Source organism: Flavobacterium marginilacus (assembly GCF_026870155.1).
Lineage (GTDB): Bacteria > Bacteroidota > Bacteroidia > Flavobacteriales > Flavobacteriaceae > Flavobacterium > Flavobacterium marginilacus.
In genome coordinates this window covers 2,825,901-2,883,571 of the sequence record NZ_CP113975.1, presented here as the reverse complement: position 1 = coordinate 2,883,571, position 57,671 = coordinate 2,825,901, and the positions used below count along the sequence as shown (strand labels likewise).

The 57,671-nt window shown below is 33.8% G+C and carries 50 protein-coding genes and 1 pseudogene (1 of these 51 only partly in view); 22 read left to right on the top strand and 29 right to left on the bottom strand.

Annotated features, from left to right (window positions below):
* Positions 1–1,225, bottom strand: partial view of an alpha-glucan family phosphorylase gene (gene glgP, locus OZP07_RS12390; protein WP_194641279.1) — the 5' portion only. The gene continues 440 nt to the left of window position 1, outside the view; only the first 1,225 of its 1,665 coding nucleotides appear in the window; it begins with the start codon at positions 1,223–1,225; its stop codon lies beyond the left edge, outside the window.
* Between the two features lie 526 nt (positions 1,226–1,751).
* Positions 1,752–2,850, bottom strand: a protein-coding gene (gene prfB, locus OZP07_RS12385) for a peptide chain release factor 2 (RefSeq protein ID WP_281635311.1) whose coding sequence is annotated in 2 segments (ribosomal slippage) — positions 1,752–2,786 and positions 2,788–2,850 — 1,098 coding nt in all. Because the reading frame shifts where the segments join, the coding sequence is not laid out codon by codon here.
* 182 nt (positions 2,851–3,032) lie between these two features.
* Between prfB and OZP07_RS12380 the strand changes: the two genes are divergently transcribed.
* Positions 3,033–4,058, top strand: a complete 1,026-nt coding sequence (locus OZP07_RS12380) for a threonine aldolase family protein (protein WP_281635310.1) — start codon at positions 3,033–3,035, stop codon at positions 4,056–4,058.
* A gap of 109 nt (positions 4,059–4,167) precedes the next feature.
* Here the strand turns inward: OZP07_RS12380 and OZP07_RS12375 are convergent, their stop codons facing one another.
* Positions 4,168–4,488 carry a YbaB/EbfC family nucleoid-associated protein gene (locus OZP07_RS12375; RefSeq protein ID WP_194641276.1) on the bottom strand — a complete coding sequence of 107 codons (321 nt, stop codon included), beginning with the start codon at positions 4,486–4,488 and terminating at the stop codon, positions 4,168–4,170.
* A gap of 138 nt (positions 4,489–4,626) precedes the next feature.
* Here OZP07_RS12375 and OZP07_RS12370 point away from each other — a divergent pair, with 138 nt between their 5' ends.
* The 3 genes from OZP07_RS12370 (at position 4,627) to OZP07_RS12360 (ending at position 9,576) form a co-directional block, all read left to right on the top strand.
* Complete coding sequence (locus OZP07_RS12370; RefSeq protein WP_281635309.1) at positions 4,627–6,687, top strand: S9 family peptidase; 2,061 nt, start codon at positions 4,627–4,629, stop codon at positions 6,685–6,687.
* 72 nt (positions 6,688–6,759) lie between these two features.
* Positions 6,760–7,800, top strand: coding sequence for a cysteate synthase (gene capA / locus OZP07_RS12365; RefSeq protein ID WP_194641274.1), 1,041 nt, complete (start codon positions 6,760–6,762; stop codon positions 7,798–7,800).
* Positions 7,801–7,917: 117 nt separating this feature from the next.
* Positions 7,918–9,576: an IS1182 family transposase gene (locus tag OZP07_RS12360; protein WP_349293670.1), complete on the top strand. Its 1,659-nt coding sequence runs from the start codon at positions 7,918–7,920 to the stop codon at positions 9,574–9,576.
* 64 nt (positions 9,577–9,640) lie between these two features.
* Here the strand turns inward: OZP07_RS12360 and argH are convergent, their stop codons facing one another.
* From argH to OZP07_RS12290, 14 genes are all read right to left on the bottom strand, one after another.
* A complete protein-coding gene (gene argH, locus OZP07_RS12355; protein WP_281635308.1) occupies positions 9,641–10,921 on the bottom strand; it encodes an argininosuccinate lyase in 1,281 nt (426 codons plus the stop codon).
* Positions 10,922–11,131: 210 nt separating this feature from the next.
* Positions 11,132–12,202, bottom strand: a complete 1,071-nt coding sequence (locus OZP07_RS12350; protein WP_281635307.1) for a M20 family metallo-hydrolase — start codon at positions 12,200–12,202, stop codon at positions 11,132–11,134.
* A gap of 67 nt (positions 12,203–12,269) precedes the next feature.
* Complete coding sequence (argB, locus tag OZP07_RS12345) at positions 12,270–13,073, bottom strand: acetylglutamate kinase (RefSeq protein ID WP_281635306.1); 804 nt, start codon at positions 13,071–13,073, stop codon at positions 12,270–12,272.
* A 37-nt stretch (positions 13,074–13,110) separates the two neighbouring features.
* A complete protein-coding gene (locus OZP07_RS12340; protein ID WP_194641993.1) occupies positions 13,111–14,064 on the bottom strand; it encodes an N-acetylornithine carbamoyltransferase in 954 nt (317 codons plus the stop codon).
* 75 nt (positions 14,065–14,139) lie between these two features.
* The gene (locus OZP07_RS12335) at positions 14,140–14,853 is read right to left on the bottom strand and encodes a DUF3307 domain-containing protein (RefSeq protein WP_281635305.1); all 714 of its coding nucleotides are present in this window, start codon (positions 14,851–14,853) and stop codon (positions 14,140–14,142) included.
* Complete coding sequence (locus tag OZP07_RS12330) at positions 14,850–15,494, bottom strand: hypothetical protein (RefSeq protein ID WP_194641995.1); 645 nt, start codon at positions 15,492–15,494, stop codon at positions 14,850–14,852. The genes OZP07_RS12335 and OZP07_RS12330 overlap by 4 nt, the downstream gene beginning before the upstream one ends.
* 84 nt (positions 15,495–15,578) lie before the next feature.
* Positions 15,579–16,349, bottom strand: coding sequence for a glutamate 5-kinase (proB, locus tag OZP07_RS12325; RefSeq protein ID WP_281635304.1), 771 nt, complete (start codon positions 16,347–16,349; stop codon positions 15,579–15,581).
* A 63-nt stretch (positions 16,350–16,412) separates the two neighbouring features.
* Complete coding sequence (locus OZP07_RS12320; protein WP_281635303.1) at positions 16,413–17,216, bottom strand: GNAT family N-acetyltransferase; 804 nt, start codon at positions 17,214–17,216, stop codon at positions 16,413–16,415.
* Positions 17,217–17,282: 66 nt separating this feature from the next.
* Positions 17,283–18,479 (bottom strand): glutamate-5-semialdehyde dehydrogenase, encoded by a 1,197-nt coding sequence (locus tag OZP07_RS12315; RefSeq protein WP_281635302.1) that lies wholly within the window; start codon positions 18,477–18,479, stop codon positions 17,283–17,285.
* A gap of 34 nt (positions 18,480–18,513) precedes the next feature.
* Positions 18,514–19,527: a PDDEXK nuclease domain-containing protein gene (locus OZP07_RS12310; RefSeq protein ID WP_281635301.1), complete on the bottom strand. Its 1,014-nt coding sequence runs from the start codon at positions 19,525–19,527 to the stop codon at positions 18,514–18,516.
* Positions 19,528–19,708: 181 nt separating this feature from the next.
* Positions 19,709–20,857: an aspartate aminotransferase family protein gene (locus OZP07_RS12305; RefSeq protein WP_281635300.1), complete on the bottom strand. Its 1,149-nt coding sequence runs from the start codon at positions 20,855–20,857 to the stop codon at positions 19,709–19,711.
* Between the two features lie 88 nt (positions 20,858–20,945).
* Positions 20,946–21,923 (bottom strand): N-acetyl-gamma-glutamyl-phosphate reductase, encoded by a 978-nt coding sequence (gene argC / locus OZP07_RS12300; RefSeq protein WP_281635299.1) that lies wholly within the window; start codon positions 21,921–21,923, stop codon positions 20,946–20,948.
* A 78-nt stretch (positions 21,924–22,001) separates the two neighbouring features.
* Positions 22,002–23,201: an argininosuccinate synthase gene (locus OZP07_RS12295; protein ID WP_194642001.1), complete on the bottom strand. Its 1,200-nt coding sequence runs from the start codon at positions 23,199–23,201 to the stop codon at positions 22,002–22,004.
* A 51-nt stretch (positions 23,202–23,252) separates the two neighbouring features.
* On the bottom strand, positions 23,253–23,882 hold the full coding sequence (locus tag OZP07_RS12290; protein ID WP_194642002.1) for a GNAT family N-acetyltransferase: 630 nt from the start codon (positions 23,880–23,882) through the stop codon (positions 23,253–23,255).
* Positions 23,883–24,085: 203 nt separating this feature from the next.
* On the opposite strand from OZP07_RS12290, the gene OZP07_RS12285 reads away from it, so the two are divergent.
* The 5 genes from OZP07_RS12285 to OZP07_RS12265 all read left to right on the top strand — a co-directional run bounded on the left by OZP07_RS12285 (position 24,086) and on the right by OZP07_RS12265 (position 28,666).
* A complete protein-coding gene (locus tag OZP07_RS12285) occupies positions 24,086–24,244 on the top strand; it encodes a hypothetical protein (protein WP_194642003.1) in 159 nt (52 codons plus the stop codon).
* Positions 24,245–24,521: 277 nt separating this feature from the next.
* Positions 24,522–24,998, top strand: a complete 477-nt coding sequence (locus OZP07_RS12280; protein ID WP_281635298.1) for a nuclear transport factor 2 family protein — start codon at positions 24,522–24,524, stop codon at positions 24,996–24,998.
* 175 nt (positions 24,999–25,173) lie between these two features.
* A complete protein-coding gene (locus OZP07_RS12275) occupies positions 25,174–26,154 on the top strand; it encodes an IS30 family transposase (RefSeq protein WP_281635297.1) in 981 nt (326 codons plus the stop codon).
* 611 nt (positions 26,155–26,765) lie between these two features.
* On the top strand, positions 26,766–27,434 hold the full coding sequence (locus tag OZP07_RS12270) for a carbonic anhydrase (RefSeq protein WP_281635296.1): 669 nt from the start codon (positions 26,766–26,768) through the stop codon (positions 27,432–27,434).
* 53 nt (positions 27,435–27,487) lie between these two features.
* Positions 27,488–28,666 (top strand): porin, encoded by a 1,179-nt coding sequence (locus OZP07_RS12265; protein ID WP_281635295.1) that lies wholly within the window; start codon positions 27,488–27,490, stop codon positions 28,664–28,666.
* Between the two features lie 49 nt (positions 28,667–28,715).
* Here OZP07_RS12265 and OZP07_RS12260 read toward each other — a convergent pair whose 3' ends face one another.
* The 7 genes from OZP07_RS12260 to tsaD form a co-directional block, all read right to left on the bottom strand.
* Positions 28,716–29,282: a hypothetical protein gene (locus OZP07_RS12260; RefSeq protein ID WP_281635294.1), complete on the bottom strand. Its 567-nt coding sequence runs from the start codon at positions 29,280–29,282 to the stop codon at positions 28,716–28,718.
* Positions 29,283–29,284: 2 nt separating this feature from the next.
* Positions 29,285–30,466, bottom strand: a complete 1,182-nt coding sequence (locus OZP07_RS12255; protein WP_281635293.1) for a THUMP-like domain-containing protein — start codon at positions 30,464–30,466, stop codon at positions 29,285–29,287.
* A 1-nt stretch (position 30,467) separates the two neighbouring features.
* Positions 30,468–31,559, bottom strand: coding sequence for an AI-2E family transporter (locus OZP07_RS12250; protein ID WP_281635292.1), 1,092 nt, complete (start codon positions 31,557–31,559; stop codon positions 30,468–30,470).
* 158 nt (positions 31,560–31,717) lie between these two features.
* A complete protein-coding gene (locus OZP07_RS12245; RefSeq protein ID WP_281635291.1) occupies positions 31,718–32,668 on the bottom strand; it encodes a zinc metalloprotease in 951 nt (316 codons plus the stop codon).
* Positions 32,669–33,277: 609 nt separating this feature from the next.
* On the bottom strand, positions 33,278–33,916 hold the full coding sequence (locus tag OZP07_RS12240; protein ID WP_281635290.1) for a DUF4159 domain-containing protein: 639 nt from the start codon (positions 33,914–33,916) through the stop codon (positions 33,278–33,280).
* A gap of 3 nt (positions 33,917–33,919) precedes the next feature.
* Complete coding sequence (locus OZP07_RS12235; RefSeq protein WP_281635289.1) at positions 33,920–34,627, bottom strand: 16S rRNA (uracil(1498)-N(3))-methyltransferase; 708 nt, start codon at positions 34,625–34,627, stop codon at positions 33,920–33,922.
* 2 nt (positions 34,628–34,629) lie between these two features.
* Positions 34,630–35,652, bottom strand: coding sequence for a tRNA (adenosine(37)-N6)-threonylcarbamoyltransferase complex transferase subunit TsaD (gene tsaD / locus OZP07_RS12230; protein ID WP_194642014.1), 1,023 nt, complete (start codon positions 35,650–35,652; stop codon positions 34,630–34,632).
* Positions 35,653–35,855: 203 nt separating this feature from the next.
* Here tsaD and OZP07_RS12225 point away from each other — a divergent pair, with 203 nt between their 5' ends.
* The 5 genes from OZP07_RS12225 (at position 35,856) to OZP07_RS12205 (ending at position 44,007) form a co-directional block, all read left to right on the top strand.
* Positions 35,856–40,295, top strand: a complete 4,440-nt coding sequence (locus tag OZP07_RS12225) for a translocation/assembly module TamB domain-containing protein (RefSeq protein WP_281635288.1) — start codon at positions 35,856–35,858, stop codon at positions 40,293–40,295.
* Positions 40,296–40,613: 318 nt separating this feature from the next.
* A complete protein-coding gene (gene pfkA, locus OZP07_RS12220; RefSeq protein ID WP_281635287.1) occupies positions 40,614–41,600 on the top strand; it encodes a 6-phosphofructokinase in 987 nt (328 codons plus the stop codon).
* A 46-nt stretch (positions 41,601–41,646) separates the two neighbouring features.
* The gene (gene gap / locus OZP07_RS12215; protein ID WP_194642017.1) at positions 41,647–42,651 is read left to right on the top strand and encodes a type I glyceraldehyde-3-phosphate dehydrogenase; all 1,005 of its coding nucleotides are present in this window, start codon (positions 41,647–41,649) and stop codon (positions 42,649–42,651) included.
* 126 nt (positions 42,652–42,777) lie between these two features.
* Positions 42,778–43,629, top strand: coding sequence for an N-acetylglucosamine kinase (locus OZP07_RS12210; protein ID WP_281635286.1), 852 nt, complete (start codon positions 42,778–42,780; stop codon positions 43,627–43,629).
* Positions 43,630–43,632: 3 nt separating this feature from the next.
* Entirely contained in the window at positions 43,633–44,007 is a 375-nt protein-coding gene (locus OZP07_RS12205; protein ID WP_194642019.1) for a methylglyoxal synthase, read from the top strand.
* Here OZP07_RS12205 and OZP07_RS12200 read toward each other — a convergent pair.
* Both OZP07_RS12200 and OZP07_RS12195 read right to left on the bottom strand, forming a co-directional pair.
* Entirely contained in the window at positions 43,988–44,368 is a 381-nt protein-coding gene (locus tag OZP07_RS12200; RefSeq protein ID WP_194642020.1) for a RidA family protein, read from the bottom strand. The two genes, OZP07_RS12205 and OZP07_RS12200, sit on opposite strands and share 20 nt — an antisense overlap.
* Before the next feature lie 189 nt (positions 44,369–44,557).
* Complete coding sequence (locus tag OZP07_RS12195) at positions 44,558–47,233, bottom strand: putative LPS assembly protein LptD (protein WP_281635285.1); 2,676 nt, start codon at positions 47,231–47,233, stop codon at positions 44,558–44,560.
* Positions 47,234–47,378: 145 nt separating this feature from the next.
* Here OZP07_RS12195 and OZP07_RS12190 point away from each other — a divergent pair.
* The 8 genes and pseudogenes from OZP07_RS12190 to bshA form a co-directional block, all read left to right on the top strand.
* Positions 47,379–48,203, top strand: a pseudogene (locus OZP07_RS12190) (N-acetylmuramoyl-L-alanine amidase family protein); the annotation flags it as partial.
* 247 nt (positions 48,204–48,450) lie between these two features.
* Positions 48,451–49,593 (top strand): N-acetylmuramoyl-L-alanine amidase family protein, encoded by a 1,143-nt coding sequence (locus OZP07_RS12185; protein WP_349293635.1) that lies wholly within the window; start codon positions 48,451–48,453, stop codon positions 49,591–49,593.
* 53 nt (positions 49,594–49,646) lie between these two features.
* Positions 49,647–50,606 (top strand): MlaD family protein, encoded by a 960-nt coding sequence (locus tag OZP07_RS12180; RefSeq protein WP_281635284.1) that lies wholly within the window; start codon positions 49,647–49,649, stop codon positions 50,604–50,606.
* A 4-nt stretch (positions 50,607–50,610) separates the two neighbouring features.
* On the top strand, positions 50,611–51,942 hold the full coding sequence (locus OZP07_RS12175; protein ID WP_281635283.1) for a 4Fe-4S dicluster domain-containing protein: 1,332 nt from the start codon (positions 50,611–50,613) through the stop codon (positions 51,940–51,942).
* A gap of 96 nt (positions 51,943–52,038) precedes the next feature.
* Complete coding sequence (locus OZP07_RS12170) at positions 52,039–52,830, top strand: (Fe-S)-binding protein (protein ID WP_281635282.1); 792 nt, start codon at positions 52,039–52,041, stop codon at positions 52,828–52,830.
* 152 nt (positions 52,831–52,982) lie between these two features.
* Positions 52,983–53,468 (top strand): ABC transporter ATPase, encoded by a 486-nt coding sequence (locus OZP07_RS12165; RefSeq protein WP_281635281.1) that lies wholly within the window; start codon positions 52,983–52,985, stop codon positions 53,466–53,468.
* 12 nt (positions 53,469–53,480) lie between these two features.
* Positions 53,481–54,095, top strand: coding sequence for a phosphatase PAP2 family protein (locus tag OZP07_RS12160; RefSeq protein WP_281635280.1), 615 nt, complete (start codon positions 53,481–53,483; stop codon positions 54,093–54,095).
* Positions 54,096–54,639: 544 nt separating this feature from the next.
* On the top strand, positions 54,640–55,773 hold the full coding sequence (gene bshA, locus OZP07_RS12155; RefSeq protein ID WP_194642027.1) for an N-acetyl-alpha-D-glucosaminyl L-malate synthase BshA: 1,134 nt from the start codon (positions 54,640–54,642) through the stop codon (positions 55,771–55,773).
* 246 nt (positions 55,774–56,019) lie between these two features.
* On the opposite strand, the gene OZP07_RS12150 is transcribed toward bshA, so the two are convergent.
* The 3 genes from OZP07_RS12150 to OZP07_RS12140 all read right to left on the bottom strand — a co-directional run bounded on the left by OZP07_RS12150 (position 56,020) and on the right by OZP07_RS12140 (position 57,665).
* Positions 56,020–56,472 carry a DUF3592 domain-containing protein gene (locus OZP07_RS12150; protein WP_281635279.1) on the bottom strand — a complete coding sequence of 151 codons (453 nt, stop codon included), beginning with the start codon at positions 56,470–56,472 and terminating at the stop codon, positions 56,020–56,022.
* Between the two features lie 22 nt (positions 56,473–56,494).
* The gene (locus OZP07_RS12145) at positions 56,495–56,959 is read right to left on the bottom strand and encodes a hypothetical protein (protein WP_281635278.1); all 465 of its coding nucleotides are present in this window, start codon (positions 56,957–56,959) and stop codon (positions 56,495–56,497) included.
* A gap of 82 nt (positions 56,960–57,041) precedes the next feature.
* A complete protein-coding gene (locus OZP07_RS12140; protein WP_281635277.1) occupies positions 57,042–57,665 on the bottom strand; it encodes an SMI1/KNR4 family protein in 624 nt (207 codons plus the stop codon).
* Positions 57,666–57,671: the final 6 nt, after the last annotated feature.

The window sequence follows — 57,671 nt, the reverse complement described above, 5'->3', positions numbered from 1 at the left end:
TATGAGTAAGATTGTCAAAATTGTGAATCGCACCATAGTCAGTTGGATACGGTTTTCCTGCAAAAATGATTTGAATTGGTTTTTTAGGATCGTTCATTAAGCTTCTGAATTTTTCAAAATCTCTGGTGATTAGATCGGGTCTTTTGTATTCTGCAAAACGCCGAGCCCATACAATCGTTAAAATGTCCGGGTCAAATATTTTTCCCGTTTGATCGGCTACAACTTCAAAAAGCTTGGTTTTCAGTCTCTTTTTTCGGCTGATTAATTCCTCTCTGTCTTTAGTTGCGTGCGCATCATCAAGCCATGGATCTACCCAGTATTTTTTGTTTTGAGCATTGGTAATATGCGTTATGGGGCAAATACCGCTGAAATCTTTCCACATATCTCTGGATACTTCTCCGTGCAGTTTGGAAACGCCATTGGCTTTGTGGCTTAAACGAAGTGCCACCAGCGAATGATTGAAAGTATTGTCTTGGATCCCGGTAATTTCCCGAACGGTTTCCAGTGGAATCCCGGCAAAAAAACTAAGGTTTTCCAAAAAGTGAATATCGTGTTTTTCATTTCCGGCTTCTTCGGGAGTATGTGTTGTAAAAACCATTTTTTCTCTGATTTTTTCAACGCTTTTGTATTTGTTGTACAAATGAAAAACCGAAGAAACGGCGTGAGCTTCGTTTAAATGATAAATGTCCGGTTCATAGTCCAGGGCGTCCAGCAGTTTGGCTCCGCCCAATCCTAAAACCATTGTTTGAGCAGCTTTGGCACTTGGATCTGAATCGTATAATCTAAAGGTAGTTGATTTTGCCAGATAATCGTTTTCTGGTACATCTGTGGAGAGGAAAAACATCGGTACAGTTCCAAAGGTTTCCGGATCTAGGAAATAGGCTTTAATCCAGACATCGTGATTGTTTATCTTTATGGTAAATTTGATATTGGTGTCTTCGAGGAAGCTGTAATTTTTCTCTCTAAAGAGCACTCCCATCGAAAGATCTTCTTTCAAATACTGGTCATAATATCCTTTTTTCCATAAAATACCGATTCCAATTAAATTTTGTTTCAAATCATAGGCACTTCGCATATGCGATCCTGCGAGGAAACCCAGTCCGCCGGAATAGATTTTGAGAGATTGGTCGATGGCAAATTCCATAGAGAAATAAACCGCCGATTTTTTATATTTTTTATCAAATGTATAGGGATGTCTGTATTTTTCAGGTAAATTATTGCTCATAATAGTATAAGAGTTTTGAGTTTGATGCCAAACAAATTTAAATAATTTGTTTATCAAATTGATGAATTAAAGGCTATATATGAAGTCAGTAATGTGTTATTTATCAGTTTTTTGAACGATATCGTTTTAGAAATAATTTATTTAAAATGGGAAGTTGGTTTTATTGCATAGACGTCATTTGACGGCAATTTTTTTTACACTATTCTTAATCGTATTTTGTGGTGTGGAAAAAGTAAATGCGGGATGTGAATTATGAAATTTTCCTGTCTAATGATGTAATGACGGCAGTTTTGTCTGAATCTAATTTTAAAGAGTTAAAAAATGGCTAAGATTTGTTTAAAAACAGTTTTATTCTTTTTCTATGTTTTTATATTTTTTTTACTTTAAATGTGTTACTTATTTTTTTGAGTTGCTTGATAAATAGTTTGTTTTAGTGGTATTTGCGTACTATTTGTCAAGTAAAAGAAAATGCCTTTCAGATTTGAAAGGCATTTTTTCTATAATTTGTTAATTGATTAACTGAAAACTATTCTTCTTCACGCTGTCCCATCATCATTAGGTAGGCTTTTAGGAATCCGTCAATGTTTCCGTTCATAACGCTGTCAACGTCACTGGTTTCTTGTCCCGTTCTTACGTCTTTCACCAGTTTATAAGGCTGCATCACGTAGTTGCGTATTTGCGACCCCCACTCGATTTTCATTTTGCCTGCTTCAATGTCAGAGCGCTGTTCCTGCTGTTTTTTTAGTTCAATTTCATACAATTGCGAACGAAGCATCTGCATAGCCCGGTTTCTGTTATCGTGCTGTGAACGTGTTTCCGAACACTGAATCTGAATACCTGTGGGTTTGTGGGTCAGCTGTACTTTGGTTTCAACTTTGTTCACGTTCTGTCCTCCGGCACCACTGGAACGGGCGGTTGTGATCTCTATGTCAGCTGGGTTGATTTCAATCTCGATGGTGTCGTCAACAAGCGGATATACATAAACGGAAACAAATGATGTATGCCTTTTGGCATTACTGTCAAAAGGAGAAATACGTACCAAACGGTGCACGCCGTTTTCACCTTTTAAATATCCAAAAGAATAATCGCCCTCAATTTCTAGTGTCACAGTTTTTATTCCTGCCACATCACCTTCCTGATAATTCAGTTCCCTGATTTTGTAACCTTCTTTTTCAGCCCACATCATGTACATCCGCATGAGCATCGAAGCCCAGTCACAGCTTTCGGTACCGCCAGCACCGGCTGTAATTTGAAGAACAGCACTTAAACTGTCACCTTCTTCCGAAAGCATGTTTTTGAATTCTATCGCTTCAATATGATTTTCAGCAATTGCGTACTGATGGTCCAATTCGTCAACAGAAAGCTCACCATCTTTGTAAAAATCATAGGCAAGCTGCAGCTCGTCTGTCATATCAACAGCTTTGTTGTAATCTTCGATCCATTTCTTTTTACTTCTAAGATTTTTTACAAGAGCTTCGGCTTCTTTGGCGTTGTTCCAAAAGTCGGGAGCGAAGGTTTTCTCTTCTTCGTTAGCAATTTCGATAAGTTTGGCATCGACGTCAAAGATACCTCCTCAACGCACCAAGGCGTTCTACAATACCTTTTATTTGTTCGGTAGTTGTCATAAATTTATAGTAATTTTGTATCGCAAAATTATTGGGTCAGCAGTTTTTTAGTCCTGGCAGCAGTGAAAATCCTTTTCTGTTTTTTCTTAAAAACAGAAAAGATTATAACGGATAGCAGGATTAGCTCCTAATAATAATTTTACTAGTTTTGAGTTACAAAAATAGGATATAGTTTTTAGATTATGGAAATAAATTTGATAAGCGATACGATTACCAAGCCTTCTTTGGAGATGCTGCAGTATATGTTCAATGCCCAAGTGGGTGATGATGTGTATAAGCAGGACCCTACGGTTATTGCTCTTGAAGCGAGATTGGCAGGAATGTTTGGTATGGAAGCTGGGCTTTTTTTTCCGTCGGGAACTATGGCAAACCAAACAGCAATTAAACTGCATACGCAGCCTGGCGAACAGTTAATTGCTGACAGATATGCTCATGTTTACAATTATGAAGGAGGCGGCGTTTCATTCAACAGCGGAGTTTCCTGCTGTCTGCTGGACGGAAACAGGGGAATGATCACAGCTGAACAAGTGGCAGGTGCAATTAATGATCCGGAGTTTTACCACAGTCCGCTGACAAGTTTAGTATGTGTGGAAAATACCACTAATAAAGGAGGCGGAGCCTGCTATGATCTTGAAGAATTAAAAAAAATAAAAGCTGTTTGTGATGCCAATGCTTTAAAATTTCATTTGGACGGTGCTAGAATCTGGAATGCCGTTGTTGCCAAAAAGCAGCATCCAAGGGAATTTGGAGCATTATTTGATACGGTTTCAGTTTGTTTGTCTAAAGGACTGGGAGCACCAATTGGATCTGTGCTTTTAGGAGATAAAGAAACCATTCACAGAGCATTGCGGGTTCGTAAAATATTGGGAGGCGGTATGCGTCAAGTAGGTTATTTGGCGGCAGCCGGAAATTTTGCTTTGGATCATAATATCGCCAAATTGCTCGATGATCATAGAAGAGCTAAAGAAATAGCTGCAGTATTGTCAAGACTTTCATGGATAGACAGTATCGAACCAGTGGAAACCAATATTTTGATTTTTTCGGTGCGTGAAGGGCTTAGCGAAAGACTGCTTATCGAAAAACTGAAAGAGAAAAATATTTTAATTAGCTCACTCGGACATGGAAAACTCCGAATCGTGACGCATCTGGACTATAAAGAAGTGATGCATACTTATGTTTTGGAAACTCTGCAGAAGATTGTTATTTAGTACTTAGCTGTTTAGTATTTAGTCCTTAGATGAAAAAAGCGAATGAAACTTAATGTTAAGTTTTATTCGCTTTTTTGATTATGGTGTGAAATTCTGGCTAAGGACTAAACTATTTAAAAAGATTGTCCATTCCTGGAATCATCGGCATATCCATTTTTGCGACAGCGTCCAATTCAGCTTGATTTGTTTTAGAAGCTTTCTCGATGGCTTTGTTTAGTACCAAAATCAAGTAATCTTCCAGTTGTTCTTTGTCTTCCAAAAGGGAATCATCAATGGTGATTGATTTGATTTTTGAATTGGCGGTCAAAGTCACTTTTAATAAATTATCGCTGCTTTGTTCGTCAATAAGCACGGTGTCTAAACGTTTTTTAGTATCTTCGATTTTTTGCTGGGTTTCTCTAAGTTTTCCCATCATTCCCATTAAATCCATTTTGTTGTCTTTTAAATTATTGAAAAACAAAATTACTGAATTTGATTTTTAATTAAGTTAAATAAGATAAAAAACGAATCCGTTTTAAAATTGCTTTGTGTTACTTTTGCATCAGATTGTTAAAACCAACCGAAAACAATGTCAGAAAACAGTTTACCTCCCGTAGCTAAGATAATCCCTAAGAAATTAAAGAAATTCAACCAAGTCAGAATCGATAATTATTTTTGGTTAAACGACCGGGAAAACCCTGAAGTTATTGACTATCTGAATCAGGAAAATGCTTATTATCAGGAAAAAACGGCCCATACCAAAGATTTTCAAACTGCACTTTTTGAAGAAATGAAAAGCAGAATTAAGGAAGACGACCAATCGGTTCCTTATCTCTACAATGGGTATTATTATATCACCCGTTACGAAAAAGGGCAGAATTACCCAATTTATTCCCGAAAAAAAGAAAGTCTTACCGCAAAAGAAGAAATACTGTTCAACTGTAATGAAATGGCTAAGGATAAGTCCTATTTTCAGCTGGGAGCATTAAGTATCAGTCCGGATAATAAATTGGCACTTTTCAGCTGTGATATTGTCGGGAGAAGAATTTATACCATTCAGATAAAAAATCTGGAAACGGGTGAAATTTTAGAAGATAAAATAGAAAATGTTACCGGAAGCGCTGTCTGGGCCAATGATAATAAGACTATTTTTTATTCTGATCAAGACGATGTCACCCTTCGTTCGGATAAGATTTTTAAACATAAATTAGGAACTAAGCAGGCAGATGATGTCTTGGTGTATTTTGAGGAAGATGAAACTTTCAATGTTGAAATTGCAAAATCCAAATCGAAGAAATATCTAGCTATTGAATCTAACAGTACTTTAACTACAGAATACCAAATTCTTGAAGCAGATAATCCTGACGGTGAATTTAGGATTTTTCAGAAACGTGTCCGTGGATTGGAATACAGTATTAGTCATTATGAAGACAGTTTCTATATTATGACCAATAAGGATAAAGCTGAGAACTTCAAACTGATGAAAACTCCGGTGAATAAAACTTCAAAAGCCAATTGGGTTGAAGTTATTGCACACCGAAACGATGTTTTGCTGGAAGATATTGAGATTTTCAAAGATTTCTTAGTTGTAGAAGAACGTGAAAACGGCCTGAATAAAATCCGGATTATGCCCTGGAGCGGAGAAGGGGAGTATTATCTGCCTTTTGAAAGTGAAACGTATACCGCTTACACAAGTTCCAATGTTGATTTTGATACCGAAATATTGCGTTACGGATACCAGTCTATGACAACACCGTCGTCAATTATTGATTTTAATATGAAGACAAAAGCCAAAGAAATTAAGAAAGAGCAGGAAGTCTTAGGCGGTAAATTTGATAAAAACAACTATGTTGAAGAACGTGTTTGGGCGACCGCAGAAGATGGGTTGAAAATTCCAATTTCGATGGTGTATAAAAAAGGCCTGAAAAAAGACGGTACTAATCCGCTGCTTCAGTATGCTTACGGTTCTTACGGGCATTCTATGGATGCCGCTTTTTCATCAACCCGGCTGACACTGCTGGACAGAGGATTTATTTTTGCAATCGCCCACATACGCGGAGGTGAAGATTTAGGAAGACAATGGTATGAGGATGGGAAATTATTGAAAAAGAAAAACACTTTTACCGATTTTATAGATTGTTCTAAATTTTTAATAGCAGAAAAATATACTTCACCGCAGCATTTATATGCCGAAGGAGGTTCTGCAGGTGGTCTGCTGATGGGAGTTGTAGTGAATACAGCACCCGAATTGTATAATGGTGTTATCGCTCAAGTCGCTTTTGTGGACGTAATTACCACAATGCTCGATGATAGTATTCCGCTTACGACAGGAGAATATGACGAATGGGGGAATCCAAATGTTCGGAAATATTATGATTATATGCTGTCCTATTCTCCTTATGACAATGTGATGCCGCAAAAATATCCAAACATGTATGTGTCAACTGGATTACATGATTCTCAGGTACAGTACTGGGAACCAGCTAAGTGGGTGGCTAAATTACGTGCTTTAAAAACAGATAATAATCTCTTGTTTTTGGATACAAATATGGATGCAGGACACGGCGGAGCCTCTGGCCGCTTTGAAGCAATTAAGGAATTGGCAAAAGAGTATAGTTTTTTATTAGATTTAGAGAAAATTAAAATCTAATTAGATTTTTTTTGTTAGATTTGCATAATATCGGGGTCTATTAAAAAATGCTCTCAGATAAACTATTTTTTTATGAAAGAAGAAATAAATGCTTATAATAATGTTTTAGAGTTAATAGGGAATACGCCGCTTATTAAACTAAACAATATAACCGAGAATTTAGAAGGTAATTTTTATGCAAAAGTAGAATCCTTTAATCCGGGTCATTCTTCGAAAGATAGAATTGCTTTGTATATTATAGAAGAAGCAGAAAAACAAGGAATTTTGTCGCCAGGCGATACCATTATCGAAACCACATCAGGTAATACTGGTTTTAGTTTAGCAATGGTAAGTATTATAAAAGGATACAACTGTATTCTGGCAGTAAGTTCAAAATCTTCAAAAGACAAGATCGATATGTTAAGGAGCCTGGGTGCGAAGGTTTATGTTTGCCCTGCCCACGTATCTGCAGATGACGATCGGTCTTATTACAATGTAGCAAAACGACTGCACGAAGAAACCAAAGGATCGGTTTACATTAATCAATATTTCAATCAATTAAATATTGATGCGCATTATAAGTCAACAGGGCCAGAAATTTGGAAACAGACTAATGGTAAAATTACTCACCTTGTTGCTTGCAGCGGAACTGGAGGAACAATTTCAGGAACCGCAAAATATCTAAAGGAACAGAATCCAAACATTAGAATACTTGGAGTTGATGCATTTGGTTCGGTTTTGAAAAAATACCACGAAACCAAAGAATTTGACAGTGACGAAATTTACCCATATAGAATAGAAGGTTTAGGTAAAAATCTGATTCCTTCAGCGACTGATTTTGATATCATTGATAAATTTATCAAAGTATCTGATGAAGAAAGTGCTCATTCCGCAAGAGAAGTAACCCGAAAAGAAGGTTTATTTGTAGGTTATACTTCAGGAGCGGTAATGCAGGCAATCAAACAGTATGCAGAGGAAGGGGAATTTGGAGCCGACAGTAATGTAGTGGCAATTTTTCCTGATCACGGTTCGCGTTATATGAGTAAAGTGTTTAGTGATGATTGGATGAACGATCAGGGATTTTTTGACAGTGTTAACGAAGAAGAAGAGCAAAAAATAGAATTTATTAAATAATATTTTTTTAGATATCAAAAAGAGGCTGTCCGAAAAGTAAGGACAGCCTTTTTTTTTGCTGTTTTTAATCTAAAATAGTATCTTAGAGTTGCACAAAAAACGAGCTATGGTAAAGTAATATTTAAATCGCAATCGATCAATACTCCGGAACTTTTTCCGATAAATATTTTTGATAAAATTTCAGAAAACCACCCTGTCCGCTTAGTTGACAAGGTTGTCAATTCATTAGATATAAGCCATATACTTAAAAAATATAAAGGAGGCGGCACCTCGGCCTATCATCCCAGAATGATGCTTAAAGTTTTGTTTTACAGTTATTTGAGCAACACTTATTCCTGCCGGAAAATAGCAAAAGCACTCACCGAGAACATACATTTTATGTTTATTTCAGGCAACTCAACCCCTGATTTCAGGACCCTCAACGATTTTAGAGGAAAGGTTCTAAAAGAAAACATCAAAGATTTATTTGCAGAGGTGGTCAAAATGCTTGTGGAAATGGGCTATGTCAGTCTGGATATCCAATACATCGATGGAACAAAAATGGAAGCCAAATCCAACAAATACACCTTTGTCTGGCGGGGTTCTATAGAGAAATACAAAGAAAAACTCGAAGTAAAAATCAACAGCATCTTATCCGATATCGAAAACAGTATTTTATCAGATAATCAAGAAGTTAACAAGGAAGAATTACCAAAAAAAATAAACTCGGAAGAGCTGAAAGAAAAATTATCAGAACTCAATAAAAAACTCAAAGAGCCCAACAAGAAGATAACCAAAGAGCTTCAAAAGCTTCAGGAAGAACACCTGCCAAAGCTTGAAAAATACGAAAAAGATTTAGTTATTTTAGGCAATAGAAACTCCTACAGTAAGACAGATCCTGACGCTACCTTTATGAGAATGAAGGAAGACCATATGAAAAACGGACAGTTAAAACCTGCATACAATCCTCAGATTTCTACTGAAAATCAATTTATTACCAACGTAACCATTCATCAAACACCTAACGACACTACGACTTTAAAATCCCATCTGGAGGAATTTGAAAAAATGTATCAAAAACAAAGCAAAACAGTGGTAGCCGATGCTGGTTATGGAAGCGAAGAAAACTACCAAATGCTTGAAAATAAAGACATAACGACCTATGTAAAGTATAATTATTTTCACAAAGAACAGAAGAAAAAAATGAAGAACAATCCGTTTCTTGTCCAGAATTTGTTCTACAATATACAGCAGGATTTTTATGTGTGTCCAATGGGACAAAGAATGGAAAACATTGGCAGTGGAAAACGGACATCGGCCAACGGATACGAATCACAAGTATCTTATTATCAAGTAAAAAGATGTGATGGATGCCCACTTAGAAGTTTGTGCCATAAAGCCAAAGGAAACAGAACAATAGAAGTAAACCACCGCCTAAACCAATTAAGGGCTCAAGCCAAAGAGCTGCTCATGAGCGAAAAAGGACTCGAACATCGAAGTAAACGCCCAATAGAAGTTGAAGCTGTCTTTGGACAGCTAAAAAGCAATAATAAATTTAATAGATTTACTTTCAAAGGATTAGATAAAGTAGAAATGGAATTTCTATTGATGGCTATCGGACACAATTTTCGAAAAATGGTAGCAAACAACAATAAAAAACACAAGACTCATATAGAATTTTCTGTGCGAGTTCGAAATAGAGTTATAGAAGTCGAAATTTACCTTTTTAAAACCGTAACAGAATATTTTTTCATAAATCAACAAACTCAAAATCGATTCCTGAAATTTGCTGCATAAAAAAAGCTGCCCTTTTCGGACAGCCTCTTTTTCATTCATTTATTTAATGATCCTTATCTGTTTGTTAATAAGAATCTTTCATTTTGTTTTTAATTTCTGCCAGACAAAGGTTATTGATACTGCCTTCGTGCGTATGTTTGGTTTCTTTTGGTGATTGATAAGTACCGGCTTCCAATTGTTCAGCAACGGCTTTGTACGCATCTCTGAAAGGTATTCCTGCAACAACCATTTCGTTTAAAGTATCTACCGTAAACAGATAATCATATTTTTTATCAGCAAGAATATTATCTTTTACCTTGATATCTTTAATAGAGAAAATAGCAATATCCAGACAGGCTTTCAGGTTTTGAATTGCTGGGAATAAACCTTCTTTTAATAATTGAAAATCCCTGTGATAACCGCTAGGCAGATTATTTGTGATCAAAGTAATTTCATACGGTAGGGCTTGAATTTTGTTGCATTTGCCACGGATCAATTCAAAAACATCAGGGTTTTTTTTGTGTGGCATAATGCTTGAACCTGTCGTTAAATGTGAAGGCAAACCGATAAAATCAAAGTTCTGACTCATGTACAAGCACACATCCATTGAGAATTTTGCCAGAGTTGCTGCAACGCTGCTCATTGCAAAAGCAACTGTTTTCTCTGATTTACCACGGCTCATTTGTGCGGCAACCGAATTGTATTTCAGCGTTTCGAAACCTAATTCTTTGGTTGTGAAAGTTCTGTTGATAGGGAAGGAGCTTCCGTAACCTGCAGCAGAACCCAACGGATTTTGATCTACAACTTTCAGCGCTGCATTAAGCATTGTAATATCGTCAATCAGGGTTTCGGCATAGGCAGAAAACCACATTCCGAAAGAAGACGGCATCGCAATCTGAAGGTGTGTGTAGCCTGGCAGTAATACATTTTGGTATTTCTCTGCTGATTCCATCATTAAATCGAAAAGCGTTTTTACCTGCTCTTTCAATTCTTTAACAGCATCTTTGAGGTATAAATTCACATCGACCAAAACTTGATCGTTACGGGAACGTGCGGTGTGGATTTTTTTTCCGGCATCGCCAAGTTTTATCGTTAGTAAATATTCAATTTTGGAATGTACATCTTCAAAGCTGTCTTCGATTTCGAAATTGCCTTTTGCTATATCAGCAATAATATCTTCTAAAGCCAGCACTAAAGAAGCAGTTTCTTCAGAAGTTAATAAACCAATCTGACCTAGCATTTTTGCATGAGCAATAGAGCCTAAAGCATCATATTTGGCTAAAACCAAATCTAATTCCCTGTCATTTCCTACCGTAAAATGTTCGATTTGTTTGTCGGTTGGTATTCCTTTTTCCCAAAGTTTCATATCGTTTTTTTATTTCGTAGGGACAAGCTGCGACTTGTCCGTACTGTTTTTAATTTTTTCAGTGACAAATAAACGACTTGTCCGTACTTTTTTAATTCAAATTTTCTTGATTTACTGAATGTCCTAGCCCCGATGGAAGCAGTATTCTTTCCTGCCGGGGTTCGGCAGGAAAGATATAGCGGACAGCGGGATTAGCTCCTGAAAACTATTTTAATTTTTGAAAAAGTTTCCAAGTATTTTGATGTACAATTGGATTCCTTCTTCGATTTCGTTTACATATATAAATTCGTCTGCCGAATGTGACCGCAAGCTTTCTCCCGGTCCTAGTTTTAATGACTTGCAATACAAAACTGATTGATCCGAAAGGGTAGGAGAGCCATAAGTGGTTCTTCCCAAAGCGATACCTGCCTGTACCAATCCGTGCGAAACAGGGATTGATGATGCATTTAAATGCATTGAGCGGGGTGTAACTTCGGCCTTAACATTGGCTCTTACGGTTTCTAGAATTTCGGTATTGTTGTAGCAGTCATTGACACGGATATCGACTACCAAATGGCATTCGGCCGGAACTACATTGTGCTGTTTTCCAGCATTTACTTGAGTTACAGTCATTTTTACGGGACCTAAAACCTCCGATATTTTTTCGAATTGAAAGGTTTTGAACCAATCAATCACGGGCATTGCATTATAAATTGGATTATCTGGATTATTGTGGGCTGCGTGGCTGGCGGTTCCTTTTACGACAACATCCAATACCAGTAAACCTTTTTCTGCTACCGCCAATTGCATTAAGGTTGGTTCTCCTACGATGGCGCATTCCAGCTCTGGCAAATGCTTCAAAACACTGTTCAAACCCTTTTTTCCGCTGCTTTCTTCCTCTGCCGAAGCCACAATAACAATGTTGTAAGGCAGGTTTTCTTTAGCATAAAAATGAGTAAATGTCGCAATTAACGAAACCAAACATCCGCCGGCATCGTTGCTGCCCAAACCATATAATTTGCCGTCTTTTACTATCGCTTCAAATGGGTCGTTAGTATAGCCTTGATTGGGTTTTACAGTATCGTGATGCGAATTGAGTAAAAGTGTAGGCTTTGATTTATCAAAATGCAGGTTGTAAGCCCAGATATTATTGTTTTCCCGTTCAAAAGGAATGTTGTTTTGTTTAAACCAATTTTCGATCAAAAGCGCAGTCTGATCTTCTTCGCTTGAAAAAGAAGGAGTTTCAATCAGCGATTTTAAAAGAGAAATGGCTTCTTGTATGAGGGTTTCTATGTTTTTCATTTATTTTATTTTCAACGCAAATTTCACGAATTAATTTGTGCAAATTAATGTAATTTGTGTTTAATTTTTACAATTCGATTGTTGTAAAAATTGCGTTTGTGTTTTGTAACATTCTGTGATGACCAATCCGTATTTTTTGAACGCCTTTCGATAAGCTGTTAAAACAATTATCCAATTTAGGAATCATACCGGAATGAATGGCGCCTTCTTCTTTTAATTTTGAATAAAGAGCTGAATTTATTTGCTGGATTACTGAATTTTCATCCTCTACATCGGTTAAAACTCCTGCTTTTTCGAAACAATAGGTTAAAGTAACATCAAAAACTTCGGAGGCAGCGATAGCTAATTCACTAGCAATAGTATCAGCATTGGTATTCAATAATTGCCCTTGTCCGTCATGTGTGATGGCGCAGAATACAGGAGTTATGCCGCTGTTTAATAATGTTTTCAATAAAGGAGTATTTACTTTTTGCACATCGCCTACAAAACCATAATCAATTGTTGGATGGTTGCGTTTTGTTGACAGAATTAAATTGCCGTCAGCACCCGAAAATCCAATGGCATTAGTATTATAGGTCTGCAGCTGAGCAACCACATTTTTATTGATTTCGCCTGCATAAATCATTATTACTACATCGAGCATTGGTGCATCGGTAATACGGCGTCCGTCGATCATTTGGGGAACCAGGCCAATGCTCTGAGCCATTTTGGTAGCTGATTTTCCGCCTCCGTGAACGAGTATTTTATTGCCTTCTATTTTTGAAAAATCAGTAAGGAACTGTTTTAATTCTGCTGGATTGTCGATGATGTTACCGCCAATTTTTATGATCGAAAGTGCTTCGGGCTTTGGGCTTTGGGCTTTGATATTCATTTAATTAGTTTAAAGTCTATACTCTTTATTCTATTATCTATTTGTCTAATTTTTTCAGGATTTTCTGCAGTACTAATTGAGCTGAATACGTTCTGTTATTCGCCTGCTGAATTACAATCGAATTTTCACTGTCGATTACTTCATCAGTAACTATTACATTACGTCTTACCGGCAGACAGTGCATAAATTTAGCATTGTTGGTCAGTTTCATTTTATCAGCAGTGATGGTCCAGTTTGGATCTGTATTGGTGATTTTTCCGTATTCTTTATAATTGCTCCAGTTTTTAGCATAGATAAAATCGGCATTTGCAAAAGCTTTGTCCTGGTCGTGTTCAATTTTAGAATCTTTGGTGATTTCAGGATTTAGTTCGTAGCCTTCCGGATGTGTGATTACAAAATCCATTTCGGTCTGTAACTGCATCATTTCCACGAAAGAATTGGGAACTGCCTGCGGTAAAGCTCTCGGGTGCGGTGCCCATGAGAGAACGACTTTTGGTCTGTGTTTGGTTTTGTTTTCCTCCATTGTGATTGCATCTGCAAGTGACTGCAATGGATGTCCTGTGGCGCTTTCCATATTTAGAATTGGCACAGTGGCGTGTTTTACGAAGCCGTTCATTACGGTTTCAGCGTTGTCTTTTTCTTTGTCAACCAATCCCGCAAATGCTCTGATGGCAATAATATCTGCATATTGAGAAACTACTTCCGCTGCTTCTTTGATGTGTTCAGAAGCGCCTTGGTTCATAACTGTTCCGTCTTCGTATTCCAGTGTCCAGCCTTCGCTGCCAAAGTTCATGACCATAACGTTCATCCCTAAATTTATGGCTGCTTTTTGAGTACTCAAACGGGTTCTTAGACTCGAATTGAAAAATAACATTACAAGGGTTTTGTTTTTTCCTAGTTTTTTATTCTTAAGCGGATTTTTTTTGATTTTTAACGCTTCTTTCACCCATTTTTGGAGTGAATCTATTTCTTTTATTGAGGTGTAGTTCATTTTTTTATAGTTTAATCGGTTAATAGTTGATTTGTTTAACCGAATTATCAATTAAATAATTTCAACTTTTTATAATTATAATTTTAATAAATATTGGGTTAATAATCCCACACACAAAGCAATTCCGAAACTCAATAATGTTCCAATTAATATATATTCTGTCAGTTTCCGCTCTTTGGATTCTTTTAAATCTCCAAACCTGAAAACCGATTTTGTTGCTAATAAAAAGCCAACGGCTTCAAAATGATTTGTGCAGATAAAAAGAAATACTAATAACCGTTCTAGTATTCCAATGTACTTGCCTGCGTTTTTGAGTGACTGCTCTTTTTCATTGGGAATTACATCCGACCAAGGCTTTATAAGCACACTCATTATTATCGAAACGGGCTGTGTCAAAAATACAGCAGCCGTTGTCAGTATTAGAAAAGAATTAGAAAATAATAATTCTAAAAGTTCATTTTCTTTATTTATCCAAAACAATCCCAAAATTAGAATTACTGCCAGATGCGCTATTTGGTCAGCAATGAACCAAGTAATCTTGGAGCTTTCTTTTTGAAATTTTAATTTGGCGTAATCTATGATTAAATGACTGAATGTTATCATTGTCACCAATTTCCAATCCGTTAGGTCAAATAAAATCAATAATGACAGCAGACCGTGAATCATTGTATGGGCATATAACTGCCACGCCAATGCTTTTTTTTCTTCTTTTGCTTCTACCCAGCTGTTAGGCTGCAGTAAAAAATCACCCAGAATGTGTGCCAATATTAATTTTACTATAATTATCATTGCACCAATGTTTTTAGCTTGTGGCGGTACATTTTGTCTAATTCCAAAATTTCATCAACATGAGCACGTTTGAATCTGCCACTTACTGAATTTTGTCCAATACCCAGAATCGTCCCTATTTCTGCCTGTTTTTTTTCAGGATCTTCAAAAATCGTAGTAAATAATACTGCCGAATTTACTGTCCATGCGTCCATTTGTATAACTGCCAATTTCAGGTATAAATTCATTTCATAATCAAAATCAGGAAATGAAGACTGAATTGCCAATGTTGTTTTCTCTTTCTTCAGTTTTTCAAACTTTTCGCCCGAATTGATGAACGCCGTACCATTACTTTCCGAAATTCTGCCAGCTGTATATTCTTTTGTCCCTAAACCAATTGATAATCGAACATCAATTGGAGCTGTTTTTTTTTGTTTTTCATTTATAAAAACACTCTTTATCAATGCTTTTATTTTTAAGCATACAAAAAGTGCTTCTTTTGGATCTTCAATTTCAATTTGAAAATAATCACCTCTAAAAATCTCCCATTTTTCGGGTGCTGCGCCATACGAACGCAATAATTTTTTTAATGGCGAAATCCATATTTCTTGATTTATCAATTTTCTTGAATTGATAATATCTGCTGTAATAACTGCTATCATAATTCAAATATCGTATTAATTAGCGATATTTCAAAATATCGTCTAAATACGTGATATTCTAAAATATCGTTTAAAAAAGTGATATTATATAATCTTTGTAAACGCAATTTTATTGTCTAATGCCTTCAGCATGAAATTGTCTTCAAGCCCGTTTACAATCCAGGTTTCGATATTCCCTGCTTTGGCAATCGCAGCAGAATCAATTTTAGACTGCATTCCGCCTGTTCCGTGAGACGATTTTTTGTCCCCGATTTCTTTTTGCAAAAGCGATAAATCAGTAACTAATTCTATCGTTTCCGGCACTTCATCATTAATTGACGATTTGGTGTAAATACCGTTGGTATTTGTGGCAATAATCAGAATGTCAACATTCAATAGAACTGCTGTTAAAGCGGCTAATTTATCATTATCACCAAATTTAATCTCATCTGAAGCAACAGTGTCATTTTCGTTGATGATGGGGATATAATGATTTTTCACCAATACATTGATGGTGTTTACGATATTGTCTTTAGTCTGTTTTTTTTCAAAATCAGAATAGGAAAGGAGGCATTGTGAAGTGAATAAACCTAAATCACGGAAATTCTCGTTATAAATCCGCATTAAATGAGGCTGTCCAATCGATGCCAAAGCCTGTTTTACGAAAACATCTTTATCGTGATTATCCAGTTTTACAAATTGTTTGGCAGCAGCAATCGCTCCCGAACTCACAATAATGAATTCATATTCATCCTGCAAAGCGGCTATCTGTATCCCAATATCCTCAATCTTTCCTCTCGAAATATGATTGGTTTCTTTGGTTAACGTGTTACTGCCTAACTTTAATAATATTCTTTTTTTACCTGATTTATTCATTTTTTTGTTTTTAAAGCTAACAAAAGCTGATAATCAAAATTATATAATCTTTTAAAATTGAATTTAACCTATATTGCCTCCAATTCTATTGTATATGTTTGAGAAATTCAAATCTCTTTTTTTACCTAATCTCATTCTTTTTGCGGTCTTAAATTCTTTATATCCGTATTTATAAAGAAAATCAACTGCATGAATATTATCCTTAGGAAAACATGCATTATCATGATTTGTAAATCTCATTTTCATAAGTTCAATTCCTGCTTCTTTAGTTTTAGAAAGGATTAAACCTTCTCCAAAAGCAGGCAGGTAAAATCCTTCTACAACTGAATTATTATGATAAACAAACCCTTCTTGCAGATGTTTTTCTAAATGAAATATTCTGTCTTCACCACTGGTAAATTTGTCAATAGCCTCAATTTCGGTTTTATGATCAGGATGAAATGGCACGATATTACTTGAGATTCTCCAAGATTTCTCTGCTTTTATATTTTTAAAAAAAAGGTATTCTGTTTCCGTTTCAAACCCTGATTTTATGTAAACCGGTGCTCCAAGATCGGTTGCAATTAGATAAATAGTATTACATTTTTTTGCTTTTGAATCCTTTATCAAAGATTGAGTAATTAATTGCCCAATTCCTTGATTTCGATATTCGGGATGAACAATAATATGTCCTAACCATGCTATATCATTATGGATTATAGTGGTTCCAATTCCAACTATTTTGGTGTCAATATTAATTCGAATAGAAGAACAAAAATCTGTATTTGTTGTATAAAACTCATGAGCAGGCAAAATTGTGCCCCAACCAGAAGGCTGTAATTCATCTAGTAAACCAACATCACTATTATTTAAGGTTTCTATTGTCATTATTAATTATAAAAATATTTTATGAGTTCTAACAATCTAAAATCGTTAATGATAATCTGCAATTTTCTATCTTATCTGTCCATCACCATAAACATACCATTTATTGGTAACCAAATGCTGTAAACCAATTGGTCCGCGTTGGTGCAGTTTGTCGGTACTGATTGCTAATTCTCCTCCTAAACCAAACTGACCGCCATCGGTGAATCGGGTAGAGGCGTTTTGATATACTGCCGCTGTATCCACATTTTCCATGAATTCTTGGGCAGCTGCATCATTTTGAGTTATAATCGTTGCCGAATGTCCCCCGCAGTATTTATTTATTTTTTCAATTGCTTCTTCATCAGAATTAACGACTCCGACAACAATTTTATAATTCAAAAATTCCTCGTACCAGATTTCTTCGTTTTCAATTGCAGGAACCTGAGCAGCATTTGCGAAAGCGTCATCACCCAAAATCTCAACATTATATTTCTTTAATTCTGCTGCCAATTCTGCTGCAAAAATCTGCCAATTCGGTAATTTGGTGTCGATCAAAACCTTGTCCAAAGCGTTACAGACACCAATATTGGTCGTTTTTCCGTTGATGATAATGTCAAGCGCTTTTTTCAAATCGGCTTCTTTATTTATGTAAAGAAAGTTATTTCCGCGGCCACTTACAATTACAGGACAAGTCGCATGTTTTTTGGTAAATTCGATTAATTGTTCTCCGCCTCGAGGTACAATCAAATCGACTTTTTGCGTTGGATTTTCTAAAAAAGACTGAGTTTCAGCACGGTTGTAATTTAGGTATTCAACCCAATTTGTGTCAATTTTATTTTCTTCCAAGGCTTGGTGCCAAAGGGAAACAATTTTCAAATTGGACAGTAAAGATTCTTTACCTCCTTTCAATAAGATTTTATTTCCGGATTTAAATGCAATTCCTCCCGCTTCTACAGTTACGTCAGGACGGGATTCGTAAATAATCATAATTGTTCCAAAAGCTGCAGTTTTGTTGGTTACCTTCATGCCGTTTTCATGCGTGAAAGTAAAACGAATCTGCCCCACAGGATCTTCTTGGCTTGCCAATTGCTGCATGGACAAAATCATTCCGTCAATTTTGGCATCATCAACCAGCAAACGTTTTTCCATAGCCAAATCCTCTCCAGAATAATTATTTAAATCCTGCTGATTAATGCTTTTTAAAGCTTCTCTTTCCTGTTCCAGAAGTTCCGCCATCCGGCTTAAAACAGCATTTCTCTTTTCTATGGATAATAATGTGTTCATATTTTTAGTCAAATGTTATTGCAGTTTTATAAAATTATAAATTATTCAATTCTAATTCTATTTGTGCTACAGTTGGTAATTTGCTTTGGTAATTTTTGGGTAAAGCTTGGGTAAGCTGATATTCGCTAATCCCGATAGGTTTTTGAATATCACGTAATGAATACTCTGCTTCAATTTTATCTTTGTGCTTACATAAAATCAATCCTATCGAAGGTTTGTCATCAGTATGCTTTAATTGACTATCAATAGCAGATAAATAAAAATTTAATTTTCCTGCATATTCAGGTTTAAATTTACCTGATTTTAATTCTAAAACGATATAACAGCGTAATTCCAAATGATAAAAAAGTAAATCGATAGCGTAATTGTTTTCTCCAACTTGAATAGCGTATTGTCTGCCTACAAAAGCAAACCCTTTGCCTAGTTCAAGCAAAAAACTCGTTATATGCTGCATCATTGCACCCTCAATTTCTCTTTCTAATGCATCATTTTCTAAGCCTAAAAAATCAAAAATATATGGATTTTTTAAAGTTTCAATTGCTAACTGCGATTCTGTTTTAGGTAATGTATTATTGAAATTGGTTATTGCTTTACCTTTTGATAAATAATAGTTATTCTTTATTTGAATTTCAAGCTGCTCTCTGCTCCAGCCATTTTGTACTGTTGCTGTTGCATAAAAAACAGCTTCTTCAATATTTTTTATTTTCGAAATAATTAACCTATTGTGTCCCCAAGGAATTTGTGCCACAGCTTGTGGCACAATTGAATTATTTGTTTGGTAAAACAAATACCATTGGCGTATTGCGTATAAATTTCGTCTCGAAAATCCATTAATAGAGGGGAAACTTAATTTTAAATCAATTGATAATTGTTCTAAAACTGAATCTCCCCAGTTTGCTTCTTTTTGTTTATTGACAATGTCTTTGGCTAAATCCCAATACAATTCCATCAGCTGAGAATTAACTTTGACTGCAACAGTCAATTGGGCAAAATTTATTTTTTGCTTTATTGAATTGAGCCAGAGTTTGTATGTATGGTCTAAAGTCATTTTAAATTTGTTATTAGCTATTTCTTGTTCTAAAATCACAGAACTGCATTTCTTTTTTCATAGGAAATAAAAGGTTCTTTGGTTGCTTAGTTTAAAGAATAAAATAGTATTTCATATAAGTTATATTAGTTTTTTTTGGTTTGTTGATTAGAAAAACTTAAATGACTTATATGTTTTAAAATTAAGCTTCAACAGCTTTTAATTCAGCTAAGCTTTCTTTCAAAGCGACTACGAATGCATTAATTGCTTCTTTTTTGATTGTCAAAGGCGGAAGAATTCTCAACAGATTTTTATTATTGGCACTTCCTGTGAAAATCAATTTTTCGACAATCAGTTTTTTGCGTAACGGACTAACTTCAAAATCAAATTCTACTCCCAACATTAATCCTTTTCCTTTTACCTTAATGATTTCAGGAACTTGTTTAATCGCTTCAAGGAAATACGCGTAAACTTCATTTACGTTGTCAATCAATTTTTGTTTTTCGATTACATCCAAAACAGCAATTCCAGCAGCACAGGCAAGGTGACTTCCTCCAAAAGTAGTTCCTAGCAATCCGTGGCTCGCTTTGAATATTGGTGAAATTAATATGCCTCCAATTGGGAATCCGTTCCCCATTCCTTTGGCAAGTGTAATAATGTCCGGTTTGATATTGTGGTGTTGGAAAGCGAAAAACTTACCGCTTCTTCCATAACCTGATTGCACTTCATCCAAAATCAAAACCGCTTCGTATTGTTTGCAAAGTTTTTCTAATCCTTGGAAAAATTCGGTAGTTCCTTCGTCCAATCCTCCTACACCTTGAATTCCTTCAATGATAACAGCAGTAACATCACCTTTTTTCAATTCGGCTTCAACAGCTTCAAGGTTGTTTAATGACAAGAAAGTAACGACTTGCTGCGCATTGATTGGAGCAACAATTTTCTTGTTGTCAGTAACAGCAACCGCTGCAGAAGTTCTTCCGTGGAAAGAGTTATCAAAAGCAATCACTCTTGATTTTCCGTTGTGGAAAGAAGCTAGTTTTAATGCATTTTCATTGGCTTCGGCTCCAGAACTGCACAAGAATAAGCTGTATTCTTCGCATCCTGAAAGTTTGCCAAGTTTTTCGGCCAATTCCACTTGTAATGGGTTTTGAATAGCATTTGAATAAAATCCCAGATTATCCAATTGATTTTTCAATTTGGCTACATAATCCGGTTGTGTGTGTCCAATAGAGATTACTCCGTGGCCACTGTATAAGTCTAAATATTCTACTCCGTTTTCATCAGTAATTGTGCAATCTAGCGCTTTTACAGGAGTAATGTTGTATAATGGGTAAACGTCGAATAAGTTCATTTTCTTTTTAGTTTTTGGTTGATTGTTGTTGGTTGTCGGCTCTAGCGTTGTTTCTATCAACTATTTACCAGCAACCATCAACATAATATTAGAATCCGCTTGGTTTCAAATGCAATCCTGTGGTTTCATCCAGTCCGAACATTAAATTCATGTTTTGGATGGCTTGCCCAGAGGCGCCTTTGACTAAATTATCGATCACCGAGGTGATCAAAATCCGGTTCCCTTTTTTTACTAAACTAATAATACATTTATTGGTTTGTACCACCTGCTTCATGTTGATTCCAGTTGTGGTAACCGTTACGAAAGGCTGGTTTTTATAAAATGCTTCATATTTGGCTGCGATATCTTCCAAACTTTCGTTGCAGGTTGTGTATAAAGTAGCAAAAATTCCTCTTGGGAAATCTCCTCTGTTTGGAATGAAAAGCAATTCGTTTTTATAATCTGCCTGCAATTGGTGCAAACTTTCTGAAATTTCACCTAAATGTTGGTGTTCGAAAGCTTTGTAATGCGACATATTGTTGTTCCTCCAGCTAAAATGTGAGGTTTCCGAAAGGCTTACTCCGGCTCCAGTACTTCCAGTTGTAGCGTTGATGTGAACATCGTCGTTCAATAATTTGGCATCCGCCAAAGGCAATAAAGCCAATTGGATTGCAGTAGCAAAACAACCGGGATTAGCTATAAATTGAGCATTTTTGATCGCAGTTTTGTTCAATTCCGGTAAGCCGTAAATGAATTTTTTACCGTCAAAAACTTCGTCTTTGTTCAATCTGAAGTCATTTCCTAAATCAATGATTTTGGTATGGCTTGCAAATTGGTTTTCAGTCAAAAAAGATTTCGATTTTCCATGTCCCAAACACAAGAAAACCACATTTACTTCAGGGTTTACTTTGTCGGTAAAGTTCATTTCGATATCGCCAAGCAGATCGTGGTGCGCCACCGAAAGTGGTTTACCTGCATTGGTCGTGCTGTACACAAAATCGAGTTTTGCATTTGGGTGAAACATCAGTATTCTGATGAGTTCTCCGGCCGTATAACCCGATCCGCCTATTATTCCAACATTAATCATAATTTTTTATTTTTATTTTGGTTGGTAGAGACGGGTTTCAAACCCGTCTGTACTTTGTGGTTGAATAATATATAATATTTATTCGTAAGTCTCTTGATTTACAGATGAAAATATATTCTGTGCGTTACCTAAAATTTTGATGAATCCTTTAGCATCGTCTGATGTCCAGGCATTGTTCATTTCTCCGTATTGACCAAAACCAGTGTTCATTAAATCATTTTTGGATTCAATTCCGTCCAATGAAAAGTGGTATGGTTTAAGTGAAACAGTTACTGTTCCGTTTACGGTTTTTTGAGTGTCTTCAAGGAAAGTTTCGATGTTACGCATTACCGGATCTAAGAACTGACCTTCGTGGAATAACATTCCGTACCAGTTTCCTAGCTGCTCTTTCCAGTATTGCTGCCATTTTCCAAGTGTATGTTTTTCTAGCAAATGGTGTGCTTTGATGATGATTAAAGGAGCAGCAGCTTCAAAACCAACTCTTCCTTTGATTCCGATAATCGTGTCACCTACGTGGATATCTCTTCCGATGGCGTAAGCGTTAGCTAGTTTTTCTAAAGTAACAATGTTGTTTGAAGGTTTGTCTTTTTTACCGTTTACAGCAACCAATTCTCCTTTTTCGAATTCTAAAGTCACTTTCTCTTCACCATTTTTTTGCAATTGTGAAGGATAAGCTTCGCTTGGTAATGGTTGTCCTGAAGTTAAAGTTTCTTTTCCTCCAACGCTTGTTCCCCATAAACCTTTGTTGATAGAATACTGTGCTTTTTCCCAAGAATATTCAACACCGTTTGCCTGTAAATAAGCAACTTCTTCTTGTCTTGAAAGTTTTAAGTCTCTGATAGGAGTGATGATTTCTATTTCAGGAGCGATGGTTTGGAAAATTAAGTCAAAACGAATTTGGTCATTTCCTGCACCAGTACTTCCGTGCGCAATCGCTTCAGCGCCTACAGATTTTGCATATTTTATAGCTTCGATTGCCTGAAAAACACGCTCAGCACTTACAGATAGCGGGTAAGTGTTGTTTTTTAATACGTTTCCGTAAATCAAATATTTGATGGCTTTGTCGTAATATTTATCAAGGATAGTCAAGTTAGCGTGTTTTGCACTTCCTAATTCATAAGCTCTGTCTTCAATCGCTTTTAATTCGGCATCGTCAAAACCGCCTGTGTTGATCAATACAGTATGAACTTCATATCCTTTTTCATTTTTTAAATATTTAAGACAATATGATGTGTCCAATCCTCCGCTATATGCTAATACTACTTTTTTACTTCCCATTTTATATTGTTTTGTGGAGTTTGAAAAGCTCCGATTTGATAAATTATATTTTTAACTTTTGGTTTCTTTTTTTAAAAAAAGTGCTTGTTTAATTTCTTTCAAACGATTCCAAATCCTTACGTTGTAGGGATGTTTTGGTGGATCTTTTGGTTTTTCTTTTGGATCATAAAGCATTCCGGTACACAAACACATTTTGTAATCTTTGCTTTTTAGGATTTCAAAATTGGTACAGGTCTGGCATCCTTTCCAAAAACTTGGGTCATTGGTCAATTCTGAAAAAGGAACCGGTTTGTATCCTAATTCCGAATTGATTTTCATTACTGCAAGACCAGTTGTGATTCCGAAAACTTTAGCTTCAGGATATTTTTTTAATGAATAGTCAAATACAAAAGATTTAATTTTTTTTGCCAGTCCCAAATTTCTGTAATCCGGATGTACAATCAAACCGGAATGAGCCACAAACTGACCATGCTGCCAGCTTTCGATATAGCAGAAACCGGCAAAAATCCCGTTGTTAAGCGCAATTACAGCATCACCTTTTTCCATCTTTTTTATGATGTATTCCGGCGTTCTTTTGGCAATTCCAGTACCTCTCAGCAGGGCAGAAGATTCTATCGTGTCGCATATTTCCTGCGCATACTTATGATGTTCTTCCTGAGTTACTACAATAGAAATGTTCATTTCAAGAGTTATATTTTAGGTTAAAAAATGTGCTGTAACAGAGTTTGTCCTGCTCATTTTCTGCAATGCCAAATATAAGGCAAATACAATAAATGGCAATCCAAATAATTGAATTACAGAGAGATAAAATTTGTTTAGTGATTTCTTCTGGATTTATTAATCCAAATAAAAATGGAAATAATTTCAAAACGATAAAATAAAAAATGAATAATATAATACGATTACACAATGGAGGCTATAACTATAGCATCCGTACTTCGGGAGAAGTCCTAAGTGTCATTATCCGAGAGATAACTGTTTTATATGTTTTTATTTTTTTCATCGGTGCAAAAGTACAATTATTTTTGATTAATAAATGCTAAAAAAACGGTAAAAGTGATTTTTTTAACAAAACGAATTATTTTTGTAATAAAAAGTAATTTAAAAATGTAAACAGCTGTTTTTATGGGTAATTTTTCTTTTTAATGAGGTGTGGAGCTTTTTTATGTTTGAATTATTTTAAATGAAATGGGGAACTTTTTGTTTTGTGATTTTATACAGAGTATGGTGTTAATGTACTTTTAAAATTTGTAATTGATATTTGGTATATTTGGAAAGGAAATAGGACTGTTCATTTTTTTAACCAACTAATATTGAATCATGAGAACATTATTTATTTTATTATTAGTATCTATCAATTTTGCCTTTGGACAAGTATCCAAAGATTCGGAATTGTTTTTGGCTTTACAGAAACACGACAGTATCTTCTTTGAGAGAGGTTTTAATAGGTGTGACATCGATTATCTTGTAAAAATGACACATAAAGATTTGGTGTTTTATCACGATCGAGGCGGAATTCAAGATAAAAATAAGTTTTTGGAAAACACAAAGAAAAATCTTTGTTCTGACAGTAATAAAAAGCCAATTCGCAAAGTACGTAAAGAATCTTTGGAAGTTTTTCCGTTATATAATAATGGTGTTCTTTACGGGGTTGTTCAAACCGGTATTCATGACTTTTTTATCCGGGAACCAAATAAGGAAGACATATACACTGGAACTGCAAAATTTACACATGTTTATTTACTGGAGAATAAAGAATGGATTCTCAAAGAAGTTTTGAGTTTTGATCACAAGTAATATGGGAGAAAAACAAAGAAAAAAGAAACTGCTTATTCGTAATATAACTTAGATTCAAGTAATAAATGCAACGTGAAAAAAAACTCTAGTGTTATTCTTTTGACCTAGGTCAAAAGAATAACACTAGAGTTGGCGAAAAAATCATCATATCTTTGGGTTGCAACACTCAAAATAGATGGCACATTTAACGTTAGAACAAAGATACAAAATAGAAGTATATAGAAATGCCGGTATCAGTATTTCCGAAATTGCTGAATTGGTAGATAAAAACAAATCAGTTATTTCTCGAGAAATAAAACGTAATTCTGATCAAAGAAGTGGTGTTTATAAAGCTGTTTTGGCGGATAAAAAAGCTTTAAACAGGCATAAGGTTAAGATCAAAAAATGCACTTTAACCTCAGAAGTTGAAGCAAATATTTTGTTTTATTTAAAGCAAGATTACAGTCCTGAACAAATTGTTGGCAGAGCAAAAATTGACAAAAGAGCAATGGTTTCTAAAGAAAGAATCTATCAATATATTTGGGAAAATAAACGCAAAGGAGGACTCTTATATAAACATCTTAGGACCAAGGGTAAAAAGTATAAAAAAAGAGGACATTTAAAGGATAAAAGAGGACTTATTATTGGTAGGGTCGATATTAGCGAGCGTCCAAAGATTGTAGAAAAGAAAAGTAGATTGGGCGATTTAGAGATTGATTTGGTCATTGGTAAGAATCACAAAGGAGCGTTACTAACTATCAATGACAGAGCCTCTGGAATACTTTTTATGGGAAAAGTAGAAAGCAAAGAAGCTAGTGCAATACAGCAGAAAACAATTGAATTATTGAAAGATTGGAAACCAATAATCAAGACCATTACTTCGGATAATGGAAAGGAATTTGCCAATCATCGGGCCATTGCAGAAGATTTAGATATCGATTATTATTTTGCCAAACCCTACCATAGCTGGGAACGAGGAGCCAATGAAAATTTAAACGGATTAATAAGACAATATTTTCCTAAAAAATCTAACTTTGAAAACATCGAAGAACAACAAATAAAAACAGTAGTTAATACATTAAACAACAGACCCAGAAAAAGATTTGGCTATAAAACACCTAATGAAATTTTCGCCGAAAAAATCAATAAATTGAATACTGTTGCATTTATATGTTGAATCCACCTAATCAAAATTTTTACTGTTATAGTTTTGATAGGTATTTTTAATACTATTTTATAAAGGACAAACTTGCCGGCAATGAACTCACAGCTTTGGTAACCAAATATAATACTGCCTGTCTGTGATGATAAGTAATGATATCTGCATGGAGAGTGTGAATCAATTGCCTATTTTACTTTTAGTCCGTGTTTTGAAAAAGAGTATTGATGTTGCGGCTTTAAAAAAAGTCCGTACAGAAAGAAATATTGGATGCTTCCAAGGCAAATCCCAGTCTTGAAGCATTTAGAAGCAATGAATCAACGGTGGTTTATCATTATATGGACAGTAATCAGGAAAATTTATTCATTGTTGCGTTAACTCCAGAAATGTATTAATGTTTTTTTGAACTATTAAAAATCTGGCTTTTTTCTAAATAAAATTATCCTTCTAAAAACAATTTGTTAACTATATCGTTTGATAAAAGTTTAGTTGAAATTAATCCTTTAAATATGATAAAAGTCACTATTTGCGACGCTCTATGAATCTAATTTTGTGACTTTATTAACAAGAATGAGTTTGTCTAGATTATTTAAGACAGACTATGATTTGTCATAATTTTAGGAAATATCATGATTAAAAAAGGATTACTCTTTCTGCTCTTCATAAGCGTTTTGTCCGCTTGCAATCACACTGAAAATACTAATTTATCTCCGCTCCAAAAACTCAAAGAGGGAAACAAAAGATTTGCTTCGGGTAACCCCATGCATCCCGGTGAAACCCTAGAACGACTACGGGAACTCAAAAAAGGACAGCATCCTTTTGCTGTTGTGGTAAGCTGCGCAGATTCCAGAGTGCCGGCCGAACTTGTTTTTGATCAGGGCCTTGGCGATATTTTTTCAATCAGAACTGCAGGAAATGTGATTGGAGATTATGAATTGGGAAGTATTGAGTATGCCGTTGAACACTTGGAATGTAAACTAATCGTTGTTATGGGGCACAATAGCTGTGGTGCCGTTAAAGCATTTATTGATTCAAAAGGACATTACAACCACGCTGATCATATTAAAAAAATAGTAGAATACATTGAAAGCGAAAAGGAAGAAAATAATCTTGCTGAAGAAAATAAATTATCTGTTGACAATGCTGTAAGCGCCAATATTCAGCATGCGGTAAATTTTTTGAAAAATGCGGAGCCAATTTTAAAAGAAAGCTATAATCAAAAGAAAGTTTCGATTATTGGTGCTGAGTATGACATTGAAACAGGTAAGGTAATTTTTGATATTAAAAATGGGGTATAGATTCAGTTTTCCTAACATTTAATCAAATTACAAATAGTCTAAATACCTTAAAAATGAATTTTTTTCTAAAATGCTTTTGCATTACAATATTATATCCTGTTTTTGCTTTTGCCCAAAAAACAACTCAAGAAGTCAATACTGCAGATTTACCTTTGATTCCAGTTTCTAAAGCCTCTCTGCTGAAAGATGTAGATGTTATCTTTAATTCCCGTTTCGCTTTCGATAATTATTTTGCGGATAGCGAGCATGTGAATTCACTTTTTTCGATTAATCAGTTCCGATTTGAAGTTAAAGGTAAAATCCATGATAAAGTTTTCTTTAGATTCCGAAACCGATATACCAAAATTGCCGATCCCAACACAATTGACAATGCCAGCCGTGCGGTTGATATGGCTTATTTGACCATCGATGCTGCTCCGCAAACGAAATTATCTTTTGGGAAAATGATTGGTGATTGGGGAGGTTACGAACTCATAACAAATCCAATTGAAATTTTATCGTATAACACGATTAATAATTATGGTGATAATTTCATGGTGGGTGCATCGCTTTTATATGCATTAGCAGATCATAAGAACAAATTCAATTTTCAGGTGCTGAATGCAAGGACCAAAACGTTTCAGGATCAATTTGGGACAACGATTCCACCGGGAATTACAGCTACAGAAACACCATTGGCGGGAGTTGCAAACTGGAAAGGAAGTTTGTTTGACGGGAAATTGGAAACTACCTATAGTTATGGTTATTTTATGGATGCCAAAAATGCCGGCCGAAGCTTAATTTCTCTAGGGAACAAGTATAAAAATAATAAACTGCTGCTGTATTATGATTTTCAGTACAGTAAAGAGGATTTGGATCAAAAATGTGTGGTTTCGAACATCATCAAAGCCAAGCACCCATATGCAGCAGAAAATGTTGCTTATGTCGAAAACTGGATTAGAGCTGAGTACCAGATTCGTCCAAAATTAAATCTTTTGCTTACTCTAATGAATGACAATTCGTACTGGAAAGGCAATCTCGATTCTAATAAAAACAATCATATGCTTACTTCATATGGAATTATCCCAACAATTGAATATTCGCCTTTCGCGGACTTAAATATGAAGTTTTATGCAGGTTATATTGCTAAGAAAAATAATTATTCGTCCTATGCCAAAGATAATTTTGGCGCTGTGAACGGAACCTCAGGACAGCTTAGTTTCGGAATTATTGCTCCTTTGTTAGTGCTGTAATGAATCAGATTTTTCGATGTAACATATTATTTCATGAATAACATTAGTTTTACTCAATGCATCTAATGTTATTCATGAAATATGTTTCAGGCTGGTATGTTTTTCCGTCAAGTTCGGCAGTGAATTCTTTTTTGAAAACATAATCTTCTACGTCTGTTAGGTATTTTATACGCATTAAAATAACCGGAGATTTTTTCAGCTCTTCGTAATTGTCTTTTGCAAACATAAATGTTCCGGCTTTTACCCTGTTGTCAAAGCCTTTGTCATCACGAATTAATGATCCGCAGTTTACTTGGTCAATATGTATAAGCGTTACGATTTTACCATTTTGAAGCTGTAGAAAGATTTTTGAATTTTTGTCAAAACAATTAGCTTTTACAAAGTCTTTGCTTTTTTGAATAAACTGCAGTGATAAAGTTGGCAGTCCGTCTGTTAATGCTAAGGAACAAAAAATGTAATTCGAATTTCCTCCAAAGACTTTTTCATGAATTAAGTATTCTTTTGTTGATTTGTATGTACCGATTGAATCGGTAACATTAGTAGAGTATTCACAAGGTTTTTGAGCGTAAAGTGTAATATTTAATATGCAGAATGCTAGAACTAGTATGTGTTTCATTTCTATTTTATTTTGTTGCAAATTAAAACAATTTTACTGTTATTTTCATCAGTCGTAAAAAAACAATATAAATTTCCTCCTTCTTTTATTTTCCATTTTTTTCGAATGTTTTCTACAGTATCAGTAAAATTTCGGGTTGTGATATTTGCTTTCTGGTTTTCCAGATGGATTTTCATTTCACTTTTGTTATAAAGAATGCATTTCTCTATTTGAAAAATTCTGCCGGGAAATGGTATTAATTCATCAGAAGTATAAAGATGTGAGTGTTTATGCAGTTTGTCTAATTTATAAAACAGTCCAACCTGGTCAAAACCTCCAGACTTCATTATGGCACTATTTGGCTCGTATAAATACTTTTTTGGAAGGCTAAAACTTGGCTGCTCTTGATTTTGGTCCAGAATAAATTCAAAAGTATCGGTTTTTTCTTTTGCAAGATTTATAGTTTTAATAGTAATAGCTCCGTTATAACCTTTGTTTAATTCCCAGAGGAGTTCTTTTACTTCATTGTCAACTGCAACAATGTGTATTGTTATGATGTGGTTCAATTCATTGATTCCTGCAGAAATGTCTAATATTGGGGCTGTTTTTATTAATATGGAATTAGTTTTTTCAAAATAAAAATCCAGATTTTCGGGAACATTCGGCAGGCAGTCTTTTAGCATAAAGACTTTACCTTTGGTATCATTTCTTCTTGAAGGATCAATGTATATCCAGTCCCATTTTGTTTTTAATTCAGAAAGGATTTCATTACTGTCACCAGCACAGCAAGTAATATTCTTATTGTTTAAATGACTGAAGTTATGCTTCACAATTTCAGATAATTCTGAATTTATTTCGCAATGCGTTACATTTTTTATTTTTTTTGAAAAATAATAATCGTCAACACCAAATCCTCCAGTTAAATCAATTAAGTTTTCGCCCGAAACAATAGATGCTTTGTGGAGTGCAGTTATTTCCGATGAAGTCTGTTCAACCGAAATTTTGCTTGGATAAATAATATTTGTAGCCGCAAACCAAGTTGGGAGTTTGTCTTGTGCTTTTGATTTTGCTGCGATTTGATTCAAAATTAAAATCCATTCAACAGTTGGAAACGGATTTTTTTGAAGCGCCAGTTTTGAAACAGAAACTCCAATATTTAAATTTATAAATTCCTGTATTTTAGGATTTAAAACGGCTAAATTCAATTTATATGTTTTTTGTTATATTTTGTATAAACTCATTGTCAGGAAAAAATTCTTTGCAAACCACCTTCAAAATAGTATACAGCGGTATCGCAATTATCATCCCTAAAATTCCAAAAGAAAAGCCGGCAATTAATATTACGAGGAAAATTTCCAGCGGATGAGAACTTACGCTTTTGGAAAAAATAATGGGCTGTGAAAAATTATTATCAATTAACTGCACTACCCAGAAACCTATTAATATGTAAATTGTGGCAGGTAAAATTTCGGATTGAAAATCGGATCCTAAATTGCTTAACATCGTCAAGATTGCTGCAAATACCGAAGCAATCAGCGGTCCTAAATAAGGGATAATATTTAAAACTGCACATAGAAAAGCAATTACAAAGGCATTTGGTATTCCAAAAATGAATAAAACAATGGTATATAATATGAAAACAATAAAAAGCTGAATCAATAATCCAATGAAATACCGGGAAAGCAATAGGTTTATTTTCTCTATTGAGTTTAATATTTTTTCCTCGTGTGAATCAGGGATCAATAATTTTGCGCCTTCAAGAATTATTGATCTGTCTTTAAGAAAGAAAAAAGTAATAAACAAAACTGAGCCAAATCCCATGCCAAAACCGCTGATTGTTCCTAAAACCGAATTTAGAAAATTGGGAACTGTATTAAAATTGATAAACGATTTAAAGCTGTTAGGGTTAAAAACCTTTGCAGAATCAATATGATGATGTTCAAGAAAAGTGTTTATTTTTTGAATGAGTTCTAAGCTGTTTCTCTCTATTTCGGCTGTGTTCAAAAGAGATAGATTTTGTCCCTGCGAAATTATCAAAGGAATAAACATCATGATAAAACCCAATATTAATAGGAAGTAAATAGATAAAACCGTGATTGTAGCTATTGTATGCCTGAATTTTAATTTTTTCTTCAAAAAATTCAAAATAGGCGTGCCTATTAAAGTTAGTATCAGTGATACCAAAAGATAAATTAATATATTCTGAATCTGATATAAAAAATAAAGCACTAATGCAGCTAAAATCAAAACTGCGATAGCTCTCAGGATACCATTCCCAATAATTTTGGATGTAATCATATGATTGTATTTAGTTATATATCTGAGTGTGATTTCATTTAAAGCTAGCTTGTTTTTTTTTTGATGAAATCCTTAATTTTCGAACTTCCTCAGGTTATAAAGATAAAAAAACCCGCTAACAAGAAGCGAGTTTTTAAAACTAAAATATAATGGGAAAATTATATTCCAAATGAAGCTCTTGCACCACCTGAAACAAATATGGCAGAGATTCTAGATTTTTGTCCTGCTGAGAACATATACATTGCATTGTCATCGGTGTAATCCATATAATTCATTGTCATTTCTACTGGAGTACCAGCACAAGTGCTATAGTGTGGATAAACTGGTGAACCAAAATTTTTATCATTATGTGTAGGTGTGTCTGATACCAAATCACTACCGCAAGTAGCGTCCCCCCATATGTGTCTTAAATTCATCCAGTGTCCCACCTCGTGAGTAGCGGTTCTTCCTAGATTGAAGGGCGCATTTGCTGATCCAGATAATCCAAAATATTTAGAATCAATGGCAACTCCATCTGTAGACGAAGCTCCACCAGGAAACTGTGCGTAACCTAATATTCCACCTCCAATAGTACAAACCCACATATTAAGTTTTGTAGTTGGAGAGATTGGCGCAAGACCGCCTGTGCTTGTTTTTTTCATTGCATCATTTGTTCCCCATGAAGTTTTTGTTGTGGATTTTCTCACTATTTGGTCTAATACAAACGTAATACCTACATTGGCTTTAACTCCTGCAAATAAAGCAGGTACAGAGTTGTAGTCCGAATTTAGAGCATTATAATCTTTATTCAAAACATCGATTTGAGATTGAATTTGTGCGGCAGAAATGTTTTCAGAAGTAGTTCGGTATAAAACATTAACAACAACTGGAATTTCAATTTTTCCATTTACTAAACGCTTTGTTAATAATGCCTTCTGAGTAAAAGCTTCAATTTGATTCATTCTAATGGCTAATGTTGGGTCGGCTTTTAATTGAGCTTCCAAAACATCTTGCGTTGCACATTTTCTTTGTGTAACTGCATTTGTTGCATCAGTAGTTAATTCGTTTTGGTCGTTTTGACAAGAAAACAACATTAAGCAAGCAGTTGCTGATAAAATTAATTTTTTCATAATTGTAATGATTTTGTTAAATAATAGTTTGTTTGGTTAATTGTTTTACAATTTTATAACAAAAACATGCTAATGGCAAATTTTCACAACATGTATTTAAGCCTTTTTTTAAGAAAGTATTGTTTTTGCTGGGTTGTAAAAATGCTATTTGGGGGTAATTACGTAGGTTTTTTTATGTTAAATATAGCTTTAATATCCTCTGTTTGAATGAAAGTGATTGTTTAAAAATAGTATTTAACTTGTTAAATTTTGATTTAAAAAACCAAAAAAAGCATCAATATATTTTTAATGAATTGATAAACTAACTCATCAGTAACTTTTTCAATATAAAAAAATAGATTTTCGGATGTTAAAAAACAAACATTTGCACTTTAAAAAAGTGGTTAAGGAAGGAAAATGTATTAGTTCTATGAGTTTTAAAATGATATTTTATGACTATCTTTAACTAATGCCAAACAGATCGAATTAGCATCAGGTTAAAAAGATTTACCCAGATTTTTTTTTAAAGTAATGAAGTCTGTGAGAAGCTGCGTAATTATTGGCGAAAAAAATACATGGTATTATTTACGGACAGTCATATAATATTTTACAAAAGCGGATTGTAGTAAATCAATTTGTAAAAATGTAATTGATAATATTTGCTCCCATTTTTAAAGCTTTTTCCCGGACTTCAAATGGATCATTGTTAACTTCAGCATCTTCCCAGCCATCGCCAAGATCACATTCATAAGTGTAGAGCAATACAAGTTTGTTTTCTACAAAAATGCCAAAAGCTTGAGGTCTTTTCCCGTCGTGCTCGTGAATTTTTGGCAGACCGTTTGGGAAAACAAAAGGTTTCTGAAAAATAGGATGGCTTGACGGAATCTCAAGTAAGTCATTGTTTGGAAATATTTTTTTTATTTCCTTGCGGATATACTTATCCATACCATAATTATCATCTATATGAAGAAAACCTCCACCCGATAAATATTTTTTAAGATTTGTAACATCGGAATCACTAAAAACAACATTTCCATGTCCTGTCATATGTACAAATGGATAAGAAAACAAGTCGGGACTGTTGGGTTCTATTGTTCTTGGTTTGGATTTTATTCGTGTATTTATATTTGCATTGCAATATTTTATTAAATTAGGCAGAGACGTGGGATTAGCATACCAATCGCCTCCGCCATTGTATTTTAACAAAGCAATTTCTTGAGAGAAACAAGGTATAGAAAGCAATAATAATACAAGCAATATTTTTTTCATACTTTAATCTTCGTTTGTAAAGACAACACTGTGGCAGGCTACAATAGCTGCCGTTTCTGTTCTTAATCTTGTTTCACCCAAAGAGACAGGAATATAACTGTTTTCAAGCGCCAGTTCAATTTCTTTACTGGAAAAATCGCCTTCTGGGCCAATTAATATTGTATAATCTGTACCAGCTGTAACAACTGATTTTAGTGATTTTTTATTGGTTTCTTCACAATGAGCAATTAATACTGTTCCAGTTTTTTCTGTCTTTACAAATTCCTTAAAAGTAACAGCTGGATTTAATTTAGGAAGATACATTTGGTTGCATTGTTTCATGGCCGAAAGAATGATTTTTTCAAATCGTTCTATGTTGATTACTTTTCTTTCGGAGCGGTCACAAATAACAGGCGTGATTTCATATATGCCAATTTCAGTTGCTTTTTCAAGAAACCACTCATAACGGTCATTCATTTTTGTTGGAGCAACAGCAAGATGCAGTTTGTATTTGGGAGCTTCAGTTTTCTCAGCGGATACTATCTGAACGGTGCATTTATTATCTGAGGCTAAAGTGATTTCAGTTTTAAATAATAATCCTAATCCATTGGTAACATGTAGAGTGTCTCCGTCTTTTTTACGCAATACTTTAATAATGTGTCTGCTTTCTTCTTTGTCAAAAGAAAAAGCCTCAGTAGTCTCGTTTATTGCTGGGTTGTAAAATAACTGCATAATTAAAATTGGATTCTTGCTTTAGAAACGACATCGGCTGTTTCAAATTTTTGAGATAAAAACTTTTGGTACCCTACAATCCCAATCATTGCAGCATTATCGGTTGTGTATTCAAATTTTGGAATAAAAGTTTTCCATCCGTATTTGTTTTCAGTCGCTTTCAAAGTATTCCTGATTCCAGAATTGGCAGAAACTCCGCCGCCTATAGCAATTTGTTTAATTCCCGTTTCTTTTACAGCCATTTTTAACTTATCCATTAAAATTTCAATAATGGTATGCTGAATGGATGCACATATGTCATTTATATTTTCATCTATAAAGGAAGGATTTTCAATTTTTTTCTTTTGAATAAAATATAAAATTGCTGTTTTTAATCCAGAGAAGCTAAAATCTAATCCGGGAACTTTTGGTTTGGTAAAAGGAAATGCTTTTGGGTTTCCTAATTGGGCATATTTATCGACCAAAGGGCCACCGGGATAGGGAAGCCCCAAGATTTTGGCACTTTTGTCAAAAGCTTCACCAACAGCATCATCTGTTGTTTCTCCTATAACTGTTAAATCAAAGAAATCATCAACTCTTACAATCTGTGTGTGTCCGCCGCTAATGGTTAATGCTAAAAACGGAAACTCAGGTTTGTCAAAACCTTCTTCATCTATAAAGTGAGCCAGAATATGGGCATGCATATGGTTTACGGCTATCAAAGGTATTCCTAATGCCAATGCCATTGATTTTGCAAACGAACTGCCAACCAAAAGCGATCCCATGAGTCCTGGGCCTTGTGTAAAAGCGATTGCAGATAATTGTTCTTTCTTAATATCAGCTTTTTTTAACGCAGCTTCAATGACAGGAACGATGTTTTGCTGGTGTGCGCGGGAAGCTAATTCTGGAACCACGCCGCCATATTGATTATGAATTAACTGGTTGGCAACAACATTAGACAGTACTTTGTCGTTACACAATACAGCAGCAGCAGTATCATCGCATGAACTTTCTATGGCAAGTATAAAAACCTCAGGAATTTGCATATAAACAGATGATTTTTGAAGTATATTTGATGGATTACCATAAAAAGAGTATTTTTACAGCTGTGCCAAAATTAAATATTTTTAGCTAAGATATTGCCATTTCTAAAGGCAAATTATTTATTTGTACAAAAAAAACAAAAACACTGCGTATCAAAAAGATTAAAAAAATAGTATTCCGTACTTTCGTTGGACTAATATTACTTTTGTTAGTACTTTTTATAGCCATTACAACACCTTTTGTTCAAACGAAGCTGGCAAAGTATTTCATGGAAAGCATGAATGATGATTTTGGAATTCACATGAATGTTGATGAAGTGCAGTTAACTCTTTTTGGAGGTGTTAAGCTTAAAAAAGTTTTAATTATTGATCATCATAAAGATACTTTAATTTACACCAAAAGAATCAATACTTCAATTCTTGGTTTCAAAAAAATGCTGGATGGCGATTTGATTTTTAATGATGTAGCTCTGGATGGCGTACTTTTTAATTTAAAAACGTATAAAAAAGAAAAAAAGACAAATCTGGATTATTTTGTTGATGCTTTCGGGAAAAGTAAAACTCCTTCCAAAAAACATTTTTTATTAACTGCTACAAGTGTTGATTTGTCAAATGGAAGATTTATATTGACTGATGAAAATCATACAACTCCTGTATCTGTAGATTTTACCCGATTGAAAATATCGCTTACCAATTTCAAAGTCTATGGTCCAGAAGTCTATGCTAATATCCAAAAAATGTCCTTTTTGGACCATAGAGGTGTGTACATTAAAAACCTAAAAGGAAATTACAGTTTCACGCAGCAGCACATGATACTTGATAAAATGGAATTAAAAACCGAAGAATCGAGTATTAAAGGTTACGCAGCATTGAATTATGAAATTGAGGATTTTTCAGATTTTGTGAATAAGGTAGAATTTGATTTTAAATTTAAATCGGCCAAAATTGCTTCTAATGATGTCCGCTGTTTTTATGATGAATTAGGTAAAAATAGAGTTTTTAGACTTAGAAGTCATATTACAGGTCCTTTGAATAATTTAAAACTTTTAGATCTGAGCCTAAATGACAATAGAGGCACAAGGCTGATAGGTTTTATAAATTTTAAAAATCTTTTGGGTAATAAAGATCAAAAATTCTATATGAATGGAAAGTTTGATCATTTGAATTCTGATTATGATGATTTAGCTGGTATTCTGCCTAATGTTTTAGGTAAAAAACTGCCCGTTATTTTGAAGAAATTTGGAAAAGTTTCATTGGTAGGAAATACACAGCTCACAACTACTTCTATTCATGCAAATCTTTCTGCAAAAACTGATTTAGGTGCGGTTACGTCTAAATTTATAATTAATGACATGAATCAAAGTGATAAAGCAACATACAAAGGTTATGTTGTTTTGCATGATTTTAATGTTGGTAATTTGCTGGATAATAAGAATCTGTCGCAGGTAAGTTTGAATTTGGATGTTGATGGAAAAGGATTTTCTGAAAAATATTTAGATACAGCTTTGAAGGGAGAAATTTCCAGATTTGCGTATAATGGTTATGATTATAAAAACATAAAAATAAACGGAAATTTTAAACTGCCATTATATAAAGGATCAATTATTGTCGATGATCCAAACCTAAAAATGAATTTTGACGGGTTGGTTAATTTAAGTAAAAAAGAGAGCCAATATGATTTTCAGATAAAAATAGATAATGCGCAGCTGCACAAATTGAATTTTGTAAGTGATACAATTTCTCAATTCAAAGGTGACGCTATCGTTAATGTGCAGGGAAATTCAATTGAGAATCTGCATGGAAATATTTATATCAATAATGCTGTTTATGTTAACCCAAAAAATACTTATCAATTTAATGATTTTAATCTAAACTCCAGTTTTGACGAAAAGAGAATTCGTACTATAAAAATCACCGCTCCTGATATTACGAACGGTACTATTATTGGTAAATTTAAATTTGCTGAATTAAAAGGCCTGATCTCTAATTCTTTAGGAAGTCTTTATACAAATTATAGGCCGGTAAAAGTTAGAAAAGGCCAGTTTCTGAAATTTAATTTTGAAGTATATAATAAAATTGTCGAAGTTTTTTTTCCTGAAATGAAGATAAGTGAGAACACCGTTGTAAAAGGAATTATTAATTCAGACAATAATGAATTTAAGTTTAATTTTAATTCTCCAACGATAACCGCTGCGGATAATTCTTTTGATAATATAAGAGTTGCTATTGATAATAAAAATCCATTGTATAACGCATATATCGAATTGGACAGCATTAAAACAAAAATGTATAAAATTCGGGATTTCAGCCTTATTAATGTCACTTCAAAAGATACTTTGTTTTTCCGAACAGAATTTAAAGGAGGTTCCAAGGGTAATGACTATTTTAATTTGGATTTATACCATACTATTGATAAGGATAATAAAAATGTGGTTGGTTTTAGTAAATCGGAAATTAAATTAAAAAACAGTCTGTGGTTTTTTAATGAATCAAATTCGCCTAATAACCGTTTAGTTTTTGATAAAAAGTTAAGTGAGTTCAAGCTTGATGATTTTATACTTACCAATAAAGAACAGGAAATAAAGCTCAATGGTGAATTTAAAGGAAGTAATTATAAGGATGTTAATCTGGAATTTAAGGATTTTGATATTAATGCGCTGACATCGGCTCAGGAAAGTTTTGCTATTAACGGAAATTTAAACGGTAAAATTAATTTTAATCAAAATAAGCTCGTTTACAAGCCGACTGCTTCATTGGTTGTTGATAATTTAAAAATCAATAACTATGATCTTGGTGTTTTAAAATTCGACATAAAAGGAGATGAAAACCTCAAAAAATTCACTTTATATTCAACTATTGAAAATAAAGATTTCGAATCTTTTAGTGCTGACGGAAATTTTGAGATTATAAATAAAGAGACATTGTTTGATTTAAATTTAAAATTTGACCGATTCAATCTGGCAACCTTAAGTTCTTTAGGCGGTGATGTTATTTCAAATATCAGAGGAGTTGTTTCTGGTAATGCAACCATTGGAGGTTCTGTAAAGAAACCAGATATCAACGGACGTCTTTTTGTAAATAATGGAGGTTTGAGCATACCTTATTTGAATGTTGATTATGCCTTAAAAGACAGAACGATTATTGATTTGACGGATGAAAAGTTTCTTTTCAGAAATAATACGATAACCGATACTAAGTTTAAGACAACTGGGACTTTGAACGGGGTAGTGGAGCATAAGAATTTTTCGGATTGGAAATTAGATTTGGGTGTAAATTCTAAAAGGCTTCTTGTCCTGGATACTCAGGATAGCGAAGATGCGGCTTATTTTGGAACTGCTTTTATTAACGGAAATGCAACAATCAAAGGTCCAGCAAACGGATTGTTCATTAAGGTAGATGCTAAATCTGAAAAAGGCTCTGTTCTCAAAATACCAATAAATAATGCTGAAAGTGTAAGTGAAAACAGTTTTATTCATTTCATAACTCCTAAGGAAAAATTCAATCTGCAAAAAGGGATTGTTGAAAAGACTAGAAATTATAACGGACTTGAATTAGAATTTGATTTGGAAATTACTCCAAATGCGGAAGTGGAAGTGATTTTGGACAGGAATTCTGGACACGGTATGAAAGGCAGGGGGAATGGAAACCTGTTGTTTAAAATAAATACCTTAGGTGATTTTAAGATGTGGGGTGATTTCCTTCCATATGACGGAACTTATAATTTTAAATACGGCGGACTAATAGATAAAAAGTTTAATGTCAAAAAAGGAGGTTCTATTGTTTGGGAAGGAAACCCTATGAGAGCACAATTAAACCTTGAAGCTGTTTATAAAACATCTGCTAATCCTGCTTTGCTTCTAGAAAATTCGAATGTTAATAAGAAAATTGATGTTGAAGTTGTAATTGGGATTCATGGCGATTTGGCACATCCGGAACCTGATTTTATGATAGAATTCCCAACGATTAAAAGTGTAATGAAATCAGAATTGGAGTCTGAGTTATCCGACAAAGATGTTAGACAGACACAAGCTTTGTATTTGTTATCAACAGGAAGTTTTTTAAGCAAAGACGGCTCTAGCCAGGCAGTATCATCGAGTTTGTATGAAACCGCTTCTGGGATGCTGGGCAGTATTGTGTCTTCAACAGATGATAAGTTTACAATGAATTTTAATGTTGTTTCGCCCGACAATAGACCTAGCTCGCAAACCGACGGAAGATTTGAAGCAATAGTATCGTCAAAAGTTAATGAAAGAATTACTATAAACGGAAAAATTGGCGTTCCATTTGGAGGTGTTCATGAATCATCAGTTGTTGGAGATATTGATATTAAATACAGAATGAATGAAGATGGCTCTTTTAATCTGCATTTCTTTAATAAAGAAAATGATATCAATTATATAGGACAGGATATTGGTTACACACAAGGGGTAGGTATTTCTTATGAGGTAGATTTTGATACTTTTAAAGAATTAGTAGATAAGATGTTTAAAAGTAATAAGTTAAACAAAGTAAATACTACGAAAGTAAAACAAGTTGACAGTGACTCAAATTTTAGCCCCAATTTTATCAATTTCAAAAAACCTGACGCTCCAAAAGCAGATAAGCCTAAAGTTAATCAAGATGCTGTTCTTCCAGAAGAAGATTAGTTTATAAGTTGTTGTTTTTTAGTGTATTGTTTGTTTTTTTGTGGATTTTATTAATTTTGCTTTTATTTCAATTTTGGATCTTTATTTTTATATCTAAAAAATGAATTTTTATTGTTTTTTAGAAAATGAATTTATAAAGAAAATTAATCCTACAGCCAGCAGTATAGTTTGAAAAAAGGAATTAATTACAAGCTTTTTTCTAATAGAGAAAACTTATCAACGAAAACGTTTGAATTTCAGTTATTTTATTAAAATCTTAGAAAGCACCCCTAAAATATCTTTGATATTTGCTAAATTTACACTTTAATACTTAAAAAAATGTCAAAAACAATAAAAAAGATAGGTGTACTTACATCTGGAGGAGACTCTCCAGGTATGAATGCCGCCATTCGTTCTGTTGTTCGAACGTGCGCTTTTCATAACATAGGATGTGTTGGTATTTATAGAGGCTATCAAGGAATGATTGAAGGGGATTTTAAAGAAATGGGACCCCGAAGTGTAAATAACATTGTAAATAAAGGAGGAACTATTTTAAAATCGGCAAGGTCCATGGATTTTAAAACTCCGGAAGGACGTGCAAAAGCACACAAGAACCTTGTAAAAGCAGGTATTGATGCTTTAGTGGTTATTGGAGGCGATGGTTCTTTCACTGGAGCTTTAATTTTTAATTCGGAGTATGGTTTTCCAGTAATGGGAATTCCGGGAACGATTGATAATGATATATATGGTACAAGCCATACATTAGGTTATGATACCGCTCTGAATACAGTTGTAGATGTAATTGATAAAATTCGTGATACAGCAAGTTCTCATAATAGATTATTTCTTATTGAAGTAATGGGGCGTGATGCAGGCCATATAGCATTGAATGCCGGTATTGGTGCCGGTGCTGAAGAAATTCTTATTCCTGAAGAAGATTTAGGATTAGACCGTTTATTGGATTCTCTGCGAAAAAGCAAAGCAGCAGGAAAATCATCAAGTATAGTGGTAATCGCAGAAGGTGATAAAATAGGTAAAACTGTTTTTGAACTTAAAGATTATGTTGAGAATAATTTTCCAGAATATGATGTACGCGTATCAGTATTAGGACACATGCAGCGTGGTGGTGCACCATCGTGTTTTGACAGGGTTTTAGCGAGTCGTTTGGGAGTAAAAGCTGTTGAATGTTTATTAGAAGGTAAATCTAATTATATGGTTGGTTTATTGGCTGATAAAATTGAACTTACACCTTTGGAACAAGCAATCAAAGGACATACAGAAATTGATCAGGAATTACTTCGTGTGTCAGATATTATGTCAATTTAAAATAAAAGAAAGAAAAGTAAAATAAATATAAATTAAATTAAATACAATGTCAAAAGTAAAATTAGGAATTAACGGATTTGGTAGAATTGGAAGAATTGTTTTCAGAGAATCTTTCAATAGAGATAATATAGAAGTAGTTGCAATCAACGATTTATTAGATGTTGATCATTTAGCTTACTTATTGAAATATGATTCAGTACACGGTCGTTTTGACGGAACTGTAGAAGTAAAAGAAGGAAAACTTTATGTAAACGGGAAAAATATCCGTATTACTGCTGAAAGAAATCCTGCAGATTTAAAATGGAACGAAGTTGAAGTTGATGTAGTAGCTGAATGTACAGGTATCTTTACAACTATCGAAACTGCAAATGAGCACATCAAAGGCGGTGCTAAAAAAGTAATTATTTCTGCTCCATCTGCAGATGCTCCAATGTTTGTAATGGGAGTAAACCACGAAACTGCAAAAGCTTCTGACTTAGTTGTTTCTAATGCTTCTTGTACTACAAACTGTTTAGCTCCATTAGCTAAAGTTATTCACGATAACTTTGGAATTGTTGAAGCTTTAATGACAACTGTTCACGCTACAACTTCAACTCAAATGACTGCTGACGGACCTTCTAGAAAAGACTGGAGAGGCGGACGTGCTGCAGCAATAAATATTATTCCTTCTTCAACAGGTGCTGCAAAAGCTGTTGGAAAAGTTATCCCAGAATTGAATGGGAAATTAACAGGTATGGCTTTCCGTGTTCCTACAGCTGACGTTTCTACAGTAGATTTAACTGTAAAAGTGGCTAAAGAAACTTCATACGAAGAAATTATGGCTGTTTTGAAAAATGCTTCTGAAACTTCGTTAAAAGGTATTTTAGGATACACTGAAGATGCAGTTGTTTCTCAAGATTTTATTTCAGATAAAAGAACTTCAATCATTGATGCTACTGCAGGAATTGGATTAAATTCTACTTTCTTCAAATTAGTATCTTGGTACGATAATGAGTATGGATATTCAAGCAAATTAATTGATTTAGCTGTTCATATCACTTCACTAAAATAATATTTATATTTTTACAAGATCCCATTAAGTGAAATTAATGGGATCTTGTTGTTTTGTTTCATTTGATATTTGTTAAAATATCAATGAACAATAAAAAAAAATTAAACCAAATAAACCAAATTAAATATGAAATTAATAGTTGATAGTGGTTCTACTAAAGCAGATTGGATTGCGATAGATGACGATGGAAAAGTAATGTTTACAACACAAACATTAGGCTTAAATCCAGAAATTCTTAACAGCGACGAAATTCTGGCTCGTATAGACGATCGTTTTGACATAAAACAAAATAAAAAAACAGCGACCCATTTATTTTTCTATGGTGCGGGCTGTGGTACAGATAGAATGAAAAGCATGCTTAGTGAAGCTTTTAAAACTTATTTTTCTAATGCAATTGTAGTTGTAGAAGAGGATACATATGCTGCTGTTTTTGCAACAACACCAAAAGGAGAAGAAGCAATCGTATGTATTTTAGGTACAGGTTCTAACTGCAGCTATTTTGACGGCAAGGTTTTAGAACAAAGAGTACAGTCATTGGGTTATATCGTAATGGATGACTGCAGCGGTAATGTTTTTGGAAAAGAATTAATTAGAAAATACTATTTCAATAAAATGCCAAAAGAATTGGCTGAAGTATTTGAAAAAGAATATAATTTGGACCCGGATTTTATTAAAAATAAATTATATAAAGAACCAAATCCAAATGCTTATCTTGCAACTTTTGCTAAATTTTTGATTCAGAATAAAGAACATGAATTTTGCCGCAAGATAATTTTTAAAGGGATGAAATCTTTTATTAAAAATTATATCAAGCAGTTTGAAAACTGCAAAGAAGTACCAGTAAATTTTGTAGGTTCTATCGCTTTTTATTTAAAAGAAGAACTTGCTGAAATTTTTGAAAAATACGAACTGCAGTTAGGTAATGTACTTAGGAGACCTATTGATGGTTTGATTGCTTATCACGTAGCTAATAAATAAAATATGGAGATAGCAATAATTGCACATGACGGGAAAAAAGAAGATATTGTAAAATTCTTAATTAAAAACCGTGAACTGTTACAACAGGAAAAAATACAATTTATAGCAACAGGAACAACGGGAGGCAGAGCCGAAGCCGAAGGTTTTAAAGTCAGAAGAATGCTCTCTGGTCCTTTAGGGGGTGATGCTCAGATTGCAGGGAGAGTTGCAGAAGGTAAGACTCAAATGGTTTTGTTTTTTAAAGACCCACTGTCAAGCCATCCGCACGAAGCTGATGTTAATATGCTTATCCGTGTCTGCGATGTTCATAATGTGCCGTTGGCTACAAACGAAGCAACAGCACAATTATTGATTAATGCTATAGCACTGCAATCATAGATATTTCTACATTTACATTTTTCGGCAGACATGCCACTTGAACCGTTTCACGAGCTGGAGCGGTTTTTTCGTTAAAATAAGATCCGTAAACGGTATTAATGCTGCCAAAATCATTCATATTCATGATGAAAATAGAAGTTTTTACAACATTTTCAAAAGTCATTCCGGCAGCTTCTAAAACCGCTTTCATATTTTCCATGACTTGTTTCGTTTCCAATTCGATAGTGTCTGTCACTAATTCCATCGTTGCTGGATTAAGTGCAATTTGACCAGATGTGTATAAAGTATTTCCTGTCAGAACAGCTTGATTGTATGGGCCAATTGGAGCTGGAGCTTTTTCAGTGTAGATTATTGTTTTCATTTATAAATTAGATTTTTATATTAATGTTAATTCAGATACAATGTAGAATTAAGTGTTTTTAATAAAAATGGTAAATTCTCCATGCATACTTTTTAGTATAAAGTAAATAGACAGTAATTCAGTAACGACTAAATGTATTAATTATTAATCGTTTTGCTATTAGCTGTAATTGTAATTTAAATAAAAAATCTAGAAATTTTGATTTCTTTTTTCCCATTTAATATCGCTGAGAACACCAGATTTGATTCCAATAAAGAAATTCCAAGTTGCATTTTGTCCAAAAGGAGTCCAGTTAAAATCCATTCTCCAGCTCATTAAATCTCTTTCAAAACGCAATTGAGTAAAAGTAACGCCTTTTTGAACAAAATCAAAACCAGTTGAAATACCAGCTTTCCACTTTGGAGTTAAATCGGTATTAGCTGAAATCATAATGGAATTCCCTGTTATTTTTTTCTCTCTATTGCTGTTTCCATATGTAAGAGAATAGGCAAATGTCATGTCCCAAGGCAGTTTAGATCTGAAAAATTCAGTAACGGCATCTTCATTTTTATCATCGTCATCAGTAAACTGGCTGTTTTTTCGATAACTTCCGGTGTCAATATCAGAACCAAATAAATCATCTTCCCGGCCTCCATTTCTTTCGGCCTGCGAATCTTTTTTCTTTTTTTTCTCTCCTCTGCTTGACAGGGAATAATTCATAGTCAAATTGGCACTTGTCATTCTAAAAAGACTGCCTCCATTGTTAATATTGAAAGTATTTATTCTATTTCCACCATTATCAATCGCATAAGGATCCAAGGTTGTTCCAAAATTAGCGCCCAATTTATTATCGAAGAATTGAGTTCCACCGCTTATCCTTACAGGAGCCCATGCAAGTGTTTTGGCATTGGCATCATAACTGGTAGAAAGATTTAGATTGTTTAACAGCATTATTTTTTTCGGCTCGGTTTTAGTGGTATCCTTATCTGCAACTTTTGCTTCAAAAGTATTACTAAGGTTGAATCCAAATGAATTGGAGCTATTAAGACCGGGCGCACCGTACATACCGCCTTCAAATCGAGTGTAATCTTTCTGCATACCGCCACTTCCGTCGATTGCGTAGGTGTCATAGTATTTTTCAAAACTAGGAGCGTAGCTATGAGAAATTGCGGGTCTCATTACGTGTCTGATTGACTGTATTTTTTTATCAGCTCCAAAATTAAAAGTTCCGTAAATGGTTGTTCCAATACTAGTTGATGAAGAATAAGTTCTAAAAGCATCAAACCCTTTTACTTCGTTAGTAACTACTGTAGCTAATTGATTGTCGTAATGTTTTTCGATAGTTTTAAAATACCAGACTTCATCATAATTTAAAGAGGTAGAAACACTAAAATATTTGAAAACTTTAAAGTTGGTGCTTAACGGAATGGAATGCTGGAATCCAATATCAGCATTTTGGAACATTTCAGGTTTAAAAAATAATGAATCGGTTGTTTTAAAGCTGTTTTTTCCGTTTAAGTTGTACTGTAAATTAATGTTCTTGAAAAACCCTTTTTTCGTGCCGTCACTTTTTGCAAACGGATACACACGGTCTACGCTAAACTGCAGTGTAGGAAGAGTCATATTGATTTCTTTTGTATTGGTATTCTGAGAGTGAGTTGCTGTAAGTGATATTCTGCTTTCTGGTACAGAATGAAATACTGTGCTATATGATATTGACGAACTCAATGAATTATTTAAAGAAGAACCTACATTGACTTGATTAATAGTTCTTTTAAAATATTCACTGCTCCCTAGATTCACCGAAGCAGAAAATGTTGAATTTGGATTAGCTTTTGAATCCTGTGAATGCGACCATTGAATGTTGTAGATTTTTGTTTTAGAATAATCTGGATAACCTCTTTCGCTGACTATATTATTTTCGTATCTAATATTAATGTTTCCTTGAAAATTGTATCTTTTAGCATAAGACGACTGCATTCCCAAAGCGTAACTTCCATTGGTGTAGTAATCTCCAACAACAGTTAGATTGTAATGATCGCTTAGCGCAAAATAATATCCTCCATTCTGTAATGAAAAACCCTTGGTGTTTGAATCGTTATAGGAAGGCAGAATAATTCCGGAAACACTCGTTTCTTTTGATAATGGGAAATAGGCAAAAGGCATGTATATTGGCGTTGGCACACCTGCTATTACCATGTAAGTGGAACCTGTAATTATTTTTTTTCCCGGAATGAATTTTATCTTATTGGTTTGAAAATAATATTCAGGATTGTCAACATCTTTGGCGGTTGTAAATCTTGCGCCTTTAAGGAAGTATACGGAATCATTTTCTTTTTTAGTAATAGCAGCTTTTACATTGAATTCCCCTTGAGTAGTTCTTGAATTCCAGATTAAAGCCTTTTTTGTTTTGAAATTAAAACGGATAGAATCTGGTTCAATGACATTCGAACCTTGTTTGAAATTTGGAAATTGAGTATAGTTGCCTAGGGAATCTTTAATACGGCCAGCATACACCTCATTTTTCTCATAATCCATGACAATGATACCCGATTTCAATTCAATATCCTCATAGTACAATTCAGCTTTATTGTACAAAGTCATGAGTTTTTTCTTTTTCTCAATTTTCTGGTAATCTTGGGCAGTGTATTTTACCTGTCCGTTCAGGAAAACTTTTTTAACTTTTATTGTGTCTAATTTGACTGTATCTTTTGGTGTTTCAGCTTCAGTGTTTTTATCTGCCGTATCATTAGCAGGTTTTTTAACTTCTTGTTTATTAGGAGTAATAGAAGTTTGTTTCTTTTTTATATCTTGAGAATATAAATTAGAACAGCCTAGAGATAGGAAAATTGATAATAAAACGATATTAAATAAGTTTGTATGCAAAGGTTTAAATACTATTTTTGTAAAATGAAGATACGAATATATTTGAGCCAAAATTACTATATTTTTCGGCAAAAATAATCAAAACATAAATTTATAATAGAACTGTTGTAATAAAATTAACTATTAGATGGATATAACAAAAAAAATGAAAATTGCATTCACATTTTTAATACTGCTATTTGTGGGCAATATTTATGGGCAATCCAATAATTTTAAAGTTACTCTAGATGCAGGTCACGGCGATCATGATTTTGGAGCTGTTTATAGCGGAAGAATCGAGAAAAACATTGCATTGGCTATAGTATTAAAAGTGGGCAGAATTTTAGAATCTTATCCTAAAGTAGAAGTGATTTACACCAGAAAAACAGATGTTTTTATTGATTTAGTAGAAAGAGCCAATATTGCAAATAGAGCCGATTCAAATATTTTTGTTTCCATTCATTGTAATGCAAATAAAAATACTGCTGCAGACGGTACCGAAACCTATGTTATGGGTATGAATAAAATTGCTTCGAATCTGGAGGCTGCAAAAAAGGAAAATGCGGTAATTACCCTGGAAAAAGATTATAAGAAAAAGTACGAAGGATTTGATCCAAACTCTCCGGAAACAATGATTGGGATGACTTTGATGCAGGAAGAATATTTAGAAAACAGTATTTCATTGGCCAGCAAGGTAGAAGATGCTTTTGCCTTATTAGGAAAAAAATTGCGTCATGGAGGAGTAAAACAGGCTCCTTTTATGGTTTTGCACAAAGCATATATGCCTAGAGTTTTGGTTGAAACAGGTTTTATTTCTAATCCGGCTGAAGGTGACCTGCTTAATTCAGAACAAGGGCAGGATGATATTGCTAAAGCAATTGCGAATGCTATTATTGGTTACAAAAATGAATATTTTGGAGATGGAGGCACAGAAACCTTTGAAGAAAAACCATCACAGATACTTAATGAAAATCCTGTGAAAACTAATGAAACACCAGGTAATAATTAAGGTGTAATTAAAAAAGAAACTTTGTAATCTATTTAATAAAAACTGTTTTTTTGTTCCGAAAAGCAGTATTGAAATTTAGAAATTTTTAATAATTACAAATTATTTCACACATTTATGAAGATAATGTCTAATAAATGCATTTTTGGAAGAAATACTGACTATGAAGGCGCAAGGAATCAATTGATGAATTTATAACAGAAGTCATATAATTATATTAATTTTTAGAATTATGATGTTTTCAAAAAATAAATTTAAAGCAGTAATAACTTTATTTTTAGCAATTCTAAGCTTTACTGCCGGCTCAGCACAATCGGCTGCAAAATTCAAAGTTGTTTTGGATGCGGGTCATGGCGGAAAAGACCCTGGAGCGAAGTATAATGGTCATAAAGAGAAAGACATAACTTTGGCAGTTACCTTAAAAGTTGGTAAATTGTTAGAACAGAACCCTAGTATTGGTTTGATTTATTCCCGTAAAACAGATGAATTTGTTGAACTAAGAGAAAGAGCCAAAAATGCAAATCGTGCTAATGCAAATTTATTTGTTTCAATTCATTGTAACGCTAATAAAAATAAAGCAGGAAATGGAAGTGAGACATATGTAATGGGTATGTCAAGAACAAATATGAATTTTGAAGTTTCTAAAACAGAAAACTCCGTAATCTTTCTGGAAGATAATTACAAAAAAGCCTATAAAGGTTTTGATCCAAATAACCCAGAAACATTAATTGGGCTGAAAATGGTACAGGAGAATAATTTGACTAACAGTATTAGTTTTGCAAAAAAAATACAGAATAATTTTTCAAAGTCTTCGGGAATAAAATCGCGGGGCATAAAACAAGAACCTTTATGGGTATTAGATGCTTCTATTATGCCGGGAGTTTTAATCGAGATAGGTTTTATTTCAAGTCCGAATGATATTTCTTTTCTGGGATCTGAAAATGGTCAAAATGATATTGCCAAAGCTATTGCTGATGCAGTTGTGAGTTATAAAAATGAAAATTTTGATTATGAGGAAGGAGAAAGTATTAGTGATAAATCTGTTCAGAATCATGATGAAAACCTTGAAAAAAAAGAAGAAAATCAATCGGTTTACAAAGGAACTGTAAAAAAAGATACGCTGGGGTCAATTTTTAAAGTCCAATTTGCTGCCAGTAAAAACAAATTGCCTTTAGAATCAAAAAATTTTAAAGGATTAAAACATGTATCGTTAGTATATGAGGATAATGTCTATAAATACTTTTACGGAGAAACTTCCGATTACGAAAATGCTAAGAATCAATTGAAAGAAGTAAAATCCAAAGGATATGATTCGGCTTTTTTAACGGCATTCAGGAACGGTAAAAAAATAAGCGTTCGTGAAGCGGTTAAATAATTATTAGTTCGAATATTTTATATTAAATTTACCCATTAAAAAAAAACAAAATTTTGAAAATTACAAGAGAAATAAAGACTGCTATTTTAGTTATTACATCAATTTTATTATTCATTTGGGGATATAGTTATTTAAAAGGAAAAGATCTTTTTAATAGTTATAAAACTTTCTATTCGGAATATGAAAATGTAGAAGGACTTGCACCTTCAGCTCCTATAACTATTAACGGGCTTGTTGTAGGAAAAGTAAAAACAATAACAATAACAGAAAAAGGTACTTTGTTAGTTGAATTGCAGGTGAATACTGATTTTCCAATATCTAAATCAAGTACAACAGCAATTTATGATGCAAGTCTTATTGGCGGTAAACAATTAGCGATTCGCCCTAATTATACCGATAAAAATATTGCCGAAAGCGGTGATTATTTAAAGGGTGCTGTACAGGCTAGCCTTATGGATTCTTTAGGCGACAAAGTTGGTCCGGCTCTTGCCAAAGTTGAAAAATTAATGACCAGTGCCGATCAATTGGTTATTAGTTTCAATGAAGTTTTAGATGCCAAAGGTAAAGCAGATTTAAAAAAGAGTTTAGCTGAACTTAGTGCTACAATGGAGCAGTTTCATAAAGTTGCTGCAAATGCAAATGTAATTTTAGAGGAAAACAAGGGACAATTGAAAGGTGTTGTTTCCAATTTCAATAAGGTTTCAGATAATTTTGTAAAGATTTCAGATTCATTAAATAAAGCTGATCTGGGTCTTACCGTTAGAAACCTGAATGCAACATTAGCTAAAGTTGACGGTATAATGAAAGGTATAGAGTCTGGTAAAGGGACAATGGGTAAATTAATGAAAGACGATGCTTTGTATGCTAATTTGTCCAAAACTTCAAAAGAGTTAGAATTGCTTTTACAGGATGTGAGACTAAATCCAACACGATATGTAAATGTTTCCGTTTTTGGTAAAAAGAACAAACCATATGTTGCTCCAAAAGATTCTATTACAAACGTAAAAAACTAATTTCATGAGTTATCTTAGTAATGTTTTATTTGCCATTGTATTGATTATTGGATTCGGATATTTTTATTTGAATGTAAAAAAAATCATTAGGAATATTAATCTTGGTATTGATGTAAATCGTAAAGATAATGCAAAAGCTAGATGGCGAAATATGGCTATGATTGCTCTTGGACAGTCCAAAATGGTAAAAAGACCAGTTGCAGGAATACTGCATATTATTGTGTATGCTGGTTTTATTATCATCAACATAGAATTGTTAGAAATTATTATAGACGGCTTGTTTGGGACTCATAGAATATTTGCTCCGATTGGAGCTGTATATGATGTTTTAATTGCCTCTTTTGAAATTCTGGCCGTTTTAGTTTTATTTTCGGTTACTGTTTTTTTGATAAGAAGAAATATCATCAAGCTGAAAAGATTTATTCATTCGGATTTGAAAGGCTGGCCAAAAGGTGATGCCAATTATATTTTATATTTTGAAATTATTTTGATGACTTTGTTTTTATTGATGAATGCTTCGGATCTGCATTTGCAGAATGTGCCTGGAGGATTTTCACATTTCATAAAAGCAGGTTCTTTTCCAATAAGTCAATTTATAGCTCCAGTTTTTGATGGAATGTCAAATGAATTGGTCATGCTGCTGAATGAAGCGTTTTGGTGGATGCATATTGTCGGTATTTTGGTTTTTATGAATTATTTATATTTTTCAAAACACCTTCATATTTTATTGGCTTTTCCAAATACATATTTTGCCAGCTTAAATCCTCAGGGACAATTTGACAATTTAGCTTCGGTAACTGCAGAGGTAAAACTGATGATGGACCCTAATGCTGATCCATTTGCTGCAGCGCCGGTTTCGGAAAATGAAGTTCCAAATAAATTTGGAGCCAGCGATGTACAGGATTTAAATTGGGTTCAGTTATTGAATGCTTATACATGCACTGAATGTGGACGCTGCACATCATCCTGTCCTGCAAATCAAACCGGTAAAAAATTGTCTCCGCGTAAAATTATGATGGACACAAGAGACCGATTAGAAGAAGTAGGAAAGAATATCGATGCTAACAAAGGTGTTTTTGTACCAGACAATAAAACGTTATTGAACGATTATATTACTCCAGAGGAATTATGGGCTTGTACATCATGCAACGCCTGTGTGGAGGAATGCCCGGTAAATATAAGCCCGCTTTCTATTATTATGGATATGAGACGTTATCTAGTGATGGAACAAAGCGCAGCTCCAATGCCTATTAATGCCATGATGACTAATATCGAAAATAATGGTGCTCCTTGGCAGTACAGTCAGCAGGACCGTTTGAATTGGAAAAATGACTAATAGTTTAATCGTTTATTTGGTTATTTGTTTAACCCAATAGCTGATTCACAAATTAACGATTAAACGAATAAACAAATAAACGAATTTTTAAAAGAAATGTCAGAAAATTTAATAGTGCCAACAATGGCCGAAATGCTAGCCCAGGGAAAACAGCCAGAAGTTTTATTTTGGGTAGGATGCGCAGGAAGTTTTGACGATAGAGCAAAGAAAATTACTAAAGCATTTGTGCGTATTCTGAATCGTGCAAATGTTTCTTTTGCAGTTTTAGGAACAGAAGAAAGCTGTACCGGAGATCCCGCAAAAAGAGCAGGAAATGAGTTTTTGTTTCAAATGCAAGCCATGATGAATATTGAAGTTTTGAATGCCTATGAAGCAAAAAAAATAGTTACTGCTTGTCCGCATTGTTTCAATACTTTGAAAAATGAATATCCGGAACTTGGTGGTCATTATGAAGTGGTACACCATACTGAATTCCTTAAATCATTATTAGATTCAGGACGATTAACGATTGAAGGAGGGCAGTTTAAAGGGAAAAGAATTGCTTTTCACGATCCTTGTTATTTAGGCAGAGCTAATAATGTATATGAAGCGCCAAGAGATTTAATTCAGAAACTTGATGCTGAATTAATTGAAATGAAACGTTCAAAAGCAAATGGTTTATGCTGTGGTGCCGGCGGAGCGCAAATGTTTAAAGATGCTGAGTCTGGAAATAAGGAAATCAATATTGAAAGAACAGAAGATGCTTTGGAAACAAAAACAAACATTATTGCAGCTGGCTGTCCTTTCTGCAACACGATGCTAACAGACGGAGTTAAAAATAAAGAGCGGGAAGATGACGTTAAAGTAATGGATATCGCTGAGTTAATTGCAAATGCTCAAGACCTGTAAGAGTTTAATTGTTTAAGATAATGTTTAACAGTTTGAAAACAACAATCTTAAACTATTTTAAATAACCCTTAAATAACTTTAAACTTTTTTCAGTCTAAATCTAAAATTATAAATCTGCAGTCTAAAATCTGCATTCTAAAATCATAAATACAATGCACGTTCCTTTTGAAAATTTACCCGGAGAATCTAGAATTTGGATTTATCAATCGAATAGAAAATTTTCGGATGCAGAGTTTTCCGAAATTGAAACTGATCTGCAGTCTTTTCTTAACGAATGGGCAGCGCATGGGACAAGCTTAGAGTCCTCTTATTTACTAAAATACAATCGGTTCATTATAATCGCAGTTAATCAGGAAGTGCAGGCAGCAACAGGCTGTTCAATCGATTCATCGGTAGAATTTATCCAAAGCATAGAGAAAAAATACAATGTAGATTTATTGGATAAAATGAATGTAACCTTCAAATTGGGTGAGCATATTGCATATAAGCCATTAATTGATTTCAAGAAAATGGTTAAAGACAAGGCGGTTACCGAAAACACAGTTGTTTTTAATAATCTGGTTAACAATATAGAAGAGTTCAACGAATCTTGGGAAGTTCCTGCTTTGGACAGCTGGCACAGCCGTTTTTTCAATTAATTAAAAGCAAGGATGTCTAAAATTATTTCTTTTTTATTAGTACTGTTTTGTTTTTCGATTTCTAATGCCCAAAACTCAGATATTGATCTTTTAAAAAAAATCAATCTCAATAGAAATACTAATCTCGAATCAGCAATGATTGGAATTACGAACAGTGCAATGCCTGTCAGTGTTGGTACCCCTGTGATTATTTATGCCGTTGGATTAATCGAAAAGGACAGTACTACGAAGAAAAAAGCAATATTCATGGGTGAGTCTTTGGCAGCTTCGGTATTTATTTCTGTAGCTTTAAAAAGTATTACCAAAAGAGACCGCCCTTATGTAAACTATCCGGAAATTGAAAATGTTACAGATGAATCCAGTACCTCTTTTCCTTCAGCTCATACTTCATCAGCTTTTGCAGCTGCAACATCCTTAAGTATGGCATATCCTAAATGGTATGTAATTGCTCCGTCCTTTATATGGGCAGGTACAGTTGGATATTCCCGTATGTATCTTGGCGTACATTATCCTACTGATGTTTTGGCTGGTGCGCTTGTGGGAAGCGGATCTGCTTTTTTGTGTTATAAACTAAATAAGTGGATTAATAAAAAAAGAAAGCCTCATCAAAAAAAGCTTTGGGAGTAATATCATTGAAGATTTCAGATTAACGATTTTTGATTTCTGATATGTGAATGCTTAAAACAGATTATTTTTATATGACTGTCCGCAAATAATACCATATGTTTTTTTCGCCACTGATTACACAGATTCTCATAGATTTTATTACTGTTTTTTTTTAAATCTGTGTAAATCTTTTTAATCTGTGGCTCTTTTAGATCTGTTTGGTATTAGTTAAGGATAGTCATAAACTTTTATATGCGGGTGGAGTTTTTCTTTCCCGCTTTTTTTATCAATTGTCCCAGTCCAAAACTGAGCTTCACTACAAACAATGTTCTCTTAATTTTGTTGAAAAAATATTGCTTCGAAGAAATTCCTTTTGTGAAAAAGCTTTGAAAGTAACTTTAAAAATGTTAAAATTTAACTTTTTTTTCATAGAAAACCGCTCCTAATCTGCTTACATTCGTTACGCTTAAAAATAGATATTAAATCGGCATAAAATCGATGTGAATGAGATATTCATATTGGTATGCAGATTAAATATAATCAATAAAAACAATCAAAAACATATATGAAAATAGCAATTGTTTGTTATCCAACTTTTGGCGGTAGTGGCGTAGTTGCAACAGAATTAGGTCTGGAATTAGCAAGAAGAGGGCATGAAATACATTTTATAACTTATAGTCAGCCTGTACGTTTAGCACTTCTTAATCCAAATGTGCATTATCACGAAGTAATTGTCCCGGAATATCCTTTATTCCATTTTCAGCCTTATGAATTGGCTTTGTCCAGTAAGCTGGTCGATATGGTTAAATTGTACAAAATAGAATTACTGCATGTGCATTACGCAATTCCGCATGCCTACGCAGGCTATATGGCAAAACAGATGCTAAAAGACGAAGGAATCGATATTCCTATGGTGACCACACTGCACGGAACCGATATTACTTTGGTAGGGAACCATCCTTTTTACAAACCTGCAGTAACCTTTAGCATTAATAAATCAGATTATGTGACTTCGGTTTCTCAAAGCCTGAAAGATGATACTTTGAAATTATTCAATATTAAAAATACGATTCAGGTCATTCCTAATTTTATTGAATTGGACAAAAAAGATTATGACCCAACGATTCCCTGCCGGCGTTCTGTTATGGCTAATCCCGAAGAAAGAATAATTACACATATCAGTAATTTCAGGAAAGTAAAGCGAATTCCGGATATCATTAAAATATTTTATAAGATTCAAAAAAAGATTCCATCCAAGTTGATGATGGTAGGGGATGGCCCCGAAAAAGAAAAGGCTGAAAAATTGTGCAGGAAGTTTGGTATTCAGGACAAAGTCATATTTTTTGGCAACAGTAATGAGATTGACCGCATTCTAGGCCTTACCGATTTATTTCTTCTGCCTTCCGAAACAGAAAGTTTTGGTTTGGCAGCTCTCGAAGCAATGGCTTGTGGTGTTCCAGTGATTTCAAGTAATTCTGGAGGTCTGCCGGAAGTAAACAGGGATGGTGTTTCGGGTTATCTGAGTGATGTTGGAGAAGTGAATGAAATGGCAGAAAATGCATTAAAAATATTAAAAGAGGACAGTGTTCTCAATGAGTTTAAAAAGAATGCACTGCATGTAGCAGAACAATTTGATATTAAAAATATTCTGCCTATTTATGAAGCTTTGTACCAGAAGGCAATTAATAAATACAAATAGTTGACTACTATTAATAATTGGGAGCGGGATGATGAGGCATTTTAAGTGAGCATCGTCCCGCTTTTCGTTGCACACGAACGATAGCGAACTGATGAAGTAATCTTGTGTGCCGAACCCCGGCACATAAGGATTTTCACAGCAATCGGGGCTAAATGGGAAGATTCCGCTTTTTGCCGTCATCTAAAAAAAATGTAGAATAGCGTTCAGATAGTTGCATATTTTCTGCTAGCCTGCTAGTTGGAGCTGTTATTGATTAAATAAGATAAAGTAAATCATAATATAAAATGTAATTGGAATCATTAGAGTAAAAAAATTTAATTTTGAATCTATGATTCCATTTTTAGGATTGTAAGGGTCATAAAAAATTTCAATTTTTTGGTCTTTTCTAAAATTATAGTTTTTAGAAAAATGTTTAGACGATGTTAGAATATTTAAGTTTTTTGTTACACAATTGCTTTCATATTCGATAGAATTTACTGTATAGCTATATTTAATTGTTTCTTTCCAGCCTTCAGTATCAGTATCAGTTTTTGACCGAAACCAATTCATTTGATATTCAATGATTACAGCTTCCGTTTTTACCCATTTTTTAATCGTTACTAAATAAAAGTAAATGATTTTTGAAATAATAAAAACACTTATGCAGAACCAAATCGCAACGACAATTTGTATAAATACTATAAAATTATTTTCTGTCATTTTTGAATACAGTTTAAACTTTTTATTTTGTAGTCAATTCAATTTTGTTATATCGAAAAACTTTCGCTCTTTCTGGGTTTTCTTCACCTTGTATTGTTCCTTTTAGGTAATCTTTATTTTTATAAAATTGTCCTGTAACTTTTATTCTGTTTTTAAAAGCATCAAAATTTTTAGGTAATTCGAGTTTTTTATTTTCTGGTTCGATATAGATATAGTGTTTCATATTTAAAGTATTTTTATCCTTTTCCAAATCTTCTTTTTGTATCCAATTTGGGCAAGCGCAGCTAAAAACAGCATAATCCAATTCTAATGTTTGAATTTTAGGTTCCAAAATATTGTTTGGATTAGACATTTCTTCGCCTCTTTTAAATTCGTGCAGTTTTTTAGTTTTTACAGGTAATCTTACGGGTGATTTATCATCTTCATGTTTAGAATAATTGCATGAAGTGAGAATAAAAAGTATTATGAAAAGAGTAAATTTTGTCATTGATATTTTTTAGATGGTACACAGTCAAGTAAATTACCCAAATCCGTTGTAGTAGTTTAGTAGCTGTTGTGTGTCGTTGTTTCTATTTATTCAGTTTTTTCAAGCTTTCATTTATCCATTCATTATACCATTCAGCAAAATTATATCTCGATCTAGTTTCAGTTGTCAATGGATATATCCCTTCATCATTTGCCCTTGCATCAATCCATACATTTCCTTTTTCTGATCCTGAAACAACCAAAAAATAATAAACTGCGCATCCATAATGACAAATTCTAATACTACCATAAATATGTTTTTCATCAAAATACTCTAATTCCCAATTTTTAAACTCATCACTTTTAGTATAATATACATCGTCTTTATTTCCGACATACGTTAGATTCCTCTTTTCGGTATAGGGAAAATTTTCATTTAGAAATTTTCTGTTTTCAATATCAAGTTCAAAATTCCAATCTTCTAACTTGAAAACTCCATAAGCTGGACCAACTCCACCATTTCCAATGGTTTTTATAAAATTTCTGTATTCAAATGGTAGTTCAATTTGATTAGTTTTTTCAAAGTCTAAGATGTTTTTCTCCGATAAACAACTGTTTAGTTTGTATTTATGCTTTTTGGAACCAAATATTTGAAATGGATTTTTCTTGAAAAGACCATTTCCATCAATTTTTTTAAGTTTAGAAATTTGTTCTTTTTCAATTACCATTTAAGT

What these genes read in the sequence shown, in the direction of transcription:
- OZP07_RS12305 (WP_281635300.1), bottom strand. Translation starts at nt 20,857, where the DNA reads ATGAACTTATTCGACGTTTACCCATTATACAACATTACTCCTGTAAAA.
- OZP07_RS12245 (WP_281635291.1), bottom strand. Translation starts at nt 32,668, where the DNA reads ATGAAAAAATTAATTTTATCAGCAACTGCTTGCTTAATGTTGTTTTCT.
- OZP07_RS12380 (WP_281635310.1), top strand. Translation starts at nt 3,033, where the DNA reads ATGGAAATAAATTTGATAAGCGATACGATTACCAAGCCTTCTTTGGAG.
- OZP07_RS12145 (WP_281635278.1), bottom strand. Translation starts at nt 56,959, where the DNA reads ATGACAAAATTTACTCTTTTCATAATACTTTTTATTCTCACTTCATGC.
- OZP07_RS12295 (WP_194642001.1), bottom strand. Translation starts at nt 23,201, where the DNA reads ATGGGAAGTAAAAAAGTAGTATTAGCATATAGCGGAGGATTGGACACA.
- OZP07_RS12330 (WP_194641995.1), bottom strand. Translation starts at nt 15,494, where the DNA reads ATGATAGCAGTTATTACAGCAGATATTATCAATTCAAGAAAATTGATA.
- OZP07_RS12265 (WP_281635295.1), top strand. Translation starts at nt 27,488, where the DNA reads ATGAATTTTTTTCTAAAATGCTTTTGCATTACAATATTATATCCTGTT.
- OZP07_RS12175 (WP_281635283.1), top strand. Translation starts at nt 50,611, where the DNA reads ATGAGTTATCTTAGTAATGTTTTATTTGCCATTGTATTGATTATTGGA.
- tsaD (WP_194642014.1), bottom strand. Translation starts at nt 35,652, where the DNA reads ATGCAAATTCCTGAGGTTTTTATACTTGCCATAGAAAGTTCATGCGAT.
- OZP07_RS12140 (WP_281635277.1), bottom strand. Translation starts at nt 57,665, where the DNA reads ATGGTAATTGAAAAAGAACAAATTTCTAAACTTAAAAAAATTGATGGA.
- OZP07_RS12285 (WP_194642003.1), top strand. Translation starts at nt 24,086, where the DNA reads ATGAATAATATAATACGATTACACAATGGAGGCTATAACTATAGCATC.
- OZP07_RS12260 (WP_281635294.1), bottom strand. Translation starts at nt 29,282, where the DNA reads ATGAAACACATACTAGTTCTAGCATTCTGCATATTAAATATTACACTT.
- OZP07_RS12370 (WP_281635309.1), top strand. Translation starts at nt 4,627, where the DNA reads ATGTCAGAAAACAGTTTACCTCCCGTAGCTAAGATAATCCCTAAGAAA.
- OZP07_RS12310 (WP_281635301.1), bottom strand. Translation starts at nt 19,527, where the DNA reads ATGACTTTAGACCATACATACAAACTCTGGCTCAATTCAATAAAGCAA.
- OZP07_RS12240 (WP_281635290.1), bottom strand. Translation starts at nt 33,916, where the DNA reads ATGAAAAAAATATTGCTTGTATTATTATTGCTTTCTATACCTTGTTTC.
- OZP07_RS12160 (WP_281635280.1), top strand. Translation starts at nt 53,481, where the DNA reads ATGTCTAAAATTATTTCTTTTTTATTAGTACTGTTTTGTTTTTCGATT.
- OZP07_RS12280 (WP_281635298.1), top strand. Translation starts at nt 24,522, where the DNA reads ATGAGAACATTATTTATTTTATTATTAGTATCTATCAATTTTGCCTTT.
- capA (WP_194641274.1), top strand. Translation starts at nt 6,760, where the DNA reads ATGAAAGAAGAAATAAATGCTTATAATAATGTTTTAGAGTTAATAGGG.
- OZP07_RS12165 (WP_281635281.1), top strand. Translation starts at nt 52,983, where the DNA reads ATGCACGTTCCTTTTGAAAATTTACCCGGAGAATCTAGAATTTGGATT.
- OZP07_RS12170 (WP_281635282.1), top strand. Translation starts at nt 52,039, where the DNA reads ATGTCAGAAAATTTAATAGTGCCAACAATGGCCGAAATGCTAGCCCAG.
- OZP07_RS12150 (WP_281635279.1), bottom strand. Translation starts at nt 56,472, where the DNA reads ATGACAGAAAATAATTTTATAGTATTTATACAAATTGTCGTTGCGATT.
- OZP07_RS12250 (WP_281635292.1), bottom strand. Translation starts at nt 31,559, where the DNA reads ATGATTACATCCAAAATTATTGGGAATGGTATCCTGAGAGCTATCGCA.
- OZP07_RS12290 (WP_194642002.1), bottom strand. Translation starts at nt 23,882, where the DNA reads ATGAACATTTCTATTGTAGTAACTCAGGAAGAACATCATAAGTATGCG.
- argC (WP_281635299.1), bottom strand. Translation starts at nt 21,923, where the DNA reads ATGATTAATGTTGGAATAATAGGCGGATCGGGTTATACGGCCGGAGAA.
- OZP07_RS12205 (WP_194642019.1), top strand. Translation starts at nt 43,633, where the DNA reads ATGGAGATAGCAATAATTGCACATGACGGGAAAAAAGAAGATATTGTA.
- OZP07_RS12270 (WP_281635296.1), top strand. Translation starts at nt 26,766, where the DNA reads ATGATTAAAAAAGGATTACTCTTTCTGCTCTTCATAAGCGTTTTGTCC.
- OZP07_RS12340 (WP_194641993.1), bottom strand. Translation starts at nt 14,064, where the DNA reads ATGAACTACACCTCAATAAAAGAAATAGATTCACTCCAAAAATGGGTG.
- OZP07_RS12235 (WP_281635289.1), bottom strand. Translation starts at nt 34,627, where the DNA reads ATGCAGTTATTTTACAACCCAGCAATAAACGAGACTACTGAGGCTTTT.
- OZP07_RS12320 (WP_281635303.1), bottom strand. Translation starts at nt 17,216, where the DNA reads ATGACAATAGAAACCTTAAATAATAGTGATGTTGGTTTACTAGATGAA.
- argB (WP_281635306.1), bottom strand. Translation starts at nt 13,073, where the DNA reads ATGAATATCAAAGCCCAAAGCCCAAAGCCCGAAGCACTTTCGATCATA.
- bshA (WP_194642027.1), top strand. Translation starts at nt 54,640, where the DNA reads ATGAAAATAGCAATTGTTTGTTATCCAACTTTTGGCGGTAGTGGCGTA.
- pfkA (WP_281635287.1), top strand. Translation starts at nt 40,614, where the DNA reads ATGTCAAAAACAATAAAAAAGATAGGTGTACTTACATCTGGAGGAGAC.
- OZP07_RS12335 (WP_281635305.1), bottom strand. Translation starts at nt 14,853, where the DNA reads ATGATAATTATAGTAAAATTAATATTGGCACACATTCTGGGTGATTTT.
- proB (WP_281635304.1), bottom strand. Translation starts at nt 16,349, where the DNA reads ATGAATAAATCAGGTAAAAAAAGAATATTATTAAAGTTAGGCAGTAAC.
- OZP07_RS12275 (WP_281635297.1), top strand. Translation starts at nt 25,174, where the DNA reads ATGGCACATTTAACGTTAGAACAAAGATACAAAATAGAAGTATATAGA.
- OZP07_RS12375 (WP_194641276.1), bottom strand. Translation starts at nt 4,488, where the DNA reads ATGGATTTAATGGGAATGATGGGAAAACTTAGAGAAACCCAGCAAAAA.
- OZP07_RS12315 (WP_281635302.1), bottom strand. Translation starts at nt 18,479, where the DNA reads ATGAACACATTATTATCCATAGAAAAGAGAAATGCTGTTTTAAGCCGG.
- OZP07_RS12350 (WP_281635307.1), bottom strand. Translation starts at nt 12,202, where the DNA reads ATGAAAAACATAGAAACCCTCATACAAGAAGCCATTTCTCTTTTAAAA.
- OZP07_RS12185 (WP_349293635.1), top strand. Translation starts at nt 48,451, where the DNA reads ATGATGTTTTCAAAAAATAAATTTAAAGCAGTAATAACTTTATTTTTA.
- gap (WP_194642017.1), top strand. Translation starts at nt 41,647, where the DNA reads ATGTCAAAAGTAAAATTAGGAATTAACGGATTTGGTAGAATTGGAAGA.
- OZP07_RS12210 (WP_281635286.1), top strand. Translation starts at nt 42,778, where the DNA reads ATGAAATTAATAGTTGATAGTGGTTCTACTAAAGCAGATTGGATTGCG.
- OZP07_RS12200 (WP_194642020.1), bottom strand. Translation starts at nt 44,368, where the DNA reads ATGAAAACAATAATCTACACTGAAAAAGCTCCAGCTCCAATTGGCCCA.
- argH (WP_281635308.1), bottom strand. Translation starts at nt 10,921, where the DNA reads ATGAAACTTTGGGAAAAAGGAATACCAACCGACAAACAAATCGAACAT.